General features: G+C 59.8%; 55 protein-coding genes (1 of these 55 cut by a window edge). 30 read left to right on the top strand and 25 right to left on the bottom strand.

Annotation, left to right across the window (positions count from 1 at the left end):
• Positions 1 to 392 precede the first annotated feature (392 nt).
• The 3 genes from BW974_RS11580 (at position 393) to BW974_RS11570 (ending at position 3424) form a co-directional block, all read left to right on the top strand.
• On the top strand, positions 393 to 1685 hold the full coding sequence (locus BW974_RS11580) for a glucose-6-phosphate isomerase (protein ID WP_076430452.1): 1293 nt from the start codon (positions 393 to 395) through the stop codon (positions 1683 to 1685).
• Between the two features lie 82 nt (positions 1686 to 1767).
• On the top strand, positions 1768 to 2604 hold the full coding sequence (locus BW974_RS11575) for a BGTF surface domain-containing protein (RefSeq protein ID WP_076430451.1): 837 nt from the start codon (positions 1768 to 1770) through the stop codon (positions 2602 to 2604).
• Positions 2605 to 2650: 46 nt separating this feature from the next.
• A complete protein-coding gene (locus BW974_RS11570; RefSeq protein ID WP_076430450.1) occupies positions 2651 to 3424 on the top strand; it encodes a CPBP family intramembrane glutamic endopeptidase in 774 nt (257 codons plus the stop codon).
• A gap of 42 nt (positions 3425 to 3466) precedes the next feature.
• On the opposite strand, the gene BW974_RS11565 is transcribed toward BW974_RS11570, so the two are convergent.
• Both BW974_RS11565 and BW974_RS11560 read right to left on the bottom strand, forming a co-directional pair.
• Complete coding sequence (locus BW974_RS11565; RefSeq protein WP_049969579.1) at positions 3467 to 3925, bottom strand: NOB1 family endonuclease; 459 nt, start codon at positions 3923 to 3925, stop codon at positions 3467 to 3469.
• A complete protein-coding gene (locus BW974_RS11560) occupies positions 3925 to 4170 on the bottom strand; it encodes a PRC-barrel domain-containing protein (RefSeq protein ID WP_076430449.1) in 246 nt (81 codons plus the stop codon). The genes BW974_RS11565 and BW974_RS11560 overlap by 1 nt, the downstream gene beginning before the upstream one ends.
• 165 nt (positions 4171 to 4335) lie before the next feature.
• Here BW974_RS11560 and infB point away from each other — a divergent pair, with 165 nt between their 5' ends.
• Together infB and BW974_RS11550 are read left to right on the top strand one after the other, a co-directional pair.
• Positions 4336 to 6141: a translation initiation factor IF-2 gene (infB, locus tag BW974_RS11555; RefSeq protein ID WP_076430448.1), complete on the top strand. Its 1806-nt coding sequence runs from the start codon at positions 4336 to 4338 to the stop codon at positions 6139 to 6141.
• 45 nt (positions 6142 to 6186) lie between these two features.
• On the top strand, positions 6187 to 6408 hold the full coding sequence (locus tag BW974_RS11550; protein ID WP_076430447.1) for a DUF8015 family protein: 222 nt from the start codon (positions 6187 to 6189) through the stop codon (positions 6406 to 6408).
• Here BW974_RS11550 and BW974_RS11545 read toward each other — a convergent pair.
• The 3 genes from BW974_RS11545 to BW974_RS11535 all read right to left on the bottom strand — a co-directional run bounded on the left by BW974_RS11545 (position 6389) and on the right by BW974_RS11535 (position 8479).
• Positions 6389 to 6781 (bottom strand): DUF5811 family protein, encoded by a 393-nt coding sequence (locus tag BW974_RS11545; RefSeq protein WP_076430446.1) that lies wholly within the window; start codon positions 6779 to 6781, stop codon positions 6389 to 6391. The two genes, BW974_RS11550 and BW974_RS11545, sit on opposite strands and share 20 nt — an antisense overlap.
• A 57-nt stretch (positions 6782 to 6838) precedes the next feature.
• The gene (locus BW974_RS11540) at positions 6839 to 7312 is read right to left on the bottom strand and encodes a pyruvoyl-dependent arginine decarboxylase (protein WP_076430445.1); all 474 of its coding nucleotides are present in this window, start codon (positions 7310 to 7312) and stop codon (positions 6839 to 6841) included.
• Positions 7313 to 7873: 561 nt separating this feature from the next.
• Entirely contained in the window at positions 7874 to 8479 is a 606-nt protein-coding gene (locus tag BW974_RS11535; RefSeq protein WP_076430930.1) for an NUDIX hydrolase, read from the bottom strand.
• A 125-nt stretch (positions 8480 to 8604) separates the two neighbouring features.
• On the opposite strand from BW974_RS11535, the gene BW974_RS11530 reads away from it, so the two are divergent.
• Positions 8605 to 9120 carry a DUF8056 family protein gene (locus tag BW974_RS11530; RefSeq protein WP_076430444.1) on the top strand — a complete coding sequence of 172 codons (516 nt, stop codon included), beginning with the start codon at positions 8605 to 8607 and terminating at the stop codon, positions 9118 to 9120.
• 58 nt (positions 9121 to 9178) lie between these two features.
• Positions 9179 to 9643, top strand: a complete 465-nt coding sequence (locus tag BW974_RS11525) for a DUF5812 family protein (RefSeq protein WP_076430443.1) — start codon at positions 9179 to 9181, stop codon at positions 9641 to 9643.
• On the opposite strand, the gene BW974_RS25640 is transcribed toward BW974_RS11525, so the two are convergent.
• Positions 9644 to 9784, bottom strand: coding sequence for a hypothetical protein (locus tag BW974_RS25640; protein ID WP_175609684.1), 141 nt, complete (start codon positions 9782 to 9784; stop codon positions 9644 to 9646).
• Between the two features lie 42 nt (positions 9785 to 9826).
• Here BW974_RS25640 and BW974_RS11520 point away from each other — a divergent pair, with 42 nt between their 5' ends.
• From BW974_RS11520 to BW974_RS11510, 3 genes are all read left to right on the top strand, one after another.
• Positions 9827 to 10198 (top strand): ArsR/SmtB family transcription factor, encoded by a 372-nt coding sequence (locus tag BW974_RS11520; protein WP_245800054.1) that lies wholly within the window; start codon positions 9827 to 9829, stop codon positions 10196 to 10198.
• 31 nt (positions 10199 to 10229) lie between these two features.
• The gene (locus tag BW974_RS11515; protein WP_076430441.1) at positions 10230 to 10964 is read left to right on the top strand and encodes a guanosine phosphorylase; all 735 of its coding nucleotides are present in this window, start codon (positions 10230 to 10232) and stop codon (positions 10962 to 10964) included.
• A 75-nt stretch (positions 10965 to 11039) separates the two neighbouring features.
• The gene (locus BW974_RS11510; RefSeq protein ID WP_076430440.1) at positions 11040 to 12515 is read left to right on the top strand and encodes a universal stress protein; all 1476 of its coding nucleotides are present in this window, start codon (positions 11040 to 11042) and stop codon (positions 12513 to 12515) included.
• 55 nt (positions 12516 to 12570) lie between these two features.
• Here the strand turns inward: BW974_RS11510 and BW974_RS11505 are convergent, their stop codons facing one another.
• Positions 12571 to 13767, bottom strand: coding sequence for an NAD-binding protein (locus tag BW974_RS11505; protein ID WP_076430439.1), 1197 nt, complete (start codon positions 13765 to 13767; stop codon positions 12571 to 12573).
• Positions 13768 to 13907: 140 nt separating this feature from the next.
• On the opposite strand from BW974_RS11505, the gene BW974_RS11500 reads away from it, so the two are divergent.
• The 4 genes from BW974_RS11500 (at position 13908) to surE (ending at position 17564) form a co-directional block, all read left to right on the top strand.
• Positions 13908 to 15098, top strand: coding sequence for a potassium channel family protein (locus BW974_RS11500; RefSeq protein ID WP_076430438.1), 1191 nt, complete (start codon positions 13908 to 13910; stop codon positions 15096 to 15098).
• Positions 15095 to 16306 carry a DUF8167 domain-containing protein gene (locus BW974_RS11495; protein ID WP_076430437.1) on the top strand — a complete coding sequence of 404 codons (1212 nt, stop codon included), beginning with the start codon at positions 15095 to 15097 and terminating at the stop codon, positions 16304 to 16306. The genes BW974_RS11500 and BW974_RS11495 overlap by 4 nt, the downstream gene beginning before the upstream one ends.
• A gap of 211 nt (positions 16307 to 16517) precedes the next feature.
• Positions 16518 to 16793 (top strand): ubiquitin-like small modifier protein 1, encoded by a 276-nt coding sequence (locus BW974_RS11490; protein WP_076430436.1) that lies wholly within the window; start codon positions 16518 to 16520, stop codon positions 16791 to 16793.
• Between the two features lie 3 nt (positions 16794 to 16796).
• Positions 16797 to 17564 carry a 5'/3'-nucleotidase SurE gene (surE, locus tag BW974_RS11485; protein WP_076430435.1) on the top strand — a complete coding sequence of 256 codons (768 nt, stop codon included), beginning with the start codon at positions 16797 to 16799 and terminating at the stop codon, positions 17562 to 17564.
• A 12-nt stretch (positions 17565 to 17576) separates the two neighbouring features.
• Here the strand turns inward: surE and BW974_RS11480 are convergent, their stop codons facing one another.
• Together BW974_RS11480 and gatD are read right to left on the bottom strand one after the other, a co-directional pair.
• Positions 17577 to 18491: a GNAT family N-acetyltransferase gene (locus BW974_RS11480; protein ID WP_076430434.1), complete on the bottom strand. Its 915-nt coding sequence runs from the start codon at positions 18489 to 18491 to the stop codon at positions 17577 to 17579.
• A complete protein-coding gene (gene gatD, locus BW974_RS11475) occupies positions 18482 to 19723 on the bottom strand; it encodes a Glu-tRNA(Gln) amidotransferase subunit GatD (protein WP_076430433.1) in 1242 nt (413 codons plus the stop codon). The genes BW974_RS11480 and gatD overlap by 10 nt, the downstream gene beginning before the upstream one ends.
• 80 nt (positions 19724 to 19803) lie before the next feature.
• Here gatD and BW974_RS11470 point away from each other — a divergent pair, with 80 nt between their 5' ends.
• On the top strand, positions 19804 to 20271 hold the full coding sequence (locus BW974_RS11470; RefSeq protein ID WP_076430432.1) for a hypothetical protein: 468 nt from the start codon (positions 19804 to 19806) through the stop codon (positions 20269 to 20271).
• Positions 20272 to 20286: 15 nt separating this feature from the next.
• Here BW974_RS11470 and BW974_RS11465 read toward each other — a convergent pair whose 3' ends face one another.
• From BW974_RS11465 to BW974_RS11455, 3 genes are all read right to left on the bottom strand, one after another.
• Positions 20287 to 20994, bottom strand: coding sequence for an ArsR/SmtB family transcription factor (locus BW974_RS11465; RefSeq protein WP_076430431.1), 708 nt, complete (start codon positions 20992 to 20994; stop codon positions 20287 to 20289).
• A 65-nt stretch (positions 20995 to 21059) separates the two neighbouring features.
• On the bottom strand, positions 21060 to 21896 hold the full coding sequence (locus BW974_RS11460; RefSeq protein WP_076430430.1) for a DUF7096 domain-containing protein: 837 nt from the start codon (positions 21894 to 21896) through the stop codon (positions 21060 to 21062).
• 103 nt (positions 21897 to 21999) lie between these two features.
• Entirely contained in the window at positions 22000 to 22635 is a 636-nt protein-coding gene (locus BW974_RS11455) for a DUF1405 domain-containing protein (protein ID WP_076430429.1), read from the bottom strand.
• Positions 22636 to 22787: 152 nt separating this feature from the next.
• On the opposite strand from BW974_RS11455, the gene BW974_RS11450 reads away from it, so the two are divergent.
• Entirely contained in the window at positions 22788 to 23156 is a 369-nt protein-coding gene (locus BW974_RS11450; RefSeq protein WP_076430428.1) for a DUF5802 family protein, read from the top strand.
• A gap of 111 nt (positions 23157 to 23267) precedes the next feature.
• Here BW974_RS11450 and pdxS read toward each other — a convergent pair whose 3' ends face one another.
• The gene (gene pdxS, locus BW974_RS11445) at positions 23268 to 24176 is read right to left on the bottom strand and encodes a pyridoxal 5'-phosphate synthase lyase subunit PdxS (RefSeq protein ID WP_076430427.1); all 909 of its coding nucleotides are present in this window, start codon (positions 24174 to 24176) and stop codon (positions 23268 to 23270) included.
• Positions 24177 to 24732: 556 nt separating this feature from the next.
• Between pdxS and BW974_RS11440 the strand changes: the two genes are divergently transcribed.
• Positions 24733 to 25452: a DUF1405 domain-containing protein gene (locus BW974_RS11440; protein ID WP_076430426.1), complete on the top strand. Its 720-nt coding sequence runs from the start codon at positions 24733 to 24735 to the stop codon at positions 25450 to 25452.
• A 109-nt stretch (positions 25453 to 25561) separates the two neighbouring features.
• On the top strand, positions 25562 to 25870 hold the full coding sequence (locus tag BW974_RS11435; protein WP_076430425.1) for a MarR family transcriptional regulator: 309 nt from the start codon (positions 25562 to 25564) through the stop codon (positions 25868 to 25870).
• Positions 25871 to 25942: 72 nt separating this feature from the next.
• Here the strand turns inward: BW974_RS11435 and BW974_RS11430 are convergent, their stop codons facing one another.
• The 3 genes from BW974_RS11430 to BW974_RS11420 form a co-directional block, all read right to left on the bottom strand.
• Entirely contained in the window at positions 25943 to 26836 is an 894-nt protein-coding gene (locus BW974_RS11430) for an HFX_2341 family transcriptional regulator (RefSeq protein ID WP_076430424.1), read from the bottom strand.
• 323 nt (positions 26837 to 27159) lie between these two features.
• Positions 27160 to 28629 (bottom strand): sodium:solute symporter family protein, encoded by a 1470-nt coding sequence (locus BW974_RS11425; RefSeq protein WP_076430423.1) that lies wholly within the window; start codon positions 28627 to 28629, stop codon positions 27160 to 27162.
• Positions 28626 to 28835 (bottom strand): DUF3311 domain-containing protein, encoded by a 210-nt coding sequence (locus BW974_RS11420; protein WP_076430422.1) that lies wholly within the window; start codon positions 28833 to 28835, stop codon positions 28626 to 28628. The genes BW974_RS11425 and BW974_RS11420 overlap by 4 nt, the downstream gene beginning before the upstream one ends.
• 142 nt (positions 28836 to 28977) lie before the next feature.
• Here BW974_RS11420 and BW974_RS11415 point away from each other — a divergent pair, with 142 nt between their 5' ends.
• Entirely contained in the window at positions 28978 to 29709 is a 732-nt protein-coding gene (locus tag BW974_RS11415; protein ID WP_076430421.1) for a sugar phosphate isomerase/epimerase family protein, read from the top strand.
• Positions 29710 to 29888: 179 nt separating this feature from the next.
• Complete coding sequence (dnaG, locus tag BW974_RS11410) at positions 29889 to 31358, top strand: DNA primase DnaG (RefSeq protein WP_076430420.1); 1470 nt, start codon at positions 29889 to 29891, stop codon at positions 31356 to 31358.
• On the opposite strand, the gene BW974_RS11405 is transcribed toward dnaG, so the two are convergent.
• Together BW974_RS11405 and BW974_RS11400 are read right to left on the bottom strand one after the other, a co-directional pair.
• Positions 31355 to 31771 (bottom strand): GNAT family N-acetyltransferase, encoded by a 417-nt coding sequence (locus tag BW974_RS11405; protein WP_076430419.1) that lies wholly within the window; start codon positions 31769 to 31771, stop codon positions 31355 to 31357. The genes dnaG and BW974_RS11405 overlap by 4 nt on opposite strands.
• On the bottom strand, positions 31768 to 33084 hold the full coding sequence (locus tag BW974_RS11400; RefSeq protein WP_076430418.1) for a DUF92 domain-containing protein: 1317 nt from the start codon (positions 33082 to 33084) through the stop codon (positions 31768 to 31770). Before BW974_RS11400 ends, BW974_RS11405 begins: the two co-directional genes overlap by 4 nt.
• An 87-nt stretch (positions 33085 to 33171) precedes the next feature.
• Here BW974_RS11400 and BW974_RS11395 point away from each other — a divergent pair, with 87 nt between their 5' ends.
• Positions 33172 to 33780, top strand: a complete 609-nt coding sequence (locus BW974_RS11395) for an undecaprenyl diphosphate synthase family protein (RefSeq protein ID WP_076430417.1) — start codon at positions 33172 to 33174, stop codon at positions 33778 to 33780.
• A 43-nt stretch (positions 33781 to 33823) separates the two neighbouring features.
• Here the strand turns inward: BW974_RS11395 and BW974_RS11390 are convergent, their stop codons facing one another.
• Positions 33824 to 35407, bottom strand: a complete 1584-nt coding sequence (locus BW974_RS11390) for a hypothetical protein (RefSeq protein ID WP_076430416.1) — start codon at positions 35405 to 35407, stop codon at positions 33824 to 33826.
• Positions 35408 to 35566 carry a hypothetical protein gene (locus BW974_RS25635; protein ID WP_175609683.1) on the bottom strand — a complete coding sequence of 53 codons (159 nt, stop codon included), beginning with the start codon at positions 35564 to 35566 and terminating at the stop codon, positions 35408 to 35410.
• A 176-nt stretch (positions 35567 to 35742) separates the two neighbouring features.
• On the opposite strand from BW974_RS25635, the gene BW974_RS11385 reads away from it, so the two are divergent.
• The 3 genes from BW974_RS11385 to BW974_RS11370 all read left to right on the top strand — a co-directional run bounded on the left by BW974_RS11385 (position 35743) and on the right by BW974_RS11370 (position 39682).
• Positions 35743 to 37344 (top strand): outer membrane protein assembly factor BamB family protein, encoded by a 1602-nt coding sequence (locus tag BW974_RS11385; RefSeq protein WP_084186261.1) that lies wholly within the window; start codon positions 35743 to 35745, stop codon positions 37342 to 37344.
• Positions 37345 to 37578: 234 nt separating this feature from the next.
• Positions 37579 to 38952, top strand: a complete 1374-nt coding sequence (locus tag BW974_RS11375) for a right-handed parallel beta-helix repeat-containing protein (RefSeq protein WP_076430414.1) — start codon at positions 37579 to 37581, stop codon at positions 38950 to 38952.
• A gap of 22 nt (positions 38953 to 38974) precedes the next feature.
• The gene (locus BW974_RS11370; RefSeq protein ID WP_139328864.1) at positions 38975 to 39682 is read left to right on the top strand and encodes a GIDE domain-containing protein; all 708 of its coding nucleotides are present in this window, start codon (positions 38975 to 38977) and stop codon (positions 39680 to 39682) included.
• A gap of 56 nt (positions 39683 to 39738) precedes the next feature.
• On the opposite strand, the gene uppS is transcribed toward BW974_RS11370, so the two are convergent.
• On the bottom strand, positions 39739 to 40656 hold the full coding sequence (gene uppS / locus BW974_RS11365; RefSeq protein WP_076430412.1) for a polyprenyl diphosphate synthase: 918 nt from the start codon (positions 40654 to 40656) through the stop codon (positions 39739 to 39741).
• A 146-nt stretch (positions 40657 to 40802) separates the two neighbouring features.
• Between uppS and BW974_RS11360 the strand changes: the two genes are divergently transcribed.
• From BW974_RS11360 to lwrS, 5 genes are all read left to right on the top strand, one after another.
• Positions 40803 to 40997 (top strand): cold-shock protein, encoded by a 195-nt coding sequence (locus tag BW974_RS11360; RefSeq protein ID WP_049969619.1) that lies wholly within the window; start codon positions 40803 to 40805, stop codon positions 40995 to 40997.
• A 135-nt stretch (positions 40998 to 41132) separates the two neighbouring features.
• Entirely contained in the window at positions 41133 to 41534 is a 402-nt protein-coding gene (locus tag BW974_RS11355; protein ID WP_076430411.1) for a DUF5778 family protein, read from the top strand.
• Positions 41535 to 41682: 148 nt separating this feature from the next.
• Complete coding sequence (gene hemA, locus BW974_RS11350) at positions 41683 to 42981, top strand: glutamyl-tRNA reductase (RefSeq protein ID WP_076430410.1); 1299 nt, start codon at positions 41683 to 41685, stop codon at positions 42979 to 42981.
• A 72-nt stretch (positions 42982 to 43053) separates the two neighbouring features.
• The gene (locus BW974_RS11345) at positions 43054 to 43329 is read left to right on the top strand and encodes a 4a-hydroxytetrahydrobiopterin dehydratase (protein ID WP_076430409.1); all 276 of its coding nucleotides are present in this window, start codon (positions 43054 to 43056) and stop codon (positions 43327 to 43329) included.
• Positions 43329 to 43700 (top strand): LWR-salt protein, encoded by a 372-nt coding sequence (gene lwrS, locus BW974_RS11340; RefSeq protein WP_076430408.1) that lies wholly within the window; start codon positions 43329 to 43331, stop codon positions 43698 to 43700. The genes BW974_RS11345 and lwrS overlap by 1 nt, the downstream gene beginning before the upstream one ends.
• Before the next feature lie 383 nt (positions 43701 to 44083).
• On the opposite strand, the gene BW974_RS11335 is transcribed toward lwrS, so the two are convergent.
• Positions 44084 to 45103: a phosphoribosylaminoimidazolesuccinocarboxamide synthase gene (locus tag BW974_RS11335; protein ID WP_076430407.1), complete on the bottom strand. Its 1020-nt coding sequence runs from the start codon at positions 45101 to 45103 to the stop codon at positions 44084 to 44086.
• Positions 45104 to 45247: 144 nt separating this feature from the next.
• Between BW974_RS11335 and cofH the strand changes: the two genes are divergently transcribed.
• Positions 45248 to 46597, top strand: coding sequence for a 7,8-didemethyl-8-hydroxy-5-deazariboflavin synthase subunit CofH (cofH, locus tag BW974_RS11330; protein WP_076430406.1), 1350 nt, complete (start codon positions 45248 to 45250; stop codon positions 46595 to 46597).
• A 20-nt stretch (positions 46598 to 46617) separates the two neighbouring features.
• Here cofH and BW974_RS11325 read toward each other — a convergent pair whose 3' ends face one another.
• The 3 genes from BW974_RS11325 to BW974_RS11315 all read right to left on the bottom strand — a co-directional run.
• Positions 46618 to 48849: a PAS domain S-box protein gene (locus BW974_RS11325; protein WP_076430405.1), complete on the bottom strand. Its 2232-nt coding sequence runs from the start codon at positions 48847 to 48849 to the stop codon at positions 46618 to 46620.
• A gap of 181 nt (positions 48850 to 49030) precedes the next feature.
• Positions 49031 to 49267: a hypothetical protein gene (locus tag BW974_RS11320; protein ID WP_076430404.1), complete on the bottom strand. Its 237-nt coding sequence runs from the start codon at positions 49265 to 49267 to the stop codon at positions 49031 to 49033.
• A 3-nt stretch (positions 49268 to 49270) separates the two neighbouring features.
• A protein-coding gene (locus tag BW974_RS11315; RefSeq protein WP_076430403.1) for a chymotrypsin family serine protease crosses the window boundary here: on the bottom strand, positions 49271 to 50480 show its 3' portion. It continues 371 nt past the right edge of the window; only the last 1210 of its 1581 coding nucleotides appear in the window; the start codon falls outside the window, past its right edge; the stop codon is at positions 49271 to 49273.

Here is a 50480-nt window from a genome sequence, read left to right as displayed (position 1 = left end):
TTGCTGATTTCTGTGGTTTGTCCGGATTGCTGATTTCTGTGGTTTGTCCGGATTGCTGATTTCCGTGGTTCGTGTTGATTGCTGTTTTTCCGGTGGTTGGTCGGCCTGCCGACTTTCACTTGCAAGTCGATTTTCAACCAGTCATCCCGCATCGGGTGGTGCGGTATCGGCCCCTGCGACTGCAAATGATATGTGGGGAGTAATGCCACTGCTGTGGGTCAAGTGCTGTCTTCACTCTGCAAACAATCACTGTCTGAAAGCCTCGTTCTGAAAAATATCACAAAGGTAGGCAGTGCCTGAAGCTATCACATTCAAATCAAACACCGACAGCATCCCGTTTCCGACGCGACGACAAGGATGCCTTTTTTACGTCCGACGATGCCGACTCTCGTATGCGAGTTGACCTCGGTAACGCCCTCGACACCGTTGCCTCGCCGGGCATCCCACGGGACGCACTCGACCGATTGGACGAGCGCGTCGCCGACGCCCACGAGCGAATCGAAACCGGACGCGAGAATCACGAACACGGCTACGAATCGCTGAATCTGCCTCAGACGACCGACGCCGACGAGATTCGAACCGCGGTCGAATCCTTCGCGGACGCGGAAACGGTTCTCACGGTGGGTATCGGCGGAAGCGCGCTCGGTGCGGCCACGCTGGCCCACGGACTCGAATCCGACGTAGACGCCTACTTCCTCGACAACGTCGACCCGGAACACGTCTCGTCTTTGTTGGACAGTATCTCGCTTTCGGACACCGCGGTCAACGTCGTCTCTCGCTCGGGTACGACGGCAGAGACGCTGGCGAACTTCCTCGCGGTTCGCGATGCGATGGAGTCCGACGGCGTGGACTGGACAGAGCAAACCTTCGTCACGACCGGCGAGGAGGGCAACCTGCGGAACCTCGCGGAGCGCCACGACCTGCCCGCGCTAGACGTTCCGGACGGCGTCCCGGGTCGGTTTTCCGTGCTCTCTACGGTCGGTTTGGCTTGCGCCGCGATTCAAGGCCACGACATCGACGCGGTGCTTTCGGGTGCGCAAGCGGAGGCGAACCGCCTGTCAGGGTCGCTGTTCGACTCGCCAGCCTACGCCTACGGCACGGCGTGCTATGCGCTGGACGAACGCGGCGCGGGAATCAACGCGATGATGCCCTACGCCGAATCGCTTGAAACCTTCGCCGAGTGGTACGCCCAACTGTGGGCCGAGAGCCTCGGCAAGGACGGACTGGGCCAGACGCCGGTTCGGGCACTCGGTGCGACCGACCAGCACTCCCAACTGCAACTGTATCGCGCTGGCCCTCGCGATAAGATGGTCACCTTCGTTCGTCCGACCGAGCGCGAAGATTGTGCGATTCCGGAAACCGACCTGCCCGGACTGGAATATCTCGGTGGACAGAACCTCGGAACCCTGCTTGACGCCGAGTTCGAAGCGACCGAGGCGAGTCTCGCCGAATCGAGCCAGCCATCGGTGCGACTCGAAATCGATCGCGTGGACGAGTACGGACTCGGAGAACTGCTCTACTGTTTGGAAGCGTCCTGTGTCCTCGCAGGCGAACTCTACAACGTTGAAACGTTCATTCAGCCCGCAGTCGAATGGGGCAAGCGCGCCGCCCGTGGCCTGCTCGGCGGCGGCGATTTCGACGAGGCTGATTCGGTTGCTGACAAGTCTACGCTCGTGATAGAATAGTCGCTGTTCACAAAGCATTTACCCACCTACGGGAAGTAATCATACGTCCTTCGCGTCACCCCCTGAATGACGCCCTTTCAGTATGATGAGTCACAACTACGCCTCGGCAGTCCTCACGGCGCTCGTCGTGATTTCGCTTTTCAGCGGCGCGACGACTGCGACCAGTGCAACCACTTCGTTCGCCGACCGCTCCGTGGAAGCGACATCAGACGTTCCGTTCGACCACAGCAAGACCGAAGCGAACAACAGTTCCGTTTCGCTAGAAAACGATGGCGACCGCTTCGCCTTCGACGCCGCCGCGAATCAGACCGTTCGCGGTCAGACGACCTTCGAACCCGGAACCGAACTCCTCGTTCAAATCCACGCCAGAGGACAGTTCTTCAAGACACAAACAGTCGTGGTACAGTCCGACGGGTCGTTCGCTGGACTGTTCAATTTCACCGGCTACGACCCCGGTGTCGAGTTCGGAGTCGTCGTTGCCGCTGCGGAGCGCAACGCAACGGAACCGACACCGCTCGCGGTCTCCGATGGCATCCTTCGAGAGGGTCCAGCGTCGGCGACGAACACGGGAACGCTGTCGACGATGTTAGAAACGACAGAAACGATGAAAACGACGGAAACAACCGCAACGACGACGGCAAACGACGCCGGAGCAAAGACGGAATCCGACACCGAAACCGGAACGGACGACACAATCGAATCCGACGCTCGAACTGAAGCGACGACTGAAACGAAAACCGAAACCGAAGCCGCGATGGAAATGGAGTCCGAAACCCAAACGAGCACCTCGGCGGAGGGTGCGGAAGCGACTTCCGAAACGACAGCGCAGTCGAGCGACAGCGGCGGTCAACCCGGCTTCGGACTGCTCGCCGCACTCGCCGCACTCGCCGGAATCGCGGTCTTTTCTCGGCGATACTGACTCTCAGGTCGTAGCACCTTTAGTTCCGTAGTCCCTTTCCGCGCATATGGAAGACGGTACAGCGACAGGTGTCGGCGGTGATTCTCCGCCCCGCGCTTCGCTCGGCCAAATGGTGCGTGCAGTTTCTATCGGAACTGTCGTCGGCCTTTCTGGATTGGCCGCAATCTCGTTGTGGGCGACGGCGTTTATCCTCGTTCTCGGCCCGAACGCTATCGGCCCGATGGAAGAACTCGCCCTCTCTACGCTTTCGCTCGGCCTCGGGACGGGAACCGTCGCAGCACTGTTCATGGCTGGTCGCGGCTACGGACTCTCGTATCTCGACTTCAAACTGCCCGATGTCAGCGGATTCGTCTACGTCGTCGTCGGGACGATTGCCCTGTTAACCCTGCAAATCGTCGCCGGTATCGTGATGACGCAGTTCGGTATCAGCACCGCAGAGCACAGCATCCAACAGCAGGCCAGCCAAGGTAACCCCGAAATCCTTCTCCTTCTAATTCCCGCAGCGTGGCTCATCATCGGTCCCGGCGAGGAACTGCTGTATCGAAACATCATCCAGAAATCGCTGTACAACACGTTCTCGAAACGCAATGCGGTCGTCATCGCCAGCGTAATTTTCGCGCTCGCGCACATTCCGGCCTACGCGATGGGTTCGACGCTGATGGGAACGGCAGCAACACTCGTCATCATCTTCCTCCTCGCGTTGCTCCTCGGTACTATCTACCTCAAAACGGGGAACGTCACGGTTCCGGCACTCATTCACGGTTCGTACGACGCAGTTCTGTTCGGTTTGATGTATCTACAGATAACTGGGCAGTTGTAATCGCGTCGAAATAGCTGTCAGTTGTAATCGCGTCGGTATGGTTTATGATGGGTTTTTCCGCGACAACGGACTGCCACAGATCGGACAGCGGTCTTTGTCCTCGTCGAACTCCCGACCACAGCCGGAACACTGGAACGACCAGTTTCGCTGCTCTTCGATGCCGTCTTGCGCGATGACATCGACGGCAACGTCCAGCCGGTTAGCGACGTTCTGCATCGCGTAATCGTCGGTAACGAGCGTTCCGTCGAGTTCGAACGTGGCCGCGATGAGTCGAATGTCGGTCATTGAGAGGACGTCCAAATCTCCTGTCTCGCTCGCGGCTCGTCGTACTTTTTCGACCGCGTCGTCGCGGGGCAGGTGGATGTGCATCCCCGACCCTTCCATGGCGTCGAATCGAAAGGCGTGTTCGCCCTCCAACTCCTCTTGTACCATCGGAATGGACGCTGTCTGTTCGGTCGTATGATACTCGTTGATAAAAGCTGAGGCGTCTAGAACGTACATTACCGCTGAACTACGATGTAATCTTTCACTGCTTGTACCCTGTTGACGGGCAGTTCGAAATGCCCGTCCTCGTCGATTTCGAGGTCAACGGTTTTCGGGTCGATCTGTTCATCCGGCTCGACGACGAGGCTGGACAGTTCCCCCGTCTTCAAGTTCATAGTGATGTTGTAGAGCATCCCCAGTTCGGTGCCGTCTGAACCCATGACGGCCTTCCCTGAGAGATTCTCGGCGAGTATGTCCGACATAAGTGGGGGTTACCGACCGCTACTACATAAACTCCACGGGGTGTTGTGGCGAGCAGTCGATTGTAGTCGACGGTCTGTACGCACCGACTGCCCGACCTGCATGGCGATGGAGTTAAATGCCGTGCGGGGCTGTTCTGTGATAAGAACTTCTTCCGGGTGGTAGGTATGTCGGACACAGATTCACACGAGACGGAAACCCCGTCTCTCAGAACTCCCATCGTCGCAGTCCTCGGGCACGTCGACCACGGCAAGACGAGCCTGCTCGACAAAATCCGCGGCTCGACGGTGATAGAAGGCGAAGCGGGCGCAATCACACAACACATCGGTGCGACGGCAGTGCCACTCGACATCGTGTCGAAAGTCGCAGGAAAGCTCGTCAGTCCGGACGACTTCGACCTGCCGGGACTGCTGTTCATCGACACGCCGGGGCACCACTCGTTCACGACCCTCCGGTCGCGCGGTGGCGCGCTGGCGGACATCGCGATTCTCGTCGTTGATGTAAACGATGGCTTCCAACCCCAGACCGAGGAAGCCATCAACATCCTCGCGCAGTCACAGACCCCGTTCGTCGTCGCGGCGAACAAAATCGACACGACGCCGGGCTGGAACCCGAACCCCGACTCGCCAATTAAAGCGACCTACGACGCACAGAGCGACCGCGCTCGGTCGATGCTCGACCAAAATCTGTACGAACTCATCGGCGAACTCAGCGACGCTGGCTTCTCGGCCGACCTGTACTGGCGGGTGCAGAACTTCCAGAATAACATCGGTGTGGTTCCGGTCAGTGCGGAAACTGGCGAAGGCGTCCCCGACCTGCTCACCGTGTTGATGGGACTTGCCCAGCGTTACATGCGCGAGGACATGGAAATCGACGTGACCGGGCCGGGCGCGGGAACCGTCCTCGAAGTCAAAGAGGAGAAAGGCTTCGGGACGACCCTCGACGTGGTGCTGTACGACGGCACCGTCGGCGCGGACGAAACCATCGTCGTCGGTGGCAAGAACGCACCAATCGTCACCGACGTTCGGGCACTGTTGAAACCGCGACCGCTCGCCGAGATTCGAACCGAAGACCGATTCGAGAAGGTCGATTCCATCGGTGCCGCCGCGGGTGTGAAAATCGCCGCCCCCGACTTAGACGACGCGATGGCGGGTGCCCCCGTTCGCGTCGTCCGCGACCGGGAAATCGACGACGTTATCGAGGAAGTCGAAGCCGAACTCGCGGAAGTCGAGGTCAGTACCGCAGAAGAAGGCATCGTCGTGAAAGCCGACACGCTCGGGAGCCTCGAAGCGATGGTCAGCACGCTCAAAGAAGAAGAAATCCCGGTCATGCTCGCCGAGGTCGGCGACGTCGCGCCACGCGACATCCGGTTTGCGACGACTGCCGACGAGCCGAAACACCGGACGATTCTGGCATTCAACGTCGATACGCTCGCCGAGGCCGGGGACGAGGCCGAACAACGAGACGTTCGGCTGTTCGACAGCGACGTTATCTACCAACTCATCGAGGAGTACGAAGAGTACGTGGACGAGATGGAGCGTGCCCAGCAGAAAACCGTCCTCGACAATATCACTCGCCCGTCTCGATTCCAAATCCTACAAGACCACGTGTTCCGGCAGAACAACCCCGCGGTTGTCGGCGTCGAAGTCCTGTCCGGAACCGTGAAAAACAACTCCTTCGTCGCCAAGTTCGAAGGGAACGAACCGAAGCGCGTCGGTACTATCAAAGGGATTCAAGAGCAGGGCGACGACGTGGACGAGGCCCGTGCAGGAACACGGGTCAGCGTCGCTATCGACGGCCCGACGGTGGGTCGCCAGATCGAGGAGGGCGACGAACTCTGGATCGACCTGCCGGAAAAACACGCGAAGATTTTAGAACAGGAACTCTCCGACGACATTCCGGGCGACGAACTCGAAGCCCTGCGGATGTATCTCGACAAACAGCGAAAGCGCGACCCCTTCTGGGGCAAGTAGTTTTTTACTCGTTTGTGGCGTAATCTCACGGCGGAGGGACGAAGAATGAGCGTACGTAGCCGATATGAGAGTCGCATCGCTCGCAAGTCGGTTTCGTACTACGACCTCGTGTTACTTCTCCTTCCGGTTATCGTCATCGGCGGTTTCGCCGTCAGCCTGCTAACTGCGGTTCCGAAAACTATCGGAACGATGCTGACGGGATTCGTGTCGTCGCTGGTCGTCGGCGATGCGGTGTTCAAACGCCCGCCTATCGGGCGGTCGGAGTAATCTGGTCTTCGACTGCCTGTTTTACTTGGAGTACGGCACTCGCGGCTAGTCCACGAGCGACTTCGTCGCGTTCCTCTGCATTGATGAGTTCGTCATCCAGTTCGTCGTTGTCGGGTTCGAATCCGGCACTGACGATGTGGCCGACCGGTGGCTGAACCGAGACGGTCGCTTGCGGCCCTGTTGCACCGTTCGTCACCTGCGACCCGATGACGTACTCGTCGGGAAGGAACTGCCGAGTCAGCGTGGCAATGTCGGTCACACTGTCTCGAAGCGCGCGCGTCTGTTCGGAAGAGAGTTCGACGACATCGGCAGACGCACGCTGTCCGGCCTGCGTCACGTCGGGTGTACCAGCGTAGGGAGTATTTCCATTCATGCGGTCTGCTACCCTTTGATAAGGTTGTCCGCCGTATAAACCCGTCGTCCCCGGAAACTAACAAATCGGTTCGCTATCGCCGTACACTGCGAGGACGACAGCCGTGACGTAGGTGCCGGGTTCGGCGTTCTCTGTTACGGTTTTCACTGCTTCGTCGGAAAACTCCCAGTCGCGGAGTTTCCGCCCTGCTTCCAATCCCGCCCGAACTCGCTCCTCGATTTCGTCCGCGTCGGTTTCGCCCGCGGCCTCGTAGAAGAGTCCGGCCCCGTCGCTTTCAGCCCAGCCCAGTCCTGCCGAAACGTGGCCCGGCCCGGGTCGCGTTGCGCGCGCTTCTACCACGGTCAGGCGATTTCCGGCCGGGCCGAGGTCGGGTGCGGTATCGACCGCTTCGACCGGCGTGTCGGCGGGGATGACCGACGAGACAGAGACGAGATTGTAGTTGTGGACGTTCGCGTCTGCGAGCGCCGCGTCGTACGACGACATCTTCGTCGGCCCGCTTGCGGTTCCCCAGACGACCCGAATCGTGCTCATGTACGGGGGTCGGATACTCGTGGGAAAGGGTCTGTCGATTTCGCGAAGACGTTTAGAAGAATGGTGTACATTTGGTATAAACTGTGTAGAACCAACGAAGGTGGTTCGTTGTACTGTGACTGATTCTGATGACGTGACGCTAGCTACCTCTGGGCGCAAGCCACGCCCTCGTTCCATCAGTCACTCGTGGCTTCGCCACTTGTTCTCTCCTTCACTCGCCCGTTGCCACCAGGAACCGCAGAGGGCCGAGTGCGCCGCACTCGGCCCTCTAGTGATTGGTTCGCTTGCATCGCGTGTCGGAGAACGAGCTTCCGAGAAAACGGTTGGCCAAATTTGCCTTGGCCGGGCCTGCGTGCAGGCCCGGCCCTTGCGGCCTGGTGGATTCCGGGCGAACGAGGTACGAGCGAGGGCGATGTGGAGTCGTGATTTGCAATCGCTACCTTCCATATTCCGTCTCTCTCGAAGCTATCACCTACGATTACCAACTGCAATTGACGTTCTTCCATCAATCACTTCTCGCAAAAACAGAACCAGAAAGCCGGTTTCGAGAAAATTGCAGAACTATTCTTCCAACTCGAAATCGCGGCGCATGGCGATTTCGAACCACGGGCAGAGTCGCAGTTGGCGGTACCAACGCGGATTCTCGTACAGGCGCTCGTAGGGAACCCACATCAGGCCGCCGACTTCCTCCTCGACGGGGTCGAGGGAGGTGTCCGTCAGCGTGAGTTTCAGAACTGCACAAACCTCGTGTTCGACGCCTTCCTGTGGATAGTAGCGCTTGTACTCGAATTTGTCCGTCTGGCGCAGGTCGTCGTACTGGTCGGGCGAGATACCCAGTTCGTCTTCGAGACGCTGGCGGGTGGCCTCTTCCTGCGACTGGCCGGGATTCGGATGGGAGGCAACGGTGCCGTCCCAGTAGGTGTCCCAGAGGCGCTTGGTCGGTGCGCGCTGGGCCAGTAGGATGTTTTCGTCCTCGTCGAAGATGAGCGCGGTGAACGCCCGGTGTCGGATGCCGTCGCCCATGTGGGCTTCGAGGCGGTTGACGATTTCCAAATCGTTGTCGTCCGCGTCCACGGCGACGACGGATTTGCGGGCGTTTTTGTGGGTTTCACCGGAATCTTCGGCGGCGACATCACCGGACGGGTTGGTGGCGCTGTCAGCACTCATACCGCTATAGAGAACCATCCGTTTCAAACGTTCTTCGGAACACGTCCGCGAATGGGCCGTCCGACTGCTTCGATTTCCGCGACGAGTCGCGCCATTTACCTTCGCGCGCTCCCGACAGTCCAACGATGACCGACGCGGCCACTACCGGGGACGACTACTCCGGACTGCTCGGCGCGTTTCGCTACAGCTTCCGAGCGAGCGATTCGCGGGTTTTCCGCCTCTACGTCCTCGTCAGTTTCGTCCTCGGATTTCTCTTCGCCCTCATCTTCCTCTTCGCGCTCATCTTCTGGTTCGTGGAGACGCTCGGCCACTCCGCGTTCGACACCTCCTCGAACGCCTTCCTCGGCGTCGTGGCGCTGTTCGTCCTCGGCCCGCTGTTTGCGCCCGTCCTGTTCGTCGCGCGCCGACACCGCCGCGGCGAAGCGACCGTCTCCGCCTACGACACCCTGCTCGCACTCGGCGGATTTCTGTTCCTCGCCTCGCTCTACGCCGGACTTATCATCACGGTTCCGCCGGAGTTCCAGTCTGCCGACGCTGGCGCAATCGGGTCGTTCCTCTACTCGCTTCCGCAGTTGTTCGGCCTCGTTCCGCCGCTCGTCTCCGGCCTGCTTATTTTCGTCCTCCATCGAACTGCCCGATAACACCATCGTTCCTTTCCGGAGCGCAATCCGGAAAAGGCCCGCCGACCTATTCCCGTCCATGACAGAGAAGACGAGCACGTTCCTCGTCACGCACGCGGAGGAAGAATCGGCAGTGCTGAAGGACGTTCACGACGGGCAGGTTCACACCCTCTCTGAAAATCCCGGCATCGAAACGAACGACGCCGTAGACGCCACAGTCGCCGCCGAACCGCCGATGGAGATGACGTGGGAAGTCGTGGAAATCGACGACCAGCGACCGCTCAGAGTTCACGAGAGCGAGGAACCGCCCACGGTGCACGAGCGCGACATCGCGGCGGAACAGGAGGTCGGTGACCTCGAACGAACCGAACGCGCCGGAATCGGCGAGATTCACGTCCTCTCGGTTGCGGCGGACGAAACCGAAACTGCCGTGAGCGACGTGCTGGACGACGAAGGAACCCTCGCGCGTGCGGCCCGACTCGGCGTGAACCGTGTCGAAATCCGGTCGGAAGAAGGCGTGGTAAGCGTTCGATACTTGCCGTAGCTATCTGTTGTCACTTACGCCGAGAATCGAGCCACAGTGGAGGCAGTCCCAGACGTTTCTGGAACTCAAAAATCCGCCAGCGGATGCGTCGCTCTTGACCAGTTTCTTGACTTCGTTACCGCAATCAGGGAATTGGGACATGTAGTGTAGATTTTATTTTGCCACTATAATCGTATTCTAACCGTGTCTCCACCGGAGCGCTACGACGTCCCAAAACTGCCCGAAAACAGCGTCTTCGACTTGGAGGACTATCTCGCCATGCAGAGAGCAATCGGCGAGAAATCACGCTACAGAATCCTCGCGGAACTCCTCCGCGAGGGCGAGATGAGTGCGACCGAACTCGTAGAGGTACTCGAAATGAAATCGAACACCCTTCACTATCATCTGGACGAACTCGTTGACGTTGGATTGGTCGCAAACAGAAAGCGAAAAGAACGCGGCGCTGACGGCCTGTACTCCTATTATGTCGCCACCTCGCTCGGCAGTGCAGTCATGCAACACGGCATCGGCGAACTCATCCGCGAGGAACACGACATCCGCAGTCGCTACAGCTAATCTTTTCTACCTGACTCAGAAATCCTCTCGTATGGCAATGCAACCGCACCTGCTCGTTGACGAGGGCGACTTGAACGACATCGCGCTGATTCCCGGCGACCCGGGCCGCGTTGACCGAATCGCAAAGCAGTGCGATTCCTCGGAAGTCGTCTCCGAGAACCGGGAGTACAAAGTCGTCAACGCGGAGTACGAGGGCGTCCCGCTAACGATTTGTTCGACCGGCATCGGCTGTCCCTCCGCCACCATCGCCATCGAGGAGATGGAAGCCGTCGGCGTCGAAACCGTGATTCGCGTCGGCACGACCGGCGCGCTCCAGAAGAACATCGAAATCGGCGACATGGTCGTCGCTACGGGTGCGGCCAAGGACGAGGGGACGACCCGACGCTACGAGAAGGATACCTACCCGGCGGTGCCGGAGTACAACGTCCTCTCCGCGCTGGTCGATTCCGCGGAGGCGAATGACGAAGACGTTCACGTCGGGCCGATTGCATCCGACGACGCCTTCTACGCCGAAACCGACGAGTACGTCTCTGACTGGGAAGACGCGAACATCCTCTCCGTCGAGATGGAAGCGGCCGCGGTGTTCTCCGTCGCCCGCCGGAAAGGGATGCGCTCGGGAGCAATCTGTACGGTTGACGGCAACCTCGTGAAGGGAACGCAGAAGGGTACCGACACCGAGGACGACGAACTGCCCGAAAAAGCGAAAAACAACGTCGAGCGAGCGATTCGCATCTCGCTGGACGCAGTCGTCTCGCTGTCAGAGTAACCGCCGGGTTCGACCGACTTCGTCTCACCTCACAGTAACAGAACGCATTTATTCCCGAATCGCGCATTTTTTCCTATGTTTGACGACCTGCGAATGCGGTATCACGCAGCCCTCCGACGCATTCGCCGGTTCGAACGGCGCGAAATCAAGCAGTTCGTCCGGTGGGTCGAACACACACGAAACCTCACTCACCTCACGGTGCTGATAGTCGCACCGCTTCTCATCGCCGGTATCACGTGGCTTTCGAACACGGTCAACGTCGTGACGTTCCTCCTCTTTCCGCCGCTCGCGTCGGGAACGTACACGCTCTTTACCGACCCGGAGGGAAAGTACGCCTCGCCGACTCGGTTCGTCGGCGGGATGACCGCCGGGGCGCTCTGTGGCTGGGTCGCACTGGTGTTCTCCGCCAGATACCTCTATCACGTCCCGCCAGCGTCCATGACGGTTCACGCGAGCGAGGCGGCGCTTAGTATCCTCCTCACCGTCCTCGTGACGTGGTCGCTCGACGTGGAACAGCCGACGGCGTTTTCCTCCGCGCTTCTCGTCCTCATGTTTCCGTTCGGCGAAATGGGGAACATTGGGAACGTTCTCTCGGGATTCCTCTACGTCGTCGGCATCGCCATTTCGAGCAGTATCGTGGCTGGTGTGTTCGTCGTTTGGCGACGCGAGTTCTACGAGCGTCGCGCCCGCTATCTCTATCGTTCCACGAAAGGCGACGACCACGTCCTCGTTCCGATGCGCGGCGAGGACGCCGAACAAACGGCCATGTTCGGCGCGAAACTGGCGGCGGCCCACGACGCGGGAAAAGTCGTCCTCATCGACGTCGTGGATAGAACTGCAATCGAAGAGGCAGAAGTAGAAACCGAAGACCACACACCCGAAAACGAATCCGCCGATGCCGAGGCGGAAGCACAGGCCGCGGATGTCGCCGCGGACAAACTCGAAGCGCAGGCACATCGTATCCGGACGCGGATGGGCGTCCCCTGCGAGGTCGTCGTCGCGGGCGACGGGAAGACGCCCGCGAAAACCGTTCTCAGCACTGCCCGCGAGGTGAACTGTGACCTCATTGTGACGCCCTACGAGGAACGACACGGCGGACTCTCGCCGTTCGTCCGCGGCCTGTTCCGTGGAAACGTGGACGCCATCGCGTACCGTCCCGGCTTCGACGGAAATCCACATCGCAAATGGAAACGGGTTCTCGTCCCCGTTCGACGGGCGGGCAACACGGCGCACACGATGATCGATTTCGCTCGGCGGCTGGTCGGTCGCTCCGGGTCGGTCAGCGTCTGTACCTGCATCGACCGCGAGGCGGAGCGCCGGGCTACCGAATCGACGCTTGCAGACCTCGTGGAAGCCTTTTCGGGCGCGTTCGAAACCCGCGTCTCGCGGAACAGTATCGAGGAGTTCCTGTCGGCGAACGACGACCACTACGACTTAATGATACTCGGCGCGAGCACCGACCGGAGCGCCGCATCACGATTCATCTCCCCGCCGACGTTCGAACGGATGCACGAAATCGACTGTGACGTTGCGGTCGTCCACCGCGGGTGACGGTCGGTCTTCGTCGGGTGGCGAATGTGCCCGGGCGAAAACTCCGGCAGGCATATCAGAAATCGTCCAGCGTCCGGTTCGTGCGATCGCCTGCCAACTGTTCGGCCAGCTCTTCGACGTGTTCTCCCCCGAGCGCCGCTTTAACTAGCATCCGTCCGATGAAGACTGGACTGACCACGATGTCGGCACCCGCCCGTCGAAACTTCTTCACGTTCTCGTGGTCGTTCGCACCGGCGACGATTCGAACGTCCGAATTCAGCTGTCGAGCGGTCAGCACGGTGAGGGCGTCGTCGGCGTCGTCGTCGGTTGCGACGAGAACCGACTGTGCCCGGTCGATGCCAACCCGTTCGAGCAACTCCTCGTCGGTCGGATCACCGTGGATGACGTTCCGTTTTTTCGACCGGAGCTCCTCGACGAGCGAATCGTCGTCGATGACGAGCAAGTAGTCGTCCCCGCTCGTGAGTTCGTCGAGTATCCACTCCGTGAGCAACTGTCCGTATCCGAGCACGAGTATGTGATCTTCCATGAGTTCGATGTTGGCGTTTGTCGTTCGACCGAGGGCGCTTGAGAAGCTATTTTCGACCATGGGCGTGAAGAGAACCCCGAGCGCGACGGCGAAGCTGCCGGTACCGAGAACGATAACGGTCATCCCGAACGCCTGCGCGAAGGGTCTCGTCGGTTGAATGTCGCCGTAGCCGACCGTGCTCGCCGTCACGACGGTGAAATAAAACGCTTCGAAGATGGCGTCACTGCCATCGATGCCGTCGAAGTATCCCTGGAGCGCGTAGGCCCCGATCGTCCCGTACAACTGCGAACCGACGACGGCGGCGGCGGCCGCAATTTGCGTCGTCGTCGGTTCGATAGGTCGTTCGAACCGGTGTCGAAGTCGAATCAGAAGCGGCAGGGTGGCGAGCGACCCGACGACGAGAAAGAGCGAATATGGGGAGGACTGGAGAATCCCATGCATTGCGGCGAGGAAGACGAGTAACGTGCTCGCGTACCACGCTATCCGGAACCCCCGGCGGAGACCGAAGGAAGCGACGAGGAGCAAGAACCCGGCGATAGTGCCGGTGTACGATGCGGTCGTGCGGACGATTTCTGGAACGAATCCACCGTACAACCCGCCGTTCGCACCGGTTCCACTGAGTCCCGTCGAAACCAGTCCGGTCGCTATTGAAAGCAGTGCGACACCGATGGTCATCCAAATAACGATTCGGGCGGAGACGATTTTCCCCCGAACTCCCCCCACCATGTAAGTACCGTTGCTACGTCCTATGCAATAAATCAGGTGGCCGATGGGTTTCGGACACCCGCTCTCGTCGAGTCACGGGATTGGACACGGTTTCGGTTTCGAGACGGTACGTCTTTGTCACTGCCACGACTGTCCCGCATATGGACTACTCGCTTCCGGTCGCAGTGCTCCTCGGCCTCTATCTCGGGGCACTCACGGGGGTCGTTCCGGCACTCGTCGCGTGGTGTCTGGGCTTCGTGTTCCGGTACGTAACGGGCGTGTCGCTTCCCGGTTTCGGTGTCGTCGTTCTCGGTGTCGCCATCGCGGGCGTACAGGGCGGACTGCTGGGTCTTCTCGACCCGACAGTCCTCAACTCCCCCGTCGTAATCGTCGCGGTCATCGTCGTGATGTTGGTGACCCAGTACGCCCACGCGAAGGGCGATTCGATGGGGTCGTCGTTCCCCCGACGTATCGGCCTCCGACACCTCCGGGAAAACCGCCTTTCGAGCGACGTGATAGAGCGCGTCGGTCGATTCGGTCAAGTTCGCGTTCGCGTAACGGGAACCGTCGGGGACATCGACGGCTATCCACCGCTGTCCGACGACCTTCGGTCGAAAATCCGCGACGGAGAGTGGACGTTCCCCGGTGACCTCCCCCTTGTCGAACTGGAATCGAGATTGGCCGACCGACTTCGCACCGAACACGACCTCGCGGACGTGTCGGTCGAAATCGACGCGGGCGGGAAAGCGACGGTGGCGGCCGCACCACCCGAGGGGTCGCTTTCTCGCCGCCTTCCCGCGAACCGGCGTGCCGTATCGGTCGATACGCTCGTCCCGACGGGAATCGCACGTGGTGACGAAGTGGCGCTCTCTCTGGACGATTGCGACGTGATCGCAACCGTTCTGAGCGCGAAAACCGACGACCGAGAATCGGACGACGACGGAAACGAAACCACGGATTCGGTTTCCCGCGCGCCGACGACGACCGGCGGGGACGGACGGGTGACAGTGGCGGTTTCGAGCGCCGACGCAAAAGACCTCGTCCGTGGCAACCCGTCGAATCTCCGGGTTCGCTCGCGCGAAACCCGCTCCGAGTTCGAACTCGTGGAGTTGTTCCGACAGGCAGGCAAACACTGGCGAAAGCTCCACCTTTCCGCCGAAAGCGAGTTGGACGGGATGACGGTCGGTGCGCTCGCCGCCCGCGACACGCACGACGTTGCTGTGCTCGGTGTCGAACGAGGGAACGATTGGACGGTTGCGCCGTCTGGAACCACCGCCCTCGCCGCCGGAGACGAACTGTACGTGGTCGGCACGCGCGACTCGATACGCCAATTCTCGGCGGTGGTCGAATGACGCAACCGGCACAGACGCTGCCGCAAAACCCGGAGGCGGCGCTCGTCCAAATCGTCGGACTGGCCATCCTGTCCGGAACCGTCGCTGGCGCGGTCGCGTTCGTCCATCGATGGTATGCCCGCGAACGGATTCCCAACGGAGTCGCCATCCTCGCCGGAGCGGGTGCAGTCGGCATTTCGTTGGGAACGTGGCAGACGCTCCAGCCGTTTTTCACCGCCGGGAACCCGGACGTGTTGACGCTTTCGACGGCGACGAGAAACGTCGCCTCGTTCGTCGTCGCGGGAGTCACCGCCGTTATCGGTGCGCGAATCGGCGACCGACTGACGACCAACATGGCCGCCCTTTCGGGGGCAACGCAACTCGACGACAACGTGAGCCGAATCGTCGGCGCGGTGGGTCGGATGGTGACGGTCACGCTCCCCGAAACCATCGACGACATCGACGGCTACGACGCGGTTCCAGACGAGACGAAGGAGACGCTCGCCGGGTCGTCGTTCGTGTTCCCGCGCGGAATCACGGTAACGGAACTGAAAGAGCGCGTCATCGCTCGACTCGAAGACGACCACGGAATCGGGCACGTTGACATCGACCTCGCATCCGACGGAACCGTCGAATATCTCGCTCTCGGCAGTCGCGTCGCCGGACTCGGCCCGCTGCTCGTCCCGGGAACCGTGGCTGTCGCCATTCGCGCAGACCCGGCGTTCAGTGCGGGTGCTGGTGATTTCGTCGCGGTTTGGCGGCGAACCGACGATGGGTCGGAGCGCGTCACGACCGGCGAAATTCGAGGCGTTGCCGAGGACGTGGTGACGCTGGCCGTAGACGCGGACGACGCGACGAAGTTCGACCTGGAGGTGGGATACCGACTCGAAACGCTTCCGCGACACACCCGACCAGAACGCGAGTTCGTCACCCGGCTCAAATCTGCTGATGAAAGGCTGGGCGTGGCGACAGTCGAACCGGGGAGCGACCTCGTCGGACTTCCGGTCGGAAGTCTCGACGCGACCGTCGTCGCGGTCAGACTCGCTGACGGTACGGTCGAAACGCTTCCAATTCGCAGTCGTCTGCTCACCGCGGGCGACGACGTGTACGTCGTCGCCCAACCGACCGTCTTGCGGCGAATCGAACGTTCGGGAGCAACGAAATCGAACGTGACCGAACCAGAGAGAGCCAAAATGAAAGCAGAAGACGGCCAAAACTCGGCGCAGTAGCACGAACTCGGTCATCCTCACCGCCGCGAAGGTTTATATACGAAACCGAAACCAAACCGAGTGATGCGTGTCTGTCTGGTGGTATTGCTGGCCCTTCGAAGTTTCACCTCGTTTCGCCGGATGGGGCGGGTCGGTCGCCTACGAGCGACCGACCCGCCGTGTCCCTCCCCAGAGAGAAAGCCACTTCCCACACCCCACCGTTTCTGCGCACATGCAGTGGAAACTCTTCGCGGACCTCGCGGAACTCGCGGGAGACAAGGACATATCTGTAGACGCAGAGTCGGGCGACACCGTCGGCGACGCGCTTTCCGACCTTCTCGAACCGCGTCCGGAACTCGAAAATCGCGTACTGGACGACGATGGCCACCTCCGCGACCACATCAACGTGCTCCGGAACGGGACGAACGTGTTTTCCGAAAACGGACTAGAAACGGAACTCGAATCGGGCGACGAGTTGGCCCTCTTTCCACCCGTGAGCGGAGGATAGCGCGTGAACATCCTCCTGACGAACGACGACGGCGTCGATGCCCCCGGCATCGACGCGCTCTACGACGAACTCTCGGCGATTGCCGAAGTGACCGTCGTCGCCCCCGCGGACAACCAGAGCGGTGCGGGTCGAACCAACTCCCACAGGGTCGCTGTTGACGACCACGAGCGCGGACTCGTCGTCCACGGGACGCCCTGCGACTGTGTTGCAGTCGGGCTCCAGGCACTCGACTCGACGCCGGAACTCGTGGTTTCCGGGTGCAACGCGGGGCCGAACTTCGGCGCGCACAAACTCGACCGCTCCGGAACCGTCGGGGCCGCGAAGGAAGCCGTCTATCTCGGCGTTCCCGGAATCGCCATCTCCGCATACGACCCCGTGACTGGTGGTCTACGCGAGTTCGAACGCGAGGATTTCGTCCCTCCCGCGCGGGTTGCACGCTATCTCGTAGAGCATGCAGGTTCCATCGGTTCGGGGACGTATCTGAACGTCAACGCCCCGACTGTGATGGACGATGCCCGGATTCAAATCACCCGCCCTACGCGGGATTTCGGCGTTCGAATCGAGAAAAACAGAGACGAGGACGGGTTCGCGGTGGTTGACCAATTTTACGACCCGCTTCGCGGCGACCGCCCCGAGGAGTTAGACGACCCGAAAGGCACCGACCGCCGGGCATTGGCCGATGGGGAAATCAGCGTCTCCCCACTCGGCGTTGGGCACGAACTGAAACGAAGCGACGGACTGGAAGGTGTTGCGGCTGAGTTTGAGCAGTAAATCGCCCGCTCGTCAGCGATAGGATTTGGTCAAATCCATCCCCATCACGAAGTCGGGGTCGTCGGAGATTTCGACTCTGGCGTAGGCCGTGTCGCTGACGAACTGTGCCGTTTCGGGAATCAACACTCGCGTCTGCTCCGCACCGCGTTCCGCGGCATCGCGGGCGATTTCCGCGAACAGCGCCCGTGCCGAATCCGCGTCGTCCCACGCGCCGATGGAGTATTCGACCCACGTTTCCGGGTCGCCCGCTTCGTTTTCCCACTCGGATTCGCGACAAACGGTCGCGAATCCTCGCACGCCGTCGTCCTGCACGACGAGGAGTTCGTCGCTTTCCGCGCTGTTCTGGAGGTCCTCGCGCGTGAGTTCCGACAGCGCCCACGATTCTTCGAAATCGAGGACGAGGCCTTCGAGATGAGTGCGAGCGTCGCTTCCCGTCCAGAACTTCCACGCCGCATTCACGTCGTCCGTGAGCGTCATTTCGGATTCTGCGTCGGCGTCGGGTTTCGGGTGTGCCCACCTGAACTCCGTCACCGGGTCGTATCCTGCGGCGCGCGACGAACCGAGTCCGGCGACGTTCCACGAAAACACCATGTTCCGTAGAACGGTTGCGCCCTGCTCGCGTGCCCAGTCGAACAGGTCGTACGTCATGGCGCTTGCGACACCTCGTCCGCGGAAATCCGGGTTGACGCGCATTCCCTGTCCCCACGCTTCCCAATCAGAAAGCATGACGCACTGAACGATTCCGGCGATTTCGTCGCCAGCGTCCGCGACGAGGGTGTACTGATTCTCGCCGTCTATCCAGTCGTGATAAATACGAGGGATGTAGTCCCCTCGGCCGCGGTCTGCCCACGTGTCTTCCGTGAACGCGACGACGTTCTCGTAATCGTCGTGGGTGGCCTCCCTGAGTTCTATTTCCGTCACTCCCATGGCACCGACCGGTCTGTAATCTCGCCCGCGATGGGTTCCTGCATCGTCGTCGCCGGGTCGTCGCTGTTCGCAAGCGCCCACATCAGTTTTACCTTGGCGGTGCCGGGAAGCATGTCTTCGCCTTCCACGATGCCAGCATCGAGCAGGTCGCGGCCCGTATCGTACACGCGGTCACAGACTCGCCCCTCGATGCATTGGCTGGTCATGACGACCGTCGTTCCGTCGTCCACCAACTCCGAAATCCTCTCCGCCCAGTCCGAGTGGACGTGACCCAAACCAGTTCCTTCGAGGACGAGGCCCGCCTTTCCGTCGGCGAGGTCGAGCGCTTCGACACCCATTCCGGGCGTGAATTTGAGGAGTTCGACTTCGCTCTCTAAGTCGGCGGAGAGGGCGAGTTCCTGTGCCCCGCGCTCGTTGTACTCGTGCCGGAAGGTGACTTCCTCGGTGTCGTACTCGACTCGTCCGAGGGGTTTCGCGCCGATGGTCGTGAAGGCGTCTCGGCGCGAGGTGTGATTCTTCCGAACTCGCGTGCCGCGGTGGAGCGCGCAGTCGTCGTCGCTCTCGCTTTCGTGCATACAGACCATCACCTCGGCACAGTCGGATTTCGCGGCTTCGACGGCACAGACCGCGTTCATCACGTTGTCCGAGGATGGGCGGTCTGCGGAGCGCTGACTGCCCGTGAAGACGATGGGAACCGGCGTATCGAGCATGAACGAGAGCGCGGAGGCCGTAAACTGCATCGTGTCGGTTCCGTGCATGACGACGACGCCGTCGGCACCGTTTTCGATTTCGTCGTACACTGCTTGGGCCAAATCCTGCCACACGTCGGTCGTCATGTTTTCGGACAGGATGTTGGCGACGACTCGTCCGCGGTAGTTCGCCCGTCCCGCGAGGTCGGGAACCGCACGAAGCACGTCTTTTGCGTCGAATCGCGCGGTCACGGCACCGGTTCGGTAGTCCACAGTGGACGCGATGGTTCCGCCCGTGCTGATGAGCGAAATCGTCGGCAGGTCGGGGTCGAACTCCACGACCGACGAGTCGCTCGTCTCCCCCTCTTCGATGTCGTACACGTCAGATTCGAGTACGTCAACGTCGGCGTCGTCGCGGTCGATTCCGACGTTGTAACCGCCGTCGAGTTTGACGACGAGGTTGCTCGCCGTCGAGGAAGGTAGAAGTACCCCCTCGAACGTCTGTTCGGCCCGTTCGACGCGGACGCGGTCCCCTGGATTCATACCTCGGGGTAACGCGGCGTTCGACTTCAATCCACTCTTTCGGGGAAAGGCACATTACCGCCGGGCGTCAATTCGGATACATGACCCAGCGTACCCGGACGCGCGAAACGGACGAGGACCTGTCCGACATTCTCGGCGATGCAGAAAGCGGAGAGCAGGCCGGACAGGGAGAGAGTTTCCGGAGTCGCACGAAGCGCAGGGCTGTGAACTTCTTTTCGCCGCGTTACTTCCTCCTCGCTGCCGTCGTGCTGACGGTTGGGACGTTTGTCGGCGGTTTCGTCCCGTTCGTGCAGACGCTCGGCGGACTCCTCGGCCTATTCGTCGCGGCGTTCGCCCTCGGTGGACTGACGAGCGAGTCGAAAACGTTGGAAACCGCGACTGGTGGTTTGGTCGCCGCGGGCCTCACGCTTCTCCTCGGCAATCTCACCCTGCTCGCCGCGGGCGGAACGACCGTCGCCGCTATCGGACTCGGTGCCGGATTCCTCCTGGCCGGTCTCGGCGCGCACTTCGGTAGCGACCTGCGCGACGGTCTGACTCGCGACCTGTAACTGCCTGTAAAATAGCTATCCGGAAAGCATCCAGTGGCCGCTGTTCTCTTCTACGATTCCGCGTTCCGCCATGCTCGCTAGATGTCGTTCGACGATGTGTTCCGGCGCGTCGATTTCTCGACCCACGTCTCTCACGGTTTCCGCTCCCGCCGCGAGCGCGGCCAGTATCTCGGCTCGAATCCGATTCTGTCCGTTTTCGTCGACCTCCTCGCTCAACTGGTCTAAGACGTTCGTAATCCTTCCGTGGACCCATCGCTGTGCGAGTGACAGTTCGCTTTTCAAATCCTCCAAACAGTTGAGTTCTTCCGCGAGCGTGGCGATTTCACCCGCTTCCACGTCGCTCACGGTTTCTGGGTCGCCATCCCCTTCGCGCTCGTCGGGTTGGGTTCCGTACTGAACGTTGAGCGAGAGGTACTGGCACGTGCTCACGTCCAAACTCGGACTGGCTGGATACGCGCTCTTCATATCGAACTCGTAGGGAGAAACATCGACTTCCAGTCGGAGATTTCGAGAGATGTTGAAATATTTGCGGCGCTGGTCGTCGGTTCGACTTTCGACCAATCCCACCTCTTCGAGTTTTCGAAGGTGGTCGATGACCGCCTTCGGACTGACGCCGAGATAGTCGCTTATCTCCGTGACGTAGCAGGGTTTGTGCGAGAGAAGTCGCAGGATGCGCCTGCGGTTTTCATTGCCGAGTATATCGAGCAACACAGCGGAGTCCATTCACGTCAACGACTTGGTAACGCGAACGGAAAAGCGTGTCTCTCGCCGCGAAGCGCGGTTCAGACTTATAAGGGGATGGAAATCGACACATCGCCGGTTAGTGAGTTGCCGGAGGCGCTGTTGCCGTTTCCGGCGTTTTCGTTCCCGCCGTCTCCATTCCCGCCGTTCCCATTATTTCCGTTTCCAGTGTTCCCGTTGCTACCGTTCCCAGCGTTTCCGTTCTCATTCCCGTTGCCAGGTGTCGTTTCACCACCCGGCATTCCGTTCCCCTGTCCGGAACCGTTGCCGACGCCGGGTGCGTTCGTGGAGTTGTTCGCGTTTTCGCCCGGCACGTTCACGCTGTTGAGCGACCGGGCGACTTCAGCGACCTCGGGGCCGCCGACGTTGTTCGCCTGCCTGTCGAGTCGCTGGAGTCGGTTGACCCGGGTTCCGACCGTTTCGGCTCGCGGTTTCGTCGTGTTGATGGCGTGTTGAACCGAACGAATGTCGCCGACGAGTTCGCTCATTCTGGCCTGATACTGGAGTCGGCTGATTTCGCCGCTGTTTCGCGCCTCGACGAGGTTCCGTTTTCGCTGTTGGAGCGCGTCGAGTTCGGTTTCCAAATCTTCGGTCTGGTGTCTGACGAGAGCTTGTTGCGCCGACCTGTTCTGTGTTTGGTTGAATCGGGCGACCCACAGGCCGGTATCGACGGTTCCTTCCGCCTGTGAGGTGCTAACCTGCATGAACGACGAAATTTCGGCACCGAGCGTGCTGTTTGAACTCGTCGCGTTCTCTTCGGTTTGGAACGTGTTTATGGAGGTATCAGCTGGTGCTGTGGGCGACGGTGCGGCGGCAGTCGGCAGCGCGACGGCAAACCCGCATACTGTCAGCGTCGCCAACAAGACGGCGCGAATGGCGTTCATCAATAGCTCATTACCGTCCCAGGTTAAAAATAGGGCAATTCGTTCGTTCTGTTCACATCTCAAAACGAAGGTACGAGCGGTGAAAAGAGCGTTTAAAATACCATTAAACTGGTTCTAATCGGTCAAATACCCGTGCAGCGGCGAAGACGGATATAACCGATAAGGTGATAGTTGCAAGCGGGAGTAAAAGGCCGGGTTCGTAGCGAAGCGGCGGGTGGAACCCGAATCCGTAGTCTAACACGTCGCTTGCCAGCGCGACGACGAGCGCGGCGACCAGTGCCCCGCGCGTCGTCCGCCCGTAGTACGGGATGAGAAATGCTTCGACGACGAACGCGAGATGCGTGATGATGATTCCCCAGTAGTCCCAAACGGCGTTCGGGTCCCACGGCGGGCCGAAATACGCGGAAAACCCGAGGTTCAGTCCGACGAACGTCCAGATGCCGAATTTGACGAGCCAGACGAACGCGAAGGTGTGGAGGTACGCGAGCGGGAGATTTTGCGGCGCGTCGGAAAGGCGATTGCCGAGATTTGGTAGGAGCGTAAGCAGTGAGGCGGTGACGAGCGCGAGCGCCATCGGCGAATCGGCGTACAGCGGCCAGAGAAACGTCGGAACTTCGGGCATGGTTTCGACGTAAAACCGGATGCCGACGAGAATCGCGAGCGAGTTGACGAGGAGCAACCAGACCAAACTCGGCGCGTTTTCGAGATAGTATCGGGCGTACCGCTCGGGAATTGCCATGTTCTTCCCCGCGCAGGGGGCAGTAAAAGAACTGCTGTCATCGTTGCACGCTCTGGACGAATAGAATTATTTATATACTAAGTTTGCTCTTCTACATAAGCATTTTGCATAACTGCTATATAACTATTACCCATTGTGTGTTACTGCCTACCATGTTCGAGTCGTTTTCCAGCGGTTACTACCTCGGCCGTCTGTACGTCGAACCGTCCGGCGCAGACCACGCCGTCATGTCCCAGGACGACCACGAGCGCGTGAACCAAGCCCTCTACGCAAACGGCGATGGAATCGAGCGAATCGACTGGCCCCTCGTCATGAAAATCGACCGGCAACATTTCTCCGTCCACGGAGAAGAGGGCGTTCCAGACCAGACTCTCGTCGTTCCGGACGATCTCCTCGAAAACACCCGGATTCGCAACCCACCGGAACTGAAGGAGGTGTTTCTGGCGAAAGCTGACCGCGTGGAACAACTCCTTCAGTTCCAACCGCGAAATCAGGAGTTCAGAAGTGGGGGTGCCGTGTAAAACGGGAAACGCTGTACCCCTCCCCGAGGATGATTTGAAAAATCGGTTTTCGTGTAATCAGTGCGCTTAACCGCTAGTTAAACCGCTTGCTGACGGTTTTTGCTTCTGTGCTTAGTTTCCGCGACCCTGAAGTTTGTCCTCGTTCGGAATGTCTGCGTTGGCTTCGCCCTTCATGCCCGCGCCGATGTCCTTGCTGATTTCGGCGAGTCGCTCCGGGTCGTCCCAGTTGTTCGTCGCCTCGACGATTGCGTCGGCCATTGCACGCGGGTTCTCGGCACCGAAAATGCCCGACCCGACGAAGATGCCGTCACAACCGTGGTGCATCATGAGCGCGGCGTCGGCGGGCGTGGCGATGCCACCTGCCGCGAAGTTCACGACTGGGAGACGGCCCGCTTCCGCGGTTTCGTGAACCAGTTCCGCGGGCGCTTCGAGTTCACGCGCGAGCATTTCGCGCTCCTCGTGGGTTTTGCCTTGGAGTTCCCGAATCGCACCCTTGATGGTTCGCTGGTGGTGAACCGCTTGATTCACGTCGCCGGTTCCTGCCTCGCCCTTGGTTCGAATCATCGCCGCGCCCTCGTTGATTCGCCGCAGGGCTTCACCGAGGTTGCGCGCGCCGCACACGAACGGGGCGGTGAACTCGCGTTTGTCGATGTGGTATTTGTCGTCCGCCGGGGTGAGGACTTCGGACTCGTCGATCATGTCCACGCCGATGGATTCCAGAATCTGGGCTTCGACCGAGTGCCCGATTCGTGACTTGCCCATCACGGGAATGGACACTTCGTCGATAATTTCCTCCACGTCAGCGGGGTCGGCCATCCGCGCCACGCCGCCCCGTTTTCGGATGTCCGCCGGAACCGCTTCGAGCGACATGACCGCGACCGCACCCGCGTCCTCCGCGATGCGGGCCTGTTCCGGGTTCACTACGTCCATAATGACGCCGCCCTTCTGCATCCGGGCGAAGCCGCGCTTTACGAGTTCCGTCCCACGTTTGAGTTCCTCGATGTCGGTCGGTTCTGCCATGGGTGTTCGTAGCGAACGTGGGGACTTAAGCCGTACCGATTGTGGGACGTGACGTGTCGATGTTTTTGAATCTGTATTTTTTCAGGAGGCGGTATTTTTTGTCCACCACATCGCTTGTTTGGCTTTCCACATGGTTGCGCCAGCGCGCTCGCATGAGCGACGAACGAAGTGAGGCGAGAATGCATTTTCCGCGCTGGCGGGGAGGTAAGGGGACACTGGTGGTAGCGGGGCGGAGGCGGGCCTCGGCGGATGAAGGGCGAGTGAGCGACGAAGGAGCGAATGAGGGCTTCGTTTGTTGTCGTGATTTGCTCACGCTTGTTTGGTTACATTGTGTTGTAGCAAATCACGACAACAAAATAACCGCAACCGCAGCGCAGGCCACACCCTCTCCAATCGATTCCTTCCACTCCTTTCAGTCGTTCCAGTCATTCCTCGCACGAGTCACTCCCTCTGGTCGCTCCCGTGCGCCGAAATTGCTCGTCTCGATTGCTCCCGAAAACCACGTCTGTTGACGCGTATCGAAGCCTCTTTGGCCCGACCATTCGTGCCCGCGAGTATGACCGACCTCCCGCCCCGAGAGAACCTTCCGTGGTACGTCGCGCCGCTTCCGCAGTGGCTGGAGGATTTCGGCCTGCGAATGGCGTGGGTCATCGTCGCGATAAATCTCGTCGGCACCGCCTTCGGTTTCTGGTACTACGGCTTCCACCCGATTCCGCTCTCCGATCCGCTGATAACGTGGCAGTTCGCGGTGGAGCCACCCGAAATGTGGCTGTTCGTCCCCGACAGTCCCGTTGCCACGCTGTTTATCGCGCTGTCGCTCGGCCTGTGGAAACTGGGGCGGAACAACGAGTGGGTGAACGCCCTCGCCTTCTTCGGGTGTATCAAACTCGGTGCGTGGACGCCCTACGTGCTGGTCGCGTTCGCCGACGGATTCCTCGCGGGAACGGCTTTCCCGATGTATCTCTTTCTCTTCTTTAGCCATCTCGCCATGGTCGTTGAGGCGTTTCTCATCTATCGCTACAGCGATTTCCCGGTCGGTGCCGTCTTCGTCGCGGTACTCTGGTACGGTGTCAACGACATTGTAGACTACTTCGTTCCAATCGTCGGCACGCCCCACCACACCGCGCTTCCGGCGCAGGAAGTGCTTGCGACCGGATACAGCCATCCATCACCGACCCACGAAATCGCAGCGGCGGGCGCGGTTACGCTAACACTACTGGCGACCTTTTTGGCGCTTTCGACGCGCGTGAAGAAGTTGGAATCGGTAGACGAATAACAGTCTCCTCTAACAGCTTTATCCTACTCGATTCTCATTGTGGAACCGTTTTCAGTACGTTACAGTATCCGAGAGTACATTTTAGTAGTCTCCGATGCGAATAGGTACCATGCATACCGAGCGAGACGATTCCGAGAGTCTTCCAGAGGCGAGGTTACACATCGAAGAAGGAACCAACGGTCGCAGAGCAATGGCGTTTCTCGCCGCAAACGACGGCCACGCGTTTACTCGAAGCGAGATACGGGACGGGACTGGGATTTCTGATGGAAGCATCGGGTCGGTACTCACACGATTAGCAGACGACGGCCTGCTCGAACATCGGGGGCAGTATTGGACGCTTTCGGTGGAGAAGATGGACGAAATAGATTCGGAGGCCTTGCTGGCCGAACTCCGTGAAGAGTGGAACGAAGGCTGGTAACTAGTGTCGAACCTTTCGAACGGTTACATCTCGCTGTTCGCGGGTCGTTCCCGCTCACAATTTCGAGGTGTTTCACGTCTCGTCGTCCGTATGCGACCGCACCCACAGCTCCCCGATTCGTGAGAGTCGCGTCCGGTAGGACTTCCCGTGCTCTTCCTGCTCGATATATCCTTTTCCGCCTGGCCCGAGCCTGTCCACGTTGTAGATGACTTTCGACCGAAAGCTGTCGGTGTACTCCTCGTTCAAATCGCGGGACAGCGCGTGGGCGAGTTCGCTTACGCTCTCGAACTCGCCGTGTTCGCCGAGGGTGAACAGAATGAGTTCCTCGAACGGTTTGACGTTGGAAAACGAAGCGACCGGGAGTTCCACGATGTGTTTCCCGTCGATTTCCTTCGCGCCGATGGTCGTCCCGCGTTCGTCGAACTCAGAGAGCAGGTCGCGGGCGCTCTCCAGTCTCGTTTCGATGCGCGCTTCGTCAACGTCACCGTCGCGGATGGACGCGAGCAGGTCGATTTCCTCGCGCAGTTCTTCTGCAAGTTCGGTTTCCAGATACTTCTCCGGCGCGGTGTAGTAGGTGTGAATCTTTTCGCGGTCGCTCTGGCGCTCGACCATGATGGAGTGGGCCGCGGTCGCGAACGCGAAACTCACCGTTCGGGGCATCGCGCTGACGTTCACCCACACTTCCCCGCCAGCATCGAGTTCGGCGTTGATTCGGTCGTAGGCCTGTTCGAACGCGGCGTCGTAGTCGTACACGTCGGCCAGCACGACGCGCTCCGTTTCCGCCCCGAGTAGGTTCTCGAAATCCTTGCCGAGTTTCCGGGAGAGATGGCGAGAGTATTCGACGTTCGCCTCGCTCCCGACCGCACCTTCGAGGAGGATGACGCGGTCAACGTCGAGTTGGTCGCGCACCAAGGGCGCGATAACCCGGTCGTAGTCGAATCCGACCGGAACGATGTGTGTCTGCATGCCTGTCAGTTCTCGTGAAGTCGATTTAAACTCGTCGTGAGCAGCTTTCGATGGTACGGGATTTCTAGCATACTCTTACTGTGACCAAATGAACAGCGAGTGAGAGAATCGGTTGGGGAGGCGTGTGGCGAACGAGATTTCTGCGAAATCTCGCTGGCGAGCGGTGCAACCGCGAGTGCGGTGCGGGTGCGGTTTCAGTAGAGTCGTGATTACCTAGCGCCAGTATCTTACTTACCGCCAGTATCGTAAACAGAGTAAATCTAGTGCAGTTGTGGACTGAATGAGTTCTCATACAACGACCACTGCAGAAAAAACGATTCGCGCTAGTCGGCGTGGAGGTCGAAGTACAGGTTTCGTTCTTCATCTGGTGCGGGCGACGTAACCGCCGACACCGAAACCGTCAGCACCAGTCCGATTCCCATGCCGACCACAGAAGCCAGCCAGCCGCCGTAACTGCTCGGTACGAACGAGAGGAAGACGCTGGAAAGATAGAACATCTGACTGCCGATGATTCCGGCAAGCATCCCGGTTCGGGTCACGCGCGACCAGTAGAGCGCAACGATGACGGGGAGGGCGAGTTGTGCAAACCCGCCGAAGGCCGTCGAACCAATCGTCGTAATCGCTTTCGGCGAGTACAGACTGGCGACGAACGCCGCGATTGCGAAGACGGCCACGCCGATTCGCCCGAGGGTGTCCTCCCAACTGCTACTCGCGTCGGGGTTGATGAACGGGCGGTAGAGGTCGCGGGTGAAGTAGGACGACCCGGAGAGGAGCATCGAGTCGGACGAAGACATCATCGCGGCCATCGCGCCCGCGATGACCAGCGCGGCGAACCACGCCGGGGCGTACTCTGCGAGCAGGATAGAGAGAACGTTTCCGTTCTCCGGCACGTTGATTGGCAGGCCACGCGCCCACGCGCCGAGCATGAACGCTGGAACGAACAGCAGAACGACCAGAATCGGCCAGAGCGAGAAGGTTCGTTTCAGCACCTTCTTCGACCCCGCCACGAAAAATCGCTGGTTGACCTGCGGGAACATCGCCACGCCGAACGCGATGCCGATTGCCTGCGAGAGCATCCACTGCGGGGAGTATCGCCCGCCTCCGAGCGAGAGGAACTCGGGGTTCGATTCGGCGAGTTGTGCGGTTGCGGAACCCATGCCGCCCAGTTCGGTTAGCACCCAGAGCGCAGCAACCCAGACCATTACGAGCATGAAGACACCTTGAAGCGTGTCCGTCCACGCAATCCCGCGCATTCCGGCGAGGACGACGTAGGCAATCATGAACACCGTCACGAGGCCCGCGCCCATCGCGTAGGAGAGTTCCCCGCCGGTCAGGGCTTCCAGCGCAGTTCCGGCCCCGACCTGTTGGAGCATCACGTAGGGGAACAGCCAGAACAGGCTGATTCCGGCGACGAGGCCCCGGAGCAGGGGCGAGCCGAACCGGTCGCCGAGCATCTCGCCGAGGGTGACGTAGCCATGTTCGCGCCCGAGGAGCCACTGTTTGTAACCGATGACGTACCACAGCACGGCGAACAGAATGCCATCCATCAGGCCCATCACGAGAATCCACTCCGGCCCGAAACCGTAGGCCGTGTTTGGCCCGCCGAAGAAGGTGAACGCCGAGAGAAGAGTCGCAAACGTCGTGAACAGCAAAACGACGGTTCCGAGGGTACGACTGGCGAGGTAATAATCCTCCGCGCTTCGGTCGGTCAGCCGATACGCGAGCAGGCCGACGAGCAACGAGAGGGCAAGATAGCCGCCGACGATTCCCACTTGAAGCGTCGTCTCGTTCATACGCCCTCCTCGATGCCGAGGCCCCACGCTCGGTCTGCGAACAGTTTGAACACGAGCGATGCGACCACCATCCAGCCGATGTGCCACCAGAGCCACACAGGCAATCCGTACAGTACCTGCCCGTCACCCCAGAGGAACCACGGAATCGTCAGCGCGATGAGTACCGCGAAGACGACCACCCAACCGATTCGTGCGGAGTCGTTCATTATCGTCCCAAATGTTTTACTATATGGTGATAAATGTTGCTAATCATGTTCGAAAATACTCTTCGAAGAAAATTTCTCTTCAATAGGCGGTCAATCCGTCACTGTGAGCAACGATTAACCGTCTCGAAATTCCACAACCAACATGACCAAAACCGCGATTCAGTTGTACTCCCTCCGCGAACTGGACGAATCGCTTCTCGATTTGCTCGCCCGTGTCGGCGAAACAAATTTTGATGGCGTGGAGTTCGCGGGGTTAGGTGGCGAAACCCCGGAAACTGTCGCAGAGGCACTCGATACCGCCGGACTCGGCGTTGCGGGTGCACACGTCCCGTTCGAGGAACTCGAAGCGAATCCGGCAGACGTGGTCGAAACCTACCGCAAAGTGGGCTGCGACCACCTCGTCGTCCCGTATCTCGACGAATCGCATTTCGATACCGAAAAGACGGCAGTCGAAACCGCACACCAACTGGATGACCTCGCGGAGCGAGTTGCGGAGGCTGGTGCGGAACTCTCCTATCACAACCACGACCACGAGTTCGTCGAAATCGGTGACAGAACAGCCTTCGACGCTTTCATCGCGGAATCGAATCTGAACATCGAACTCGACGTTGGCTGGGTCGTGGCCGCGGGCCGCGACCCGATTTCGCTTCTCGACTGCCTTTCGGGGCGCACTCCCTTGGTGCATCTGAAAGACACCGCCGACGGAACACCGGTCGAACTCGGTGATGGCGACGTGGACATGGGGGCCTGCGCCGACACTGCGCGCAGTGTCGGCGCGGAATGGCTCGTGTACGAGCACGACGACCCGAACGACCCGGAAGCGTCACTTCTTCACGGTGCCGAACGTCTCACAGAACTGAACAAACGTCCATGAATATTAGTTATCGTCGTGTGTTTCACGACGGTTCTGGGTGAAAAATAACTACAAAATCACGCCAGCAAACGACGGTGACGACAGCTATTTCAGCACTCAAGCGCCAAAATGAGACGTATCCATGGCACAGTTCATGGACGCATCACAATCACGCCCCCCACAGGGGCAGTTCATCACTCATGGACGATACAGCGAAATACCTCATTCACGCAGACATTACCGCCGACGGGGTGGTAGAACGCAGTGACGTTGTCGGCGCGATATTCGGTCAGACCGAGGGATTGCTGGGTGACGACCTCGATTTGCGAGACCTCCAGCAGTCCTCCAAAGTCGGTCGGATCGACGTTCGCGTCGAAAGCGAACACGGCCAGTCGTTCGGCACCGTCACCATCGCCAGCAGTCTCGACAAAGTCGAGACGGCGATTCTGGCGGCCTCGCTCGAAACGATAGAACGCGTCGGCCCGTGCCGCTCCAGCGTCAGCATCGCCAACATCGAAGACGTTCGCACCGCAAAGCGCCGAGAAGTCGTCGACCGCGCGAAGGAACTGCTGTCGTCGTCGTTCGACGACGACGTGATGACCAGTCGGGAAATTCTGGCGGAGGTTCGCCAGAGCGTCCGCGTCGAGGACATCACGGAGTACGAAGGATTCCCCGCCGGGCCGAACGTCACGAACAGCGACGCGATTATCGTCGTAGAGGGTCGCGCAGACGTGTTGACCCTTCTCCGATACGGCGTGAAAAACGCCATCGCAGTGGAGGGAACGAACGTTCCGGATGTCGTCGCCGACCTCACGCAAGAGCGCACGACCACTGCGTTTCTCGACGCTGACCGCGGCGGCGACCTCATCCTGAAGGAACTCGAACAGGTGGGCGACATCGACTACGTCGCCGTCGCCCCGCCCGGCAAATCGGTCGAAGACCTCTCCCGCGACGAGGTGATGTCTTCCCTCCGGAAAAAGAAGTCGCTCGACCGATTCGAACAGGGCGACACCGAGTTTGCGGCCGCGACCGACGGAAGCGCACGCCCCGCACCCGAAAGCGACGAGAGCGATACGGAACGTCCGACGGAACCCGCAATCGAGAGCGCGGAGAACGGCGACGCAGAAGACGACGAGAGCGTTTCGGACGCCGAAGACGAACCCCTCGAAGCCATAACCGACGCGACGGAAATCGAGTCCGAAAGTGAAAGCGAAGGAAAGACGGCCGACGACTCGCCCGCGGGCGAGTCGTCGGTGGAAACGGACCTCGAAACGGAATCCGAACCTGCATCCGAATCCGCCGACACCGAACCGGAATCCACCGCCGACACCGAATCCTCTTCGCAACCTGACTCCGAATCCGACGCTGTGTCCTCGGAACCAACGACGCTTCGCGGTCACACGCAAACCGTCATCGACGGCGAATCCGAAACGGTGCGACTGCTCGATTCGGAGTTCGAAATCACGGCGGAAGCGCCCGCCGACGAAACGTTCGACGCAATCGAAAGCGCGGAAACCGTCCCGGCCACAGTCGTCTTCGACGGAACGCTCGACCAACGCATTCTCGACGTGTCGGCCCAGCGTGGCGTCGAACAAATCGTCGCCCGCGACGAAGGCGAGTTCGTCAAAAAACCGACAACGGTTCGCATCCTGACCGCGGACAGGTTTTAACAGCTCTTTTTCAATACGAGCGCCGTTCCGCCGTCGGCGTAGTATGCCGATTCTTCGCGCCACAGTTCGAATCCTACCGATTCGTACAGCGTTCGGGCCGACTCGTTTTCCTCGTGAACCGTCAGCGAAACGTGGTCACAGCCTCGATTTTCCGCCGCTTCGATTGCCGTTTCCACCAATCTCGTCGCCCGGCCTTCTCGGCGGTGTGACGGCTCTACCACCAATTCCGGGAGATATGCGTCGTCGGAAGCCATCAGCAGGACATACCCGACTGGGCGACCTTCAGCGGTCGAAACAAAGACGGTGCCGATTCCCGAAAGTGCGGTTTCGAGCAGTTGGGGCGTCGGTTCGGGAAGCCACTCCCGAACCTGCCGGAGGCGAGAAAGGTCGTCGGAAGTGGCTTTGCGAATCACGCCGGAAGACCCGCAAGCAGTGCCAGACCGGCACCCAACAGCGCGCCGGAGAGCGTGGCGAGGAAGTTGACGCTCTGGTTGCCTATTTTCTCCCCTTCGATGGTCGCGCCGAGGAGGCTATCGACGGTCATGCCGCCAATTCCGGCCAGCGCGATGACGCCCCCACCGAGGAGTCCAATCGAATCGAACAGCAGGACGGCGATGAGTGCGACGACACTCGCGCCGAGGGCACCGGCCAACTCGCCCTGCCACGTGACACCGCCGTCGGTTCCCGGTTCGACGCGCCTGAGTGTCGTAATGAGTCGCGGATTGTCGAAGACGCCGCCGATTTCGCTCGACAGAGTGTCGCTCATCGCGGTTGCGATGCTTCCCGCGAAGGCGAACAGGAAAACGGTGCTGGCGACGGGCAGGCGGTCGCTCGCGGCGAAAGCCAACACCGCAAATAGCGCGACTGCGGCGTTGCCGAGGACGTTCCCGCCGCCGCGTGCGCCCTCGTTGGCTTCCGCGACACCGTTCTTTCGTTTCTGCTCGTAGCGGAACTTCGTGGACAGCGCCCCCAGCGCGAAAAAGGAGATGAGGACGGCGAACCACGGATAGCCGCCGAGGACGATGGTGAGCAGTGCGAGGAGGACGCCGGTCAACATTCCAGTAACCGAGGCGGTGTCGAGCACCCACGAGATGTAGCCGAATCCGGCAGTAATTGCAATCGCCAGTCCGACTTCGAGCGGCGTCACCGTCACGGTCAGGTCGGCGAACAACCAGAGGAGAAGCGCCACGGAGAACATCACCAGCGGGTCGTCGCGCTCGAACAGGACGGAACGAAGCAGTCCGGAAAACAGCGCGCCGCTCGCGGCGAGGAAGATGATGATGGGAACCAACGAATCCACCGGCGCGCCGCTGATTTGTAGAACGATGATTTGTGCGACGATGGCCGCGACGAATCCGCCGAGAGTGAATCCAGTCGTCGCGGTAATCGCGGTGTTGTTCCACGACCGAGCGACTTGCTCGGCGAGGTTTCCGTAGACGAGCAGGCAGACGGCGGCGATGAATACGCGCGTCGGAAGGCCGACGAGCATGACGAGCATGGCGAGTCCGGCGGTGGCAAAGGAGAACGCGGCGAGGCCGCGGAGTCTCCCTTCACTGCGGTCGCTGGGGCGTGCGAACAGGTCGAACACGACCCCGTCGTCTACGACGAGCGAGAGCGCACCAATTGCGGCGAACAGCGCGGCCACGCCCGCCACCAGCACCGACCCAACGAGGGTTAGCGTTCCGAGTACCGCGAACGCTGCCGCCCGCCGAATGCTCGTGGTCACGATGTGGATTTTCGGGGACGAACACTTAATCCTCCCGAACGGAGGATGGCGTGACGTTTAAGAGACGATAGCGGCAATTTCGGGCCAGTGGGACTTTACGACAAGTACCTCACGGCTCGCGTCCGCCGCCACGGGGCCGACCCGCCGAGCCACATCGCCGTCGTCATCACCGAGCGCGACCTGTTGGAACAGGGCGCGTACGAAACGCTCGAATCCTTCTTCGACTGGGCGTTCGACTACGGCGCGGAGCGCGTCACGGTGTACGTGAGCGTTCTCGATTCCGGCGCGGTGCCGACCCTCCAGCGGGAACTCGAAAACGTCCGCGCACCGCGAGACATCGCGGTGCGCGGCCCGGACGACCTCACGCCCGCCGACGCCCCGATTCAGGTGAGCATCGGCCTCGGGGGAAAAAGCGAGTTCGCGGAGGCGGTACGCGCGGTCGCGGAGGACGTGCAATCCGGCGACGTATCCGCAGACGAGGTGGACGAGTCGGCAATCGAATCGCGATTGGTGTTTCCGACCGACCCCGATTTGGTCATCAAAACCGGCGCGGAACGCCTCTCGGATTTCATGATTTGGCAGTCGGTGTACTCGGAGCTGTACTTCACCGACGTGAACTGGCGCGATTTCCGCCAGCGCGACTATCTGCGCGCGATGTTGGATTACAAAAATCGACAGCGGAGATTTGGGCGGTAACAAGTGGTATCGGATCCCGGTTTGTTCTCCTCGGAACTGTAGCTCAATCGCTCAGATTGCCGTCGGCTACTCCGTCGGAACTCATCGACGCGGCACTCGCCGAGGTGTATGGTTGGCCATCTACGGTCAACGTCGCGGGGCCGCTCTTCGTCGCGGACGTGACGCCGCCGGTCACGTAGAAGGCGTACACTCTACCGGCCGGAACCGTTCCCGTCGCTCGCCTCGAATTTGGTGGACGCTTCGCCGAGACGGAAGACGCCCACGTCGTTGTGAGCGTTGCACCATTGTCACCCGCTGGGCCGATGTAGGTGCCTGCCCGAACGTCGAAGGTGGTCGCCGAACTGTTACCGCTGTTGTCGATGCGGACGAGACTTGCCGATTGGAGCGGCACCTGTCCGAGCGGTGGCGGACTCGGCAGAGGCGGCGTCGTATTCGGTGCCGTGGGTGAACCGTTGGTTGTCATCCGGTTTTCGACGTACGACGAGTTCGTCTGCATACCGCTTCCGCCGATCGTTCCGGAGACGGTCCCCCACGTGTCCGGTGCTTGGTCGATGGCGATGCCGTACACCGTTCCGTAGTCGTTGCGAACCTGCACGTTACTGAGCTGGAGGTATTCGAGGTTCGCAGGTGTCCCATCCGACATCTTACCGTTTCTCGTGTATAGCGCATCTTCGTTCAGCTTGGTAGAATTGTAGCTGATTCTACAGTTTCGGATGTCGATACGCTCACACGGTACCGGTGCAGCGATTGCACCGCGGCAGCTGGGATCTAAATACCGATGGTTAAAGTCGGAATCGGCGACGGTGAGCGTTCCGTTGTAACTGTCGATGCCCGCCGCCGAGTTGGTAGCGTCGGTCGCCTCCACGTTGACGCCTTTTTGGAGCGACCCACCCGACCACGCCTGTTGTGGATGCTGGGCATTTTTGATCGAGACGCAGTTGTTCAATTCGGTGTTCCCTCCGAGCCGCATTCCGTTCTGCGTATTTCGGAAATAGCAGTTGAAGATGTTCAACTTCCCCGCGGGCTTTTTGGCGTAAATGGTGTTTTCACCCCACAGCTCGAACCAACAGCGATTGAGCGAGATTGCCCCGCTCGACGATTCTATCAGTATCGCTCGGGTGTTGCTCGCCTGTGTCGGTGTAGCCGACCCCTCGTGGAAGTAACAATCCTGTAGGAGTCCTCTCGTCCCCTGTGCCGCCGAGAGTCGGAAGAATGTCCGAGCGTCACTCGAATTGTTGCTTCCGACGTTGGTGTCCGTATTCGAACGAACTTTCCCACGCGTAACGAGCCGTTTGAGTTCCCAGTTGCCGGCAGCAGAGTCCATTTTGATGAACGGAGGTCCCACCACGTTGCGCATGTCGAGTTCGAAGCCGTCGAGGACGAACCCGTTCGAACGGGCTTCTATCCAACGAACGTTGCCGGAACGACCGGGAACGAGTCGCGCACCGTCCGGTGCCCTGAGCGTGAGATTTTCCGTACCCGACGCAACGAGGATGTCGTTGAGTTTGTACGTGCCCGGGGGGAAATTGATGGTGGTGTTGCTCCCGACGAGTCGGTCGAGCACGGAATCGATGGCCGTCCCTCCCGTGTTGTCCGCACCTTGGTTCACGATGTTGTACGTCGGCATTTACGTATCCCCCTCTCGTGGCTGTTTGGCGTCTCCGATTTGACGTGTTCGTCCCTGCACCGTCTTTTTTCGACCGAGGCGCTCTGCGATGTTGGTGTCACTTCGAGTTTCCATTCCGAATGTCGCTTTCACGATTTCGGTGCTTTCGTTTCGTAGCACAGTGAAATAATATTGGCTATCGGAGTTAATTATTGGCTGCTACTCTATAAGAATATTTTGTAATAGATAATTAACTAACTAAAATAGGGAAGATATCCAAATGTGGTTGGAAAAACAACAACACTAGAAATGACCTGAATAGCCGACGAACGTTCCTCAAAACGGTCGGTGTTGCCATGGGCGCAGTTGGTTTCGAAAGCACGGTTGCCATCGCACAGGACGCGCCGGGGAATGAGGAACAGCCGTCCGGATGGACGACTCGCCGCGGAAACCCGGCCAGAACGGGTGCTGTCGAAGAGGACGGACCGACACCATATCCGACGACCGACTGGACGATGGATCCAGACGGGAGCCTATACGACCTCGAACCGATAGTCGCTGACGGAACGGTGTATCTGCCCGTCACGACCGACAACAGCCCCTCCGGAAACGATGGGTACGTCGGTGCGTACGATGCCGAAACCGGAACAGAGCTGTGGACGCAGTCCGAACTGTCTGCGCCGAGGTCACCCACGGTCAGTAGCGATATGGTGTACGTTGCGACGAAAGTTCCGGGAGCTTCTGAATCGAGCGAAACCGGTCTTTACGCACTCGACCGCGAAAACGGCGACATCGTCTGGGATCGAACGAACTCCCCAGAATGGGCACCACCGGTGCTCGTGGACGGTCTGCTCTACACGGCGAACCGTACCGGTGCAGTCGCAGTCGACCCATCGACCGGCGAAACCGAATGGCGAACCGAAGACGTCGGCGGCATCGCAAACGGCTTCGACGGTCAGGTGAGCGCCGTCAACGGAACCGTATTCCTCGCCGACGGAACCGCACTCGACGCGGAGGACGGGTCGGTACAATGGCAGGCGTCTTCCGACCGTCCCCTGCTCGGCTCCCACGCGGCCGACGAAGAGCGGGTTTACTATCTCCGAAGCGAGTACATCCGGGGCGACGACGACCGCGTGGTTCTCGAAGCGCGGTCGATAGAAACTGGACGCATCGACTGGACGTACAGGTCCGACGACGACGAGTGGGACGGAAGAAAAGCGGTGACCGACAACTACGTTCTCATCGTCGAAGCTACAGAGGGGACGTGGGCCGTGAAGGCGCTCGACAAAGGGACGGGAACCGTAGAGTGGACGAGCGAACTCCCCGGCGAGTTCATCGATGACCCGTCGGTGGGCAACGGAATCGTGTACGTCGGCGGCCGATATTTCCCGACCGATTCCGACTACGGACGAGCGTTCGTCTCTGCCCTCGACGCGACGACCGGCGACCACCTGTGGGACTACCTCCTCGACAGCAGTGACCTCGAGACCTCACCCGAGAATCCACCGAGTGCAGAGACTCCCATCGTGGCAGACGGAAACCTGTACGTCGATACGTATCCCGCTGGCTCGACGTTCGACTACGAGTATCAGTACTACTCGAACTTTTTCGCCCTCGGGCCGTGTGACAAACGCCCGGACGAGGAAGATACTCCGAACGACGACGGGAAACCGGACGACTGCGAGGAGTACGAACGACCAGAAGCGTGCATAGATGTAACGTCGAATCGTAATGTATCGGAGTTCGACGCGGGCGAAACCGTCTGGCTAAACGGCTTCTGTTCGACCGGAAGCGATCTGACATACGAGTGGGACAGCACTGAAGACGGCCAGTCCGACGAAAACGGTACCTCGTTCCCGGTGACGATTCCCGAATGCGGCACGGTGACGGTGAGCCTTACGGTCACCGATTCGAAAGGCAACAGCGATACTACGGATATGGCTGTCTCGGCAACGTAACGTCTGTCTGGAAACCTGTTCGCCGCCGCGCACAGATAAGATTCTACCAGAACGACTTTCTGCGAACGATTTTTTGCTCCCACGAACCGAGAGTGGATTCGACAGTAAGGAAAAGCATCGAAATGCGCGCATTTTCACACCCGCTTTCGAAGGGGTTGCCTATCCCGACTATGTTCGGTCTGACTTGCTTTACGCGCATAATTACGAAATAGCGGACGACAGTTGTTCCGATGAATGGGGTCATCGAGCGACGGAACGACCAGACGAAACTATCTCCGAGTTGCCAGCGTCGCGCTGGCAACCGCAGTTGCGGGATGTGACGGCATCTCGGAACCGAGCAAACAATCCGTTCTCGCCCCGTATCGCAATCGATTCGAAACCATCGTAGACCTCGGGCGAACGGACGCGGATAGCACTGGTGCCGAGAAAGTCGATGGAATAGTTAGCGAACTAGTAAGTAACGGGACACTACTTTACTTCCCACCCGGCACGTACCGACTCTCGAACCTCGACCTCTCCGGCTATTCGAACTGTGGACTTATCGGAAATCGGGCAACCCTGCTGGTTCCACCGTCAGAACAAGGAAACTGGATTTACGGGGAATCGGTTCGCAACCTTCTGTTCGACGGGTTTACGCTCGACTACACGGCACCGACTTCCGCCCCAGTCGTCGCGTTCTCGGTCGCTGGCCGAAAGAACGTCCTGCGAAATCTGACGTTCGAGGGAAGCCGCGAAGCGTATCCACGCAGTGCCCTTGAACTTGAAGTCCCCGAGCGGTCTGCGTCACTGCTCGTCGATTCGCTCGACATGCGCGGCGGGTCACGCAACGGAAACGCGATTTTCACGCACACGGGAGATGGGTCACTGAAGTTCGTGGACTGCCGCATCGAACACTGGGCGGAGGGACTCTACGCTTCCCCACACTCCGGCCCGTTAGTGATTCGCGGCGGAACCTACGCGAACAACGGCATCGACCAGATTCGAATCGGCGGCGGAACCAGCGGTGCACGGGTGGAAAACGCGACTGTTAGGGTCGATAACCCAAAAAATCCGAAGGCAAAGCCGAACATGCGCGGCATTTGGTTGGAGGAAGGAACAAACGCGGTCATTGACAATTGCACGGTCGAAATTACGGATTTGACCGGAACGTACAGTTCGGGCGGAATCGTGGTCGAAAAGCAGTTCGGGAGCGCAAAAATTAGGAATACGACGATTCAGACGAACCAGAGCGTCCCGGCCATCAACATCCGCACGCCAACCACCGAATACGACCCGGAAACGATGCCGAGCATGAATCGGCTTCCGTCGAACACTCACGTCAGTTGTGAAAACGTCTCGATGTACGGGACTGCTCCAGAGGGAACCGCTGTCTTGCTCGCGGGACGAGACGGATGCCGATTCGAAGAGATTTCCGTTCAGCACCATTTCGGAAATCGGGATGGAATTACGATCAAGGACGGTCGGGGGACGGAAATTCACGACGCTCGACTGCGGGTTCGCGGGACGCCAATCGTCGCGCCGGGTTCGACGCCGACGACGCGAAATATAAAGACGGGCGGAATCGGTTCGCTGTCGCAGTTGGGCGAATCGGTGTACGATTCGATTTAACGTGGTGTTCTTTCGTGAAGAGATGAGTTGGAAATCGAACCGAGATTGGCGTTTCTGTCAGTTTTCGAGTCGGTCAGCACAGAATCCGGACACCTTGTTGGCGGCGTGGGAAGTAAAGGAGTGGTCGGAAAGTGGCGGTACCGAGAACTGGCAGACGCTTGCGTCCGGAATCCGCTCGGTGCCGTTCGTCGTCAATGACGGAACCGGAGAGATACGGGTGGACATCGGCGACCGCGTAGATGATGGAACCGACTGGTTGCCGAACGAGAGGGCGATTGCGAACAACGGAACCGCAGTCGATGACCTCACGTGCATCTTCAAGGACTGGCCCGTAACCGAAGTCGGAGCCGAATCGGAGACACCACAATACATCCGCGAGTTCATCACCGGCGAGAGTAGCGTCGGCGAGCAGTCCGGGTCGATTACGAACCTCGTCGATGTCGGCAACAGTCACGGCGACCGCCGATATTACGAGCAAACGCTCTCTCCCGGTGACGACATCTACCTCCTTGGAAACGTCCACGCCGAAAGAGGAGCGACGACGCCGCTTCAGGCAGACGACGCCGTCATCGAGCCCGTTGACGGCGAGCGGTTCGTCATCTCCGACCGAGACGAGGACGAGTTGACTAACGAACTGAGCGGAAACTATCGTCGTTCGCTCGCTCTCAGTGGTGGGTTAGTCGTGCTTGGAATCGGTCTCATCATCGCCACAGCCCTGTCGATTGTTTGAACGAGTGCTTTTGATGGGCTGTAACCTTCCGACGGGGGAAAATGAAGTTGGATTCCTCAGTCCGTCGTCCGCTCCTCGCTCTCCAACTCATCCATCGAAACCCCATCCGGCACGTACTCCTTAAATTTCCGGATAATCGAGCGGGCTTCGTCCAGTTCCACACCGCCGATTGCCCGAACCAGTGCCACTGCGCGCTGGACTTTCGCCTGATGGAACGACTGCTCGCGGGATTCGTAGGTTCGCACCGCGCGCAGGAAGTCGATTTTCGAGAACTCGGGCCAGTAGGGCGTACAGAAGAAGACGGCGGCTTCGTTACCGTTGGCGTGCCACGGGAGGAAGTTGCTGGTGCGCTCGTCGCCGCCGGTTCGGATGATGAGATCGACGTCGCGGAGTGGTCGGTCGTAGAGCCGCGATTCGATGGTTTCCACTGAAATATCCGTCGGGGAAAGGTCACCGGATTCGACTTCGTGGGCCACGTCGCGGGCCGCGCCGAGGAGTTCGTTTCGGCCGCCGTATGCCAGCGCGATGTTGAGGACGAAGTTGTCGTAGTCGCGCGTCTGTCCCTCGGCGTAGTCCACTGCTTTTCGGACGCGGGCGGGGAGTTCCGCTACGTCACCGATAGCGCGGATGCAGACGCCGCTGTCGTGGACGCGCTCCGCGTCGGCGAACTCGTACAGTTTGTTCTCCAGTAGGTCGAACAGGGCCTCTCGCTCGTGTTCGGGACGCTCGAAATTCTCGGTCGAGAAGGCGTACAGCGTCAGTTCCTCGACGCCGATGTCCTCACACCAGTCGAGGACGCGCTCGGTCGTTTCCGCGCCTTCGCGGTGACCATCTGAGGCCTCTCCCCCCTGTTTCGTGGCGTAGCGCCGGTTTCCGTCTTGAATGACTGCGACGTGGGTAGGAGCGCCCGAGATGGTTCGCCGCAGATGTCGCTCGTACGCTGTTTCCAACTGTCGCCGAACCCGCGTCAACATCGTCTTGTTCTTTCTCACTCACCCAACTGGTATCAGCCTTGTCTTCCGGACGACACCAATGCTGTTCATTTGCAATGGGGCATGCTCACAATGTGCACGATGACTTGCATACCTTTTTAACTATAGAATCACTCTGGGAGAATGCAATGGCGAAAGGTACGGTTGACTTCTTCAACGAGACCGGTGGTTACGGATTTATTGAAACAGACGACGAAGACGAAGACGTTTTCTTCCACATGGAAGACGTTGGCGGCCCAGACCTCGAAGAGGGCCAAGAAGTCGAGTTCGACATCGAACAGGCTGACAAAGGTCCACGCGCGACCAACGTCACGCGCCTGTAAGACGGTATCGGAAGCGATTACTTCTCGCGGGAGTTCACACTGCCGCGCGAAAACCACGATTTTTGAGCGGTGTCTGTGGTCGTGAGCCACGCAAGCAACCGTAGGTCGTATAACGTCGGCCGCATACCATCGAATATGGACAGCGTCATCGACGACGACCTCTATCGACGTACGCAACAACTGCTGGAACCGGGCGAGATAGAACTCAACGGGGCCATTGTTCACTCCGACCTCGGGAGCGATGCGGACATCGAGATGCACCAAGCCTGCGTGGACATCGGCGACGTTATCGCCGAAAATGCGGGTCACGACCCGAAAGACACCTACGTCTACTCCGGCACCGACGACACCGATTTCTCCTCGAACCAACATCAAGGGCTGACACTCGACGGCGAGGAGTTTGTCTGGGAGTGCCAACAACTGCTCCGTAACGGCACGTTCGACGTGGTGTTTTACTACGAAGCAAGCGCCGACCAACAGGGAATTTTGGACGGTATCCGCGACCTCGGTTTCGAAGTTACAGGCGTCGAAGGATAGAAATTATAGTTGCTAGACGACCGACCGTCTGCGGCAATACGGCGGCGAGTCAGAAGCATTTACATATGGCCCATTCTAACGGTCTGATACAAAGACTGGGAGCGTTTCGTATGAACTGTATATTCTCTTTCCGCCGGAGGCAAAAGCTGTGACGGGGAGCGGCGGCGTTATCTCTGGCGTTCGCGTCTCCCACGACCGGGCGTCTCTTGACGACGTTGCGACAGCTTGTCACACCGACCAGCAGGCGGTCGTCGCTCGACTCGTCGAGGAACCCGGCGTCTCGGAGGCGTTCGCGCTGCAGACGTGTAACCGGTTCGAGGCGTACATCGTCACCGACACGCCGACCGCTGGTGCGGCCGTCCTCGCGGAGTTTGCACCCGATGTCGAAGACCACGCGGTCGTCACGATGGGCCACGAAGAGAGCCTTCGCCACCTCCTCCGCGTCACGGCAGGATTGGAATCCATCGTCCTCGGCGAAGACCAGATTATCGGGCAGGTTCGCAGTGCGTACAAATCCGCGCGAGCAATCGGCGCTATCGGGCCGATGCTCGAAGAGGCGCTCATGAAGGCGATTCACGTCGGCGAGCGCGCTCGCACGGAGACGGCAATCAACGAGGGTGTCGTCTCCATCGGCAGTGCCGCGGTCGCGCTCGCAGACGAACAGCGCGACTTGGACGGCGCGACGGCGCTCGTCGTCGGCGCGGGCGAGATGGGAACCATCACGGCCCACGCGCTGGCCGACGCCGAAATCGAGACGCTCATCGTCGCCAACCGCTCGATTGAGCGAGCGGAAACGGTCGCGGAGGAAATCGAGCTACTGGACGCTCGTGCGGTCGGATTGGAAGCACTTCCGGCCTGTCTTCCTCGCACGGATGTCGTCGTCACGGCGACCGGAAGCGACGGGCACGTCCTTGACACAGACCTGCTCTCGGACTGTGGCGAAACGCTGGTCGTGGACATCGCACAACCGCGGGACGTCTCGCCCGCGGTGGCCGCGCTGGACGGCGTTACTGTACACGACATGGCCGCGCTGGAATCCGTAACGGACGAAACCCGAAGCAGACGACGCGCCGCTGCCGAATCGGTCGAGACGATGGTCGACCGCGAGTTCGAGAACCTGCTCGAACAGTACAAACGAAAGCGCGCGGACGAAGCCATCGCCGCAATGTACGAGGGTGCGGAGCGAGTGAAAGAGCGCGAACTACAGACCGCACTCGCCCGACTTGAGTCGCAGGGCATGGACGAAGACCAGCGGGCCGTCGTGGAATCCATGGCCGACGCGTTGGTTTCTCAACTGCTCGCGCCGCCGACGAAGAGTCTGCGAGACGCGGCGGCGAAGGACGACTGGACGACGATCAACACCGCGCTTCAACTGTTCGACCCCGAGTTCGGTGACGAACCACCTGCGTTCATCGCGAACCAACTCGAATCTGCCGCGGACGACTGACTTCCCTATTGTGGCGAACATACCACACAGGCGGCAAACGCTTTTATCTTAATTCCAACCGTCCGGTTCCGTATGGCAGACTTGCTTTCCGACGACGAGGTTCAGACGCGAATGCCGAGCGGTTGGGAGCGCGAGGGCGACGAAATCACCCGCACCTACGAGTTCGACGACTATCTCAAAGGTGTCGCGTTCGCCTCCGAAGTCGGCGAAATCTCCGAGGAGGAGTTCCACCATCCGGAAATCATCATCGGTTATAAAGAGGTCGAGGTGCGCCTGACCAGCCACGAGGAGGGTGGAATCACCACCAAGGACGTGGACATGGCGGAGCGATTCGACGACGTTCGCTGATGGACGCCCGCTACGTCTTCGCGGTTCGATTCCGCCTCGAACCGACCGTCTCCGGCCTCTCGCTCGAACCGCGGGAGTTCGAAACCCGAATGTCCCGGCAGGCCGACCCGCCGGGCGAGGACGGTTGGCTGTTCTTCCGCGACAACCTCTGGCGCGGCGACATCGGCGATGAGCGGTATTTCCGCGACTTGACGAGCGATGCTCTCGGCGTTCCGGTGACGAGTGTTGACTTCCGTGCCTTCGAAACGGACGAAGAATACTACGACGCCCTGAAAGCCGAGATTGCGACGAATTTGGAGGATTTCAAGGCCGACTCGGTTTCCGAAGTGATTTCGAAATACCTCGGCAGTTCCGTCGAAGTCGAGTACTAGCGTGAATCGCGGACACTGATTTTCTTGTGAATCTTGTGTGGTGATAAGTTTCGAATGTGGGTGGTGTCGTTTTGATGGTTGCAATTCCGACTCCAAGCCACGCCCTCACTCGTCACTCGCTCCTTCCAGTCGCTCGTTTCTCGCGTCGCCCGTCGCCACGGAAAGAGACACGCTCTTTCCGTGGCGACGGGCGAGCGAACAAGAGAACGAGTAGCGAAGCTACGAGTGAGCGGTTGAGTGACGACGATTTGGAGTCGGCATCTGCAACTGTCGTGTCACCACGAACTGTTTCATCAGAGAGAAAGTGGACACTTGGCAGTCGAAGTCCTCACGACAAAATCACTTTTCGCCACACCGTTTTCGAAACCAGTCCACGAACTGCCTTACAAATCCTTAATCGCCATAACGGCGTCTTCGAGTTCCGGGGCGTCGAAAAAGTCGCGGCCGACGTAGGCGTTGGCACCTGCGGCGTACAGGTCGTGGGCGGCGGTCAGCACGTCGTCCGGGAGCGGTTGCGGTTGTTCCTCGCAGAGCGATTTCCAGTCGGCGATGTCCTGTTTTTTCGCGCGTTCTTTCGCGTCGTACACTGCATCGACCCATTTTTCCTGTTCGCGCTTGTGATACTGCCGGATGAACTCCTTGCTCACTTGCTGGCCGTAGAAGGTGAAGCGATTTTCGTCGAACGTGCCGACCACGTCGCCGACCCGGATCTCGCCGTCGTAGTAGAGACATTCGATTTTCCCGTCCTCGTGGACGAGATCGGCTTCCGCGGCCTGTCGGGTGATAATGTCGTTTACCTCGTGGGCGAGGTCTACGAGGGTTTCGACGCTGGCCTTTCCGGCGATTGTGTCGGCCTCCCGCCGGGAGAGGTAGCGGTCTTCTTCCTCGTATTTCGTGGAGAACTCGACCACCGGCTTTTCCAGTTGTACCGCGCCCTCGGGCCACTCCGGGAAGTCGAGGCCGTGGTCTGCGGGTTTGGTACGGCGGCGAAGGCTCGAACCGACCGGGACGCTGTTCCGGAAGACGATTTCGAGCGGGATGAGGTAGTTGTCGTCGGCCCCGCTGTGGAACAGGTCGTAGTCGTAGTTTCGCCCCTCGCGTGGGAGGTTGGGAACCTGCGTGAGGTCGATTGCCATCTCTGTCGGTGGCGAGGTTGCATCCGCGAGTGGGACGACTTCGCCATCGGAAACGACGCCCCGGTAGTGGGTCGGAATCCCCTCGTCTTCGAGCAGTTCGAAGTTGAACGCCCCCATGGTGCAGAGGCTCGCGCCTTTGTCCGCGATTTCGTCGGGCATCTTGCCCCAGTCGAACACCGAGTAGTCGTCAGTAAAGACGAACGAGCCGCGTCCGAGGGAGTCCGGCGTCGGTTCGCGCTCGACCCGGAACTCCTTCACACTCGTCATGGTATGTGGTCTGCCGTCCCCGGACTAAGAAGTTTCCATCCTCGTGCTGAAATGAGCCGACATGTGACCGAACAATATACATACTCGTGCGATGGATTCTGCCGTGACCCACCGCTTTTTCACGGTCGAACTGGATGAAGGCCTATGGCTAACGTGCGCGCGGAGAGCAACGTTCCGCGGGGGCAGTTCGGATTCGAACACGTCCCCGAAACCGACCAGTCGTTCGAGAACGCGCTCGAAAAAGCGCGAACCGGCGAGCGCCTGACGGTTGCAGACGGCGTCGAGCTGTTGACGACCGGCACCAATTCGCCCGGCATCGACATCGGGAGGAAAGAGCGAGTGCTGGAGGTCGCAGACCGGCGCAGGGAGGAGATGGTCGGCGACTGCGTCACCTTCGTTGCCAACCTGAACAACAACGTCACGACGGCCTGCAACACCGGCTGTCTGTTCTGCAATTTCAAGAATACGGCACAGAACTTCGAAGTCGGTGCTGGCGAACACGGCGGATTCACGAAGACGCCCGAAGAGTCGCGCGAAATCGTGTCTGACGCACGTGACCGCGGAATCTACGAAGTCACCTCCGTGAGCGGACTCCACCCCGGAATCATCTTGGACGAAGAACACCGCGAAATCCTCGAAGCGAGCGACCGCGGCGATTTGAACTACAAATCGCCCGACGCCTACGAAATCGACCCGCGAACCTACGTCGAACACCTTCGGGCGATGAACCTTCCCGGGATTCACGTCCACTCGATGACGCCGGAAGAAGCGTACCACGCCCGGCGCGGAACGAACTGGGAGTACGAAGAAGTGTTCCGAAAACTGCAATCGGCGGGCCTCGCAAGCGTGCCGGGAACCGCCGCCGAAATTCTGGTGGACGAAGTTCGTCGCGTCATCTGCCCCGGCAAAATCGACACGAACGAGTGGCTGGAATCGATGGAGGCCGCCGCCAGCGTCGGACTCGACATGACCGCGACCATCATGTACGGCCACGTCGAAAACGAGATGCACCGCGTCATGCACTTAGAGCGCGTTCGCGACCTTCAAGACCGGACGGGGACGATAACGGAGTTCGTTCCCCTCTCGTTCGTCCATCAAAACACGCCGCTGTACGAGCGCGGCATGGTCGATGCTGGCGCGACCACGCACGAAGACGAACTGATGATTGCGGTTTCTCGACTCTTCCTCGACAACATCGACAACATCCAATCCTCGTGGGTGAAGTACGGCGACGCACAGGGATTGAAAATGCTCTCCTGTGGCGCGAACGACTTCATGGGAACCATCCTTTCCGAAGAAATCACGAAACGCGCAGGCGGCGAGTTCGGCGAGTTCCGCTCGTTCGAGGAGTACGTCGAGATGATAACTGCAATCGGTCGAACGCCCGCGGAGCGTTCGACCGACTACCGCCAGATTCGACCCATCGACCCCGACGATTCGCCGTTTGGGCCGGATCTCGGCCCGTGTGCCGACGGGTCGCCACTGCTCCGGTAATCTTCCTACTGAAAGTCAGCTTACGTGAGGATTTCGAAGCGCGCGCAGTCCTCGCCGGTTTCTACAGAACGTATTTCCCATCCATGTGCTTCCGTGATGCTCCGGACGATTGCGAGACCGAATCCGGTGCCCCCGTCCGTCGTCGAATAGCCGTGTTCGAACACGGTTGCGTGGTCGTCCGACGGAATCCCCGGGCCGTCGTCCGCGACGAAAAAGCCATCCTCGTCTTCGAGCGGGCCGACGGTGACCGTTGCGTCCGACCCGGCGTGTTCGATGGCGTTCCGGAACAGGTTTTCGAGCAGTTCGCAGAGTCGGCCCTCGTCGGCATCGACGACTGCGAGTGAGTCGTCCAGATACAGTTCCGCGGTTTCCGTCGAAACCATCGCCCACGCGTGTTTCACGACGCGGGTCAGCGAGACCGCGCCCGTTTCGCTGACGACCTTTCCTTGTTGTGCCAGCGCGAGTACGTCTTCGATGAGCGCTTCCATCCGGTCGAGCGCCCGCTGAATCGGCGGGATGTGGTGGCTGTCGTACTCCGCCTGTAGCAAGTCGAGCCGTCCGGTGGCGACGTTGAGCGGATTTCGCAGGTCGTGAGAGATGACGCTCGCGAACTCGTCCAGTCGTTCGTTCTGCCGTTCGAGTTTTCGCTCGCGCTGTTTCTGTACCGTGATGTCGGTGTAGATGGTGAACCCTTCGCTGCTGTCGCCGACCTGCACGGGGGCGGTGTGAAGGAGGAAATCCCGAACACCGTCCTCGGTCTGTCTGCCGATTTCCTCGCCTTCGATTCTGATTCCTTCTTTGACGCGCTCGTTGATTCTCCGTGCTTCATTTTCCTTGCCCGAGGGGACGAGGAAATCGTCCATCGGGCGGTCAACGATGGACTCTACGTCCCAACCGAACGCGTCTTCGAACGCGGGATTCACGTCGCGCACGACCGGTTCTCCCTCGTCGAAAACGTAGCTCACGGTCGCATTCGGGACGTTGTCGAAGAGGGCGGCAAATCGGTCGATTTCGGCGCGGAGTTCCTCTTCGAACTGAATCCGTTTCAGCGCTTGCGTGATGTGCGTCACGAGCAGTTCCGCGAGTTCGAGGTCGTCTTCGTCGAACCCGCCGACTTCTTTCGAAACGGCCTGAAACACGCCGACGTCTCCGATTGGAATGCTAACCGCGGATTGGTACGTGGCCTCTGCCGGTGCATAGCCCGCTTCGTGAAGGTCTGTGACGAGTCGGGAGGTTTGATTCCGTGCGGTTTCCGCCGCGAGGTTTTCGTCCGCGTCGAGCGGCGTTCCCTCGTAGTAGCCGTCGGTCGGCGATTTCGTGGAGACGGCTTTCGGGACGAGCAGTCCGTCTTCGATGGCGTCCGCGGCACAGATGTCGAATTCGAGAATTTCCTTCGCAGCCTCGATGGCGAGGTCGTAAATCTCCTCGTCGCTGGTGCAGGTGACGACACGGGCGGCGATGTCGTGTAAATCCTCGATTTTCCCCTTCGCCTCCCGAATCTCCGCCTCCATCTCCTTGCGCTCTGTGATGTCTTGGAAGTAGACCGAAAGCCCGTCCTCGGCCGGATACACGCGCTCTTCGACCCACTTTCCGGGGCGAAACACCGACTTCGCTTCGAGCGTGACCGGTTCCTGTTTTTCGAACGCCCGCTGGTAGGCGTCGTACAGTCGCTCGCCACCTTTCTTCGGAAAGAGTTCGCGGAGGTCTTCGCCGATGAGGTCGTCCTGCGAATAGCCGAGGAACTCCGCGGCGCGCTGGTTGATGTAAGTCACCTTCCAGTCGTTGTCGATGGCGAAAAAGGCGTCCGTGATTCGCTGGAACATCCGTAGCATCTGCCGGTTCGCTTCGATGGCCTCCGCCTCGGCTCGATGCTGTGCCACGGCGTTTTCGATTCGGTTGGCCAGCATCTCGTACTGCTCCGACCCGCCCACTTTCTGGAGGTAATCCGTGACGCCCGCGGAAATCGCCTCGCTGGCGATTTCCTCGCTTCCTTTTCCGGTAAAGAGGATGAACGGCAGATTCGATTCGACGGCGCGAACCGACTCCAAGAACTCCAACCCGTTCGTCTCCGGCATGTCGTAATCGCTGACGATGCAGTCGATTCGTTCCGCATCGAGCGCGGCTAATCCCTCACCGGGGGTCGCTTTTCGAACGGCCGTAATCCGGTCGCTCACTCGTTCGAGATACGTCGCCGTCAAATCCGCCACGTCTGCGTCGTCATCGACAAGCAACACTCGTATCCTGTCGGCCATACGTTGACGATTACATCTGTTCGAAGGGGGGATAAAATCACTGTGATTGATATTCATGTGGATTATTTTTTGAAATGAAATAATCCTCGTTCAAACTATATGTTGTATTTCGTGTGTCTCCGATACCGATATTTAGAAATTCGTATAATCACATCAAAAATGATTAAAATACATCTCGTCGTCAGAACTGGTCGTCGATTAGCGACTGTCGATCTCCCACTCCCATCGGTTCGGCGCGAAATTCGGGCGGTGCCTGCACGATGCCTGTCGGTGGTGCCTCACCGCCAGCCATCGACTGCATTCCGCCGACTCCTTCGACTGCCCGAAACTCCGGCGGTGCCTGTACGGTCTGCGTTATCTGACCCGTCGAACTGTACTCCGTGGAAACCGTCTCGTCGGATTCGATGATGAGGCGCATGGATTAGCTGAACCACGAGTATTTCGCGGTGAAGTGCGTGTTGTAGTTCGAAACGTTCCGGAACTGGATGTGCCACGTGATGCTGTTGGTAGTCGCGCGCTCGGGCCACACCGTCGTCTGAATCTGGCCTCTGGGATTGTCCGGGACGACCCAGTATTTCAGCGCGTATTTGTCGGCCCAACCTTCGTGAAGCCAGTGCTGGGTTTCACCCGCGCCGATGTGGCCGCTGAATCCGTGAACCAACCCGGACGCGCCCTGGATTTCCAGTTCGCCCGCCTGCGCACTCATCCCCGCTTGCGGTTCCTGCATCGACTGCCCCATCGGTTCGGCCCCGTACTGGCTCTGTCCACCGGTCATCTGTTGTGGGGGCTGTCCTCCCATTCCGGTACCTTGCAGGCTACCTCCCTGCTGACTGCCGCCCTGCCCACTGATTTCTCGCTGGCCACCCATTCCGCCACTTCCTCGCCGACCAGCCATGCCACGCTGTCCGGTACCCTGTTGCGTTCGCTGTCGCCGTTCTATCGGTTCGAGCGTCCCGTGTTCGTCTTGGACGGTGTTCATTGGAACCCCGAGCGTGATTCTGTCGCTTCCGGCGAACAGCAGGTCGCTCGCGTAGAAGCCGTCCTGCTTTTGCCGACCGATGAGGCTGCCGCTGTCGCCGCCCGCGCTCATCGCGGTGAACACGTCGAGTCCCTCGAACGCTAGCACGCCGCCGTACTCCGGCCCGTAGTTGACGTTTGCCGTGACGTTTCGCGCGAGGAGTTCGCCGTTCGTTACGCCCGTCGTTCGGCCGCTCTTGAAGTGCGGTTCGTCGTATCTCGCGTTAGCCCATCCTTTGAGGTCGGGGAGACCGAGAATGTCGGTTTTGACGAGTTCGTCGTCGATGCGAACCAGCGCACTGTCCGATTCGTTGCGGTTGTCTTTCGACAGTTCCGACCACTCCAACACCGTTCCGACTTGGTCTTCCGGATTTTGGCCGTTGTCCGCTCTGCCGGGTTGGAGGACGGAATCGCCGCGTTTGACGCCCGGCGGTGCCGCGACGTGGGCGTTCGTTAGGAACACTGTTTCGTCGTCTTGGGTCAGAAGCGGCGGCGACCCGAGTGTTCCCGCGGTTATCTCCGGATGCCCAATCGAAACGCCCGCCGGTGCCGGTCGCCACCTGTCGCGTCGCGTCTGGGCGGCTCTGAGGGCGGCTTGCCCCTCACCGCCGACT

This window comes from Haladaptatus litoreus (assembly GCF_900156425.1).
GTDB lineage: Archaea > Halobacteriota > Halobacteria > Halobacteriales > Haladaptataceae > Haladaptatus > Haladaptatus litoreus.
This window is presented reverse-complemented; position numbering and strand designations above follow the sequence as displayed.

Coding starts and splice junctions, on each gene's coding strand:
- BW974_RS11580 (WP_076430452.1), top strand. CDS start 393: ATGCGAGTTGACCTCGGTAACGCCCTCGACACCGTTGCCTCGCCGGGC.
- BW974_RS11575 (WP_076430451.1), top strand. CDS start 1,768: ATGATGAGTCACAACTACGCCTCGGCAGTCCTCACGGCGCTCGTCGTG.
- BW974_RS11570 (WP_076430450.1), top strand. CDS start 2,651: ATGGAAGACGGTACAGCGACAGGTGTCGGCGGTGATTCTCCGCCCCGC.
- BW974_RS11565 (WP_049969579.1), bottom strand. CDS start 3,925: ATGTACGTTCTAGACGCCTCAGCTTTTATCAACGAGTATCATACGACC.
- BW974_RS11560 (WP_076430449.1), bottom strand. CDS start 4,170: ATGTCGGACATACTCGCCGAGAATCTCTCAGGGAAGGCCGTCATGGGT.
- infB (WP_076430448.1), top strand. CDS start 4,336: ATGTCGGACACAGATTCACACGAGACGGAAACCCCGTCTCTCAGAACT.
- BW974_RS11550 (WP_076430447.1), top strand. CDS start 6,187: ATGAGCGTACGTAGCCGATATGAGAGTCGCATCGCTCGCAAGTCGGTT.
- BW974_RS11545 (WP_076430446.1), bottom strand. CDS start 6,781: ATGAATGGAAATACTCCCTACGCTGGTACACCCGACGTGACGCAGGCC.
- BW974_RS11540 (WP_076430445.1), bottom strand. CDS start 7,312: ATGAGCACGATTCGGGTCGTCTGGGGAACCGCAAGCGGGCCGACGAAG.
- BW974_RS11535 (WP_076430930.1), bottom strand. CDS start 8,479: ATGAGTGCTGACAGCGCCACCAACCCGTCCGGTGATGTCGCCGCCGAA.
- BW974_RS11530 (WP_076430444.1), top strand. CDS start 8,605: ATGACCGACGCGGCCACTACCGGGGACGACTACTCCGGACTGCTCGGC.
- BW974_RS11525 (WP_076430443.1), top strand. CDS start 9,179: ATGACAGAGAAGACGAGCACGTTCCTCGTCACGCACGCGGAGGAAGAA.
- BW974_RS25640 (WP_175609684.1), bottom strand. CDS start 9,784: ATGTCCCAATTCCCTGATTGCGGTAACGAAGTCAAGAAACTGGTCAAG.
- BW974_RS11515 (WP_076430441.1), top strand. CDS start 10,230: ATGGCAATGCAACCGCACCTGCTCGTTGACGAGGGCGACTTGAACGAC.
- BW974_RS11510 (WP_076430440.1), top strand. CDS start 11,040: ATGTTTGACGACCTGCGAATGCGGTATCACGCAGCCCTCCGACGCATT.
- BW974_RS11505 (WP_076430439.1), bottom strand. CDS start 13,767: ATGGTGGGGGGAGTTCGGGGGAAAATCGTCTCCGCCCGAATCGTTATT.
- BW974_RS11500 (WP_076430438.1), top strand. CDS start 13,908: ATGGACTACTCGCTTCCGGTCGCAGTGCTCCTCGGCCTCTATCTCGGG.
- BW974_RS11495 (WP_076430437.1), top strand. CDS start 15,095: ATGACGCAACCGGCACAGACGCTGCCGCAAAACCCGGAGGCGGCGCTC.
- BW974_RS11490 (WP_076430436.1), top strand. CDS start 16,518: ATGCAGTGGAAACTCTTCGCGGACCTCGCGGAACTCGCGGGAGACAAG.
- BW974_RS11480 (WP_076430434.1), bottom strand. CDS start 18,491: ATGGGAGTGACGGAAATAGAACTCAGGGAGGCCACCCACGACGATTAC.
- gatD (WP_076430433.1), bottom strand. CDS start 19,723: ATGAATCCAGGGGACCGCGTCCGCGTCGAACGGGCCGAACAGACGTTC.
- BW974_RS11470 (WP_076430432.1), top strand. CDS start 19,804: ATGACCCAGCGTACCCGGACGCGCGAAACGGACGAGGACCTGTCCGAC.
- BW974_RS11465 (WP_076430431.1), bottom strand. CDS start 20,994: ATGGACTCCGCTGTGTTGCTCGATATACTCGGCAATGAAAACCGCAGG.
- BW974_RS11460 (WP_076430430.1), bottom strand. CDS start 21,896: ATGAACGCCATTCGCGCCGTCTTGTTGGCGACGCTGACAGTATGCGGG.
- BW974_RS11455 (WP_076430429.1), bottom strand. CDS start 22,635: ATGGCAATTCCCGAGCGGTACGCCCGATACTATCTCGAAAACGCGCCG.
- BW974_RS11450 (WP_076430428.1), top strand. CDS start 22,788: ATGTTCGAGTCGTTTTCCAGCGGTTACTACCTCGGCCGTCTGTACGTC.
- pdxS (WP_076430427.1), bottom strand. CDS start 24,176: ATGGCAGAACCGACCGACATCGAGGAACTCAAACGTGGGACGGAACTC.
- BW974_RS11440 (WP_076430426.1), top strand. CDS start 24,733: ATGACCGACCTCCCGCCCCGAGAGAACCTTCCGTGGTACGTCGCGCCG.
- BW974_RS11435 (WP_076430425.1), top strand. CDS start 25,562: ATGCATACCGAGCGAGACGATTCCGAGAGTCTTCCAGAGGCGAGGTTA.
- BW974_RS11430 (WP_076430424.1), bottom strand. CDS start 26,836: ATGCAGACACACATCGTTCCGGTCGGATTCGACTACGACCGGGTTATC.
- BW974_RS11425 (WP_076430423.1), bottom strand. CDS start 28,629: ATGAACGAGACGACGCTTCAAGTGGGAATCGTCGGCGGCTATCTTGCC.
- BW974_RS11420 (WP_076430422.1), bottom strand. CDS start 28,835: ATGAACGACTCCGCACGAATCGGTTGGGTGGTCGTCTTCGCGGTACTC.
- BW974_RS11415 (WP_076430421.1), top strand. CDS start 28,978: ATGACCAAAACCGCGATTCAGTTGTACTCCCTCCGCGAACTGGACGAA.
- dnaG (WP_076430420.1), top strand. CDS start 29,889: ATGGACGATACAGCGAAATACCTCATTCACGCAGACATTACCGCCGAC.
- BW974_RS11390 (WP_076430416.1), bottom strand. CDS start 35,407: ATGCCGACGTACAACATCGTGAACCAAGGTGCGGACAACACGGGAGGG.
- BW974_RS11385 (WP_084186261.1), top strand. CDS start 35,743: ATGGGCGCAGTTGGTTTCGAAAGCACGGTTGCCATCGCACAGGACGCG.
- BW974_RS11375 (WP_076430414.1), top strand. CDS start 37,579: ATGGGGTCATCGAGCGACGGAACGACCAGACGAAACTATCTCCGAGTT.
- BW974_RS11370 (WP_139328864.1), top strand. CDS start 38,975: ATGAGTTGGAAATCGAACCGAGATTGGCGTTTCTGTCAGTTTTCGAGT.
- uppS (WP_076430412.1), bottom strand. CDS start 40,656: ATGTTGACGCGGGTTCGGCGACAGTTGGAAACAGCGTACGAGCGACAT.
- BW974_RS11360 (WP_049969619.1), top strand. CDS start 40,803: ATGGCGAAAGGTACGGTTGACTTCTTCAACGAGACCGGTGGTTACGGA.
- BW974_RS11355 (WP_076430411.1), top strand. CDS start 41,133: ATGGACAGCGTCATCGACGACGACCTCTATCGACGTACGCAACAACTG.
- BW974_RS11345 (WP_076430409.1), top strand. CDS start 43,054: ATGGCAGACTTGCTTTCCGACGACGAGGTTCAGACGCGAATGCCGAGC.
- lwrS (WP_076430408.1), top strand. CDS start 43,329: ATGGACGCCCGCTACGTCTTCGCGGTTCGATTCCGCCTCGAACCGACC.
- BW974_RS11335 (WP_076430407.1), bottom strand. CDS start 45,103: ATGACGAGTGTGAAGGAGTTCCGGGTCGAGCGCGAACCGACGCCGGAC.
- cofH (WP_076430406.1), top strand. CDS start 45,248: ATGGCTAACGTGCGCGCGGAGAGCAACGTTCCGCGGGGGCAGTTCGGA.
- BW974_RS11325 (WP_076430405.1), bottom strand. CDS start 48,849: ATGGCCGACAGGATACGAGTGTTGCTTGTCGATGACGACGCAGACGTG.
- BW974_RS11320 (WP_076430404.1), bottom strand. CDS start 49,267: ATGCGCCTCATCATCGAATCCGACGAGACGGTTTCCACGGAGTACAGT.